We start from the raw sequence: 57671 nt of genomic DNA, 5'->3' as shown, positions 1-57671 counted from the left end.
TCACGCCGCTGCACCCGAACCAGGTCATGACCCTGGAGCGCGACAGCCGCAGCGAAGAAAACATCACCGGCCGCATCCTGGACATCTTCGCCCCCATAGGCAAAGGCCAGCGCGCCCTGATCGTGGCCAGCCCCAAGTCCGGTAAAACGGTCATCATGCAGCATATCGCGCATGCCATCAGCACCAACTATCCCGACGCGGTTCTCATCGTGCTGCTGGTCGACGAGCGCCCTGAAGAAGTTACCGAAATGTCGCGTACGGTGCGCGGTGAAGTCGTCGCCTCCACATTCGATGAGCCCGCAACGCGCCATGTGCAAGTGGCCGAAATGGTTATCGAAAAAGCCAAGCGCCTGGTCGAACTGAAAAAAGACGTCGTGATCCTGCTCGATTCCATCACACGCCTGGCGCGCGCTTACAACACAGTCGTGCCGGCCTCGGGCAAAGTCCTTACGGGCGGCGTAGACGCCAATGCCCTGCAACGGCCGAAGCGCTTTTTCGGCGCGGCCCGCAATCTGGAAGAAGGCGGCTCGCTCACCATTATCGGTACGGCGCTGATCGAAACCGGCAGCCGCATGGACGAAGTCATTTACGAGGAATTCAAAGGCACCGGCAACTCCGAGCTGCACCTCGAACGCCGCCTGGCTGAAAAACGCGTCTACCCGGCCATCAACCTGAACCGATCGGGCACGCGCCGTGAAGAATTGCTCATCAAGCCTGAGCTTCTGCAAAAAATCTGGGTGCTGCGCAAGTTCATTCACGACATGGACGAAGTCGAGGCAATGGAGTTTATTCTGGACAAAATCCGGGCAACCAAAACCAACTCCGAATTTTTCGACATGATGAAAAAATAAACACTTGCGACAGCCGGCAAGCTTCCTCGCGGAAAGTTTGCCGGCTTTGTCATCACAACTGCGGCTGCCCTTCGTGCAAAACAAAAACAGGCAGCCGTTTTCCATGCGGGCCTGCAGCCTCTGGCCTGGCCTGCCTTATACGGAGAGCACTCACTGATGAAACTACCTACGCTGGATCAATTTCTTGAGCATATCCGGGCGCGCGACCCCAATCAGCCCGAATTCATGCAGGCCGTCAAAGAAGTCATGAACAGCCTGTGGCCGTTCATTGAAAAGAATCCGCGCTACGCCGATCAAGGCCTGCTGTATCGCCTGGTCGAGCCCGAGCGCGCGATCCAGTTCAGAATTTCATGGGTCGACGACAAGGGCCATGTACAGGTCAACCGCGGTTTCCGTATCCAGCACAGTTCGGCTATCGGCCCTTTCAAGGGTGGGATGCGGTTTCATCCTTCAGTAAATCTGTCCATCCTCAAATTCCTGGCTTTCGAACAGACCTTCAAAAACGCGCTGACCACGCTTCCCATGGGCGGCGGCAAAGGAGGATCGGATTTCGACCCCAAGGGCAAGTCCGATGCCGAAGTCATGCGCTTCTGCCAGGCGCTCATTCTTGAACTCTACCGTCACCTGGGGCCCGATACCGACGTACCCGCCGGCGATATGGGTGTCGGCGGGCGCGAGGTCGGCTTTATGGCCGGCATGATGAAAAAACTGTCGAACTCGGCAGCCAGCGTCTTTACCGGCAAAGGCATTGCCTTCGGCGGCAGCCTGATCCGCCCCGAAGCCACCGGCTATGGCACCGTGTACTTTGCCGAGGAAATGCTCAAGCGCGCGAACCAATCCATCGAAGGCCTGACCGTATCCGTATCGGGCTCGGGCAATGTTGCGCAATATGCCATTGAAAAATGCATGCAGCTCGGCGCCAAGGTCGTTACTGTCTCGGATTCGCATGGCGCGGTCGTCGATCCGGCCGGATTCACTCCCGAAAAATTGGCTGCGCTGATCGAACTCAAGAATGAAAAACGCGGTCGGGTCGAAACCTACGCCAAGCAGTTCAAACTCGCCTACGAAACCGGCAAGCGGCCCTGGCATGTTCCCGTCGACGTTGCGCTGCCTTGCGCCACACAAAACGAGCTGGAACTCGACGACGCCAAAACTCTTATCAAGAATGGCGTACGCTGCATCGCCGAAGGGGCCAATATGCCCACCAGCCTTGACGCCGTCGATGCCTTCATCCATGCCCGCGTCCTGTACGCCCCGGGCAAGGCCAGCAACGCTGGCGGCGTTGCTGTGTCTGGCCTGGAAATGAGCCAGAATGCGCAGCGCCTTCACTGGACACGCGAAGAAGTCGATAACAAACTGCATGCCATCATGCGCAGTATCCACGAGAACTGCGTCAAGCATGGTCTGCAGGACAACTACGTCAATTACGTCAATGGCGCCAATATTGCCGGCTTCGTCAAGGTTGCCGACGCCATGCTGCAACAGGGCGTTTACTGATAGCCTGTTTTTCCCCTGGGCTACTTGGCGCCAGGGGATTTTTTCGGCTCGTCGGCAGCAGGAATTTTTACGTGGGCAAGCTCTTTTATCTGAGGGTCGCTCCAGTTTCCCCTGACCTGATACTGCACCGTCATCGCCTTGGCCAAGGGCCCGCGCAATAACCATTGCGTCAGGAAGGCACCGATACCCACAATGGGATTAATGGCGATCCCGGCCGCGACGGCGGCTCCGCTGACGTCCAGATTCGGCACGACCACGGCTTGCAAATCGAGTTTTTCATTAGTCAGATTGACATTGCCGCCAATAACGATCGTGCCGGCAGGACCCGTGACACGGTAGTTGTCGGTTGTCATGACGCCCCGATCCACTTTTATCGTTCCACGCAAATTGTCGTACGGAAAGCCATCCTTGAGCAGACTGCCGGGACTGAACTTGAACGTAGCCAGACGTTGTATCGACTGCAGGGAAAGCAACTCGAGCAAACGAGCCGATTTCGAATTGATATTGCTGAAGCGCCCTTTTTTCAGGCTGAAATCCAGGTTGCCGCTCAAATCGGACTTTTCATATGTCCAGGGCAGATTGCGCCACTCTATCTGGCCTTTGACCGAACCCGCTCCTCCCGACATGACATTCTTGAAACCGAGCTGATTGAAATACGCTCCCAAATCCGTGGTATTGACGACGGCGTCCAGCGTCAGGCCGCGCTGCGGCCCCTTCAGACGCCATGCCCCGGAGCCCGTCAACTGAGTCGAGGCGCCTTTCAGGCTCAGCGTGTCGAGACGCCATAGCTCGCCCCGCGACTGATTCACCCCCACCAGCGACAGCTGGCCGAACTCGTGGCCATACATGCTGAATGCCCGCACCTGCAAATCGATGGCAGGTATGTCCAGAGTATCGTCCGGCGCGGTCTCTTTGTCGTCCGGCGAAGCGGCGTCCGTGTCGCTGCCGCTATCGGCCCGGCCCAGCGCCAGGCGATCGAATTTCGCATTGATCCGACCGGCTACCTTGCCCTGCGCCTCGCGCCAGAACATAGTCCCGGCAGTCTGCGACGAGCTCACGTCGACCCGCCATTGCATGGGCTCGGGTTGCCGCGCCGTGAAAGTGGCCTGATCCAGATCAAGACCTCGGAAATGCACTGTTTTCGCCTGCAGGCGCAATTGATGCACATCGGGCAGCAAGGGGCGTTCGCGTCGGGCGCCAGCGTTCGGCAAGCCGACCGAAAATTCATCGACAATCTGCTTCCAGAGACCGGCATCGATCTCGGGATACTGCACATCGACATTCATTCCCGCGGGCAGCATGGCCGGCTTTTGATTCACCCCCGCCACGCCGGCGTAAAAGTAAGAGGCCGTCTTGATTTTCGTGGAGTGCAACAACGTTGCACTGATATCGGGACCCAGGCTCAGGCTCAGGTCCGTATCGCCGCCTGGCTTGTCGCGAGCCCAGCTCAAGTGCAAAGGCAGGGTTTGGTTCGATGTCTTGCCCAGGGGCGGCGGAAAATCCATACCCAGTCCCACCAATGTGGAATCAAGCGTAACCGCCAGCGCCTTGGAGTGAGGACGATGCACCACGGCCCGATAGGGAATCTGCCCTTGCAAGCGTTTCAGGCCTGCAACGCCCCCATATTCGGTCAGCGCCTTGGCCGAGAGACTGCCATGAATCTGCAGACCCTTTTGCGCTCCTCCGATTCCCCCGCTGGCGGCGAGCGGCCCCCCAAGAAACTCGCCTTTGACATTTTCAGCCTTGATTTCCGTATCGGAAAAATCCAGAGAACCCGCCAGGCGCTTGAACGGCGGCATTTCGGGCATCAGGGTCAAAGTGCCGCCACCAAAGCGGATAGTTCCGTGCACCGTAGTTTCCCGGCTGTGCAATAAGGGAATCTTCAGGGAAAGCGGCACTTCCCAGTTATCCTGGGCCTGGGCATCGTCGAAATCGCCATTGAGCATCTCTCCCAAAGGGGAATGGTGCATCAGTGCCAGGTATGCGGACGCAGGGGCAACAGTTTCACCCTCGATGCTTAAAATCGAGTTGTTCTCGATGTTCGGAATACGCGCCTCAAGTCCGTGCAAGCTTATTTTTTGGCCCTTCACAGGTAACATCGAGGCCTGATCCGCAGTCAGCCGCAGGTCGGCTCGGTGCAGCCGCACTGTGCCAACCATGTCGGCCAGTTGCGGCCAGCCCAGTTTTTTTCCTTCAGGGGGCAAATAATCGATACTCCCGCCTGTGTAGCGGCCCTGGACATCGAAATCCCCTTGTTCGGGATGATCCTCGAAGGGGAAAAACTCCAGGTCTCCTTTGAGCAATAGTTGCGCATCGTGAATCTGGCCCCCAGTCAAACCCTTGGCCATCCATTCGCGCGCGTCCAGATTGACGGTATTGGGCAAGTACTGGTCAATGGCGGCGATCGCGGCACGTTTGAAGGTTCCGTGGATATCGGCCACACCGGCCGCTCCCGTCCCACCCTCCTGCCAACTTCCCTGCAAGCGCGCATCCATGTCGTGGTTGAGTAGATCGACCTGATCGAACGCGGCGCGCATGGCCTGATTGTCCTGGCGGCTGATGGTGCCACGAGCCGCGATACGTTCAAAGTTCAGGGGATATTGGAAGACATCCGCGGCGTGCACAGCCAAGGCCTGCGTCTCGAAGCGGAACTGGACCGCCGTTTCCGGCTCTGGTTGGGGGCTGGCCGCCGCGGCAGAAGCATCCGCTCGAGGGCCTGCCGCATCGGTCGGCATATTCGGTGCGACCGGAGGTGAAAAAATCCGCTCAAAACCGCCCCAGGGCCCCGCCAGGTACAGCCGGGCCATATCGGCTTGCACGCTGGCGTCGGGACCCATTGTCCAACGCCCGTGCTTGACTGTCACATCCGAGGTAAAACGATCCAGGCGCCCATGCTGGATGCCCAGCCAAGCCTGTGCCGAGACTTCGCCGGACTGGAGATTTTGCGGCAAGTCGAACCAGGGTTTCCAGCCCAGCGGCAGCATTTCGCCTACTTTCATGTAAAGCTGCCCGGACCAGGGAGAGGGTGTCGGGCCTGTGCGGGCCGGATGCTCGAACTCGCCCCGGATGTCCAGCGAAGCCCCCAAAGACTCGGGAGGCGTGGCCACCAGCGAAAATCGATGTTCGGGCGCCTGATTATGAATCTTCAGCGTGACATGCTTCAACACCAAAGGGCCCGCATCGCGCCGCTCGTCAATCCAGCGTAAAGTGGAATCCCGCAGGACGATCTGGCGCTGAGTGGTCAGCCAGCGAATAGCCGCTCCGTCGGCATCAGGCGCCTGATTGTCGGACGCATCCAGCCCGAACGAATAGCCCAACGCCCAGATCTGCTGCTGTCGATCGCGGCGCACACTGAGGTCAAGGCCAAGCGCCTCGATATTTACAAACTGCGGCGACCAGTGCAAAAGGCTGCGCCAACTGAGTTCGGCTCGCACTTGCGGCAGGCGCAGCAGGCGATGCTGCTGGGCATCGACAAAATTGACGCCACGCAACTGCAGAGACAGATTCGGGCCATTCCAGTCTGCCGCGACATGGTCCAGGGTGACCTGAGCATCCAGAGCATTCGACAATTCCTGGCTTATGTAAGGACGCCACTGGTCGATATGGGGCAGCACCCAATAACGTACTCCCAGCAATAGCGCGGCCAACAAAAAATAGGCCACTAAAGCCACTCGGCCTATAAAACGGACAAAACCTGAAATTTGACGCACGGAATGAAATTAGCCAGAACAAGAAGAATTGCAGTATCTTGCGAGTCTTATACCTGAAATTACGATTGCCGTCCTCACTATTTGTAAACTCCATGCCCGAACTTAAACTATTGGAACCAGCCTTGCTCTGGTCAGGAGCCTTGCGCCGCAAAACCGGGGCCAACGCCGCTTTCAAGCAGTGGCTGTGTCAGGCTGCCCAGCATCCGGTCACACGCCAATCGATTCAAACCTGGTTTACCGAATTCGTTCCACCCAGGCCGGAAAGCTCCCCGGCCCTGCCCGAAGTGCGCCGGGCCCTGCGCCAACTGCGGGAGCGGGTTTTCTTTACCCTGATGGTGCGGGACATCAACGGCGAGGCTCCCTTGGCCGAAGTCGTGGCGGCGATGTCGGCGCTGGCCGATCTGGCCATTGCGCAATCCTATCAATGCGTGGCCGCCGAGCTGGCCCAAACCCACGGTATTCCCACAGACCCCGGCACGGGCCTGCCGCAAGAAATGCTGATCGTAGGCATGGGCAAGCTCGGCGGCAAAGAACTGAATGTGTCGTCCGATATCGATCTGATCATGCTGTACGGCGAAGAAGGCGAAACCACCGGGCGGCGCAAGATCAGCTATCACGAATTTTACGGCCGGCTTACCCAGCGCATGATGCCGGTCCTGTCCGACATCGATGCGCATGGCCAGGTATTTCGCACCGATCTGCGCCTGCGCCCCGATGGCGACTCGGGGCCGCTGGCCTGGAGCCTGGATGCTTTTGAAAACTACCTGTTCACCCAAGGCAGGGAATGGGAACGCTATGCCTGGCTAAAGGGCCGGATCATTCCCTGCCAGGCCTTTCCCTCCAGCGACACATCAAAGCAAGTAGCGCAGTTCGAATCCTTGCGTACACCTTTTGTCTATCGCAAGTATTTCGATTTCGACTCCCTAGCGTCCCTGAGGGCCTTGCGCGAACGCATACGCCAGGACTGGCAACGGCGGGCCATGGCGCGCAACGGAATCGATACCACCCACAATATCAAGCTGGGCGACGGCGGAATACGTGAAATCGAATTCGTAGTGCAACTGACCCAGTTGATCCGCGGCGGACGCATGCCGTCCTTGCAGCAGCGCGGTCTGATAACCGCCTTACACCGGCAAAAAGATGCGGGCATCATTTCATCCGACGATGCCGAACAACTGGAAACGGCCTATGTTTTCCTGCGTCGCACCGAACATCTTCTGCAATACCGCGAAGACGAGCAGACCCATTTATTGCCCAGCGATCCGGCTCTGCGCATGGGACTGGCGCACGCCATGGGTTTAAGCCCGGAAATTTTCGAATCCACCCTCGCCGCCCATCGCACCTTTGTCACCCAGCTATTTTGCAACGCCTTCCGGATTGCCGGTGTAGGTGAAGACGAAGCCAAGGGCTCGCCCGGCAAGCCGGGCGTTGCACACTGCGCCAGCCTCGGCGAACATATACAGACCCAGTTGGGCGGCCAAAACGATATTCTGGACCAGCGAGTCGAAGCCCTGCTGGACAGCCACCGGATACGCAGCCTGCCGGGCACCAGCCGCAAGCGGGTCGAAGCGCTGCTGCCGGCGGCCATCAGCGCGGCGGCAAAAACCGCCAATCCCCAGCAAACCGCAATCCGGCTGTTCGATCTCATTGAGCAAATAGCACAGCGCAGCGCCTATTTGGCGCTGCTGGCCGAGTACCCCGAAACCTTGGCGCGCGTCGCACGCATCGTAGCCGCCAGCCCCTGGGCATCTCAATATCTCAGTCAATACCCCTTGCTGCTCGACAGCCTGATCGAATGGCGCTCCCTGCTTGCGCCACCCGATTTTGGCCAGATCGCCCAACAACTCCGCACCGATCTCGATGCTTGCCTTTTGCCCAATGGCCGGGCCGATGTCGAGCAGCAAATGAACCTCATGCGCGACGTCCAGCGCCAAGTGAGCTTCCAGCTTCTGGCGCAGGACCTGGAGGGAGTGCTGAGCGTGGAAAAACTGGCGGATCAGCTCTCGGCCCTGGCCGACATGCTGCTGGCCGAAACGATTTTCCGCGTCTGGCCGCTCGTGCAGCCCAAGGGCAATGCGGCAGGCGATTTGCCCTCCCCCAAGTTTGCCGTCATTGCCTATGGCAAGCTGGGCGGCAAGGAAATTGGCTACGCCTCCGATCTGGATCTCGTTTTCATATACGACGATACACGCGAAGACGCGATGGAAATTTATGCCAAGCTGGGACGGCGCATGACATCGTGGCTGTCAACCATGACATCCTCGGGGCGCCTTTACGAAGTCGACCTGCGGCTGCGACCCGACGGCGACGCGGGCCTGCTGGCCGTATCGCTGGACGCCTTTGCCCAATATCAGCTTAACCATGCCTGGGCCTGGGAGCATCAAGCCTTGACCCGGGCACGCTATGCCGTAGGCGACTCTTCCGTGGGCAATAAATTCGAGGAAATCCGCAACCAGGTTCTGCTGCTGCCCCGCGACCCGCAAGCACTCAAGCAAGAAGTTCAGGCCATGCGGCAAAAAATCGGCTCCGGCCACCCCAACCCGTCTGCCGATTTCGACTTGAAACACGATCGGGGCGGTATGGTCGATATCGAGTTCGTCACGCAATACCTGGTGTTGTGCCACGCATCCAGGCATCCGGTTCTGCTCCGTAATCTGGGCAATATCACACTTCTGCGCCTGGCTTCGGAAGCCGGCCTGATAGACGCGGAAATCGCAACCGGAGCGGCTGACGCCTATCGCCTGTTCCGCAAGGTGCAGCACGAACTGCGTCTGCAAGGCGCGGAAAAAGCCCGTGTGCCGCAGAATCAAATGACTGCCGAGCGCGCAGTGGTGCATCAGCTTTGGAATACCGTCATTGGGGATTAAAATACACGTCTTGCCTAACTGAATACGGCACGCTTCGCCCCGCGTGCCCGCATGCCATGACTGACATTCAACGCCCCAAGCTCGTACTGCCCGACAACCGCCGCAAGGTGTTGCTGCATTCGTGCTGCGCTCCCTGTTCTGGCGAAGTCATGGAAGCCATATCCGCCTCGGGCATCGATTATTCGATTTATTTCTACAACCCGAATATTCATCCCGATCGCGAATACGAAATCCGCAAAAACGAAAACATCCGTTTTGCCGAGCAGCACGGCATCGAATTTATCGATGCCGACTACGACAGGGACAACTGGTTCGAACGCGTCAAAGGCCTGGAAAACGAACCCGAACGCGGCCAACGCTGCACAGCCTGCTTCGATATGCGTTTCGAACGCACCGCCCTGTATGCGCACGAACACGGCTTCGACACAATCAGCAGTTCACTGGGCATTTCGCGCTGGAAGGATATGAACCAAATAAACGGCTGCGGCGAACGGGCCGCGGCGCGCTACCCCGAGCTGATCTACTGGACCTACAATTGGCGTAAAGGCGGCGGTTCGGCCCGCATGATCGAAATCAGCAAACGCGAAGAGTTCTACCAGCAAGAATACTGCGGTTGTGTATATTCTCTGCGAGACACCAACCGGCACCGGCGTGCCCAGGGACGCGAACGCGTCAAGATCGGCATCAAGTTCTACGGCAAGGACGAAATCGAACTCAACCCTCCGCCATCGGTCGGCGACAAGCCGGCGCAAGGCTAAAAACCCGGTTTTGCAAGAGCGTAAAACCGGCGTGGCCAACAGGCGGGCGGCCCTTGTGGCCGCCCGCGCTGCTATTGCAGGGTCCGCGAAAACACGAACTTGTCGTTTTTCCAGTCCACCGGCACCACATCCCTGGGGCCGAACTTGCCTTCCAGTATCAGGCGCGCAATCGGGTTTTCGATGTGCTGCTGAATGGCGCGCTTGAGCGGCCGGGCGCCGAACACCGGATCGAAACCTGCGCGAGCCAGTTGAGCCAGGGCCGCATCGGATACCTCGAGCCGCATTTCCTGCGTCGCCATGCGCTGAGCCAGGCGGCGCAATTGGATCCGTGCAATCGCCTCGATGTGCCTGGATTCCAGTGCATGAAACACCACGACTTCGTCGATACGATTCAAAAACTCCGGACGGAACGACTCTTTAAGCCCATCCCAGATAACTTCCTTGATCACGTCGTAGGGCTGGCCGATCATGTTCTGTATATGCTGCGAACCCAAATTGGAGGTCATCACGATAACCGTATTGCGGAAATCAACCGTACGCCCCTGGCCGTCGGTCAGGCGCCCGTCATCCAGCACCTGCAGCAGCACGTTGAAAACATCGGGATGCGCCTTTTCGATCTCGTCGAGCAAAATGACGCTGTACGGTTTGCGGCGCACAGCCTCGGTCAGATAACCGCCCTCTTCATAGCCCACATAACCCGGCGGCGCACCGATCAGGCGGGCCACGGAATGCTTTTCCATGAATTCGCTCATGTCGATACGGATCAAATGATCGTCGGAATCGAACAGGAAGTTGGCCAAAGCCTTGGTAAGCTCGGTTTTGCCCACGCCGGTAGGGCCCAGGAACAGAAAGGAGCCAGAGGGACGGCCCGGGTCGGACAAGCCGGCCCGGGAACGACGGATTGCGTCGGCAACCAGACTGACGGCCTCGTCCTGCCCCACTACCCGCTGATGCAGGAAATCTTCGATGCCAAGCAATTTGGTACGCTCACCCTGCATCATTTTGGCAACCGGTATTCCGGTTGCCCGGGCCACGACCTCGGCGATTTCCTCGGCACCCACTTCGGTACGCAACAGACGCGGGTGTTCGGGATCGGAAACCGCCTGATGGCCGGCCTCGGCCGCCTTCAGACGGCCCTCGAGCTCAGGCAATTTGCCATATTGCAGCTCGGCCAGCTTGTCGAATTGGCCTTTGCGTTGCAGGTCGGCCATCTCGGCTCGCGTGCGTTCGATTTCTTCCTTGACCGACTGCGAACCCTGCACCGCCGCTTTTTCGGCCTTCCAGATTTCCTCGTAATCGTTGTACTCGCGCTGATGCTTTTCGAGCTCGTCTTCGATTACCTTGAGGCGCCGCAAGGAACCTTCGTCGGACTCCTTTTTTACCGCTTCACGTTCGATTTTCAGCTGAATGATACGCCGGTCCAGCTTGTCCATGACCTCGGGCTTGGAATCGATTTCCATGCGTATGCGAGCAGCCGCCTCGTCGATGAGATCGATAGCCTTGTCAGGTAGAAACCGGTCGGTAATATAGCGGTTCGACAACTCAGCCGCGGCTACGATGGCCGGGTCTGTGATGGCTACACCGTGATGCAGCTCGTAGCGTTCCTGCAAGCCGCGCAGAATGGCAATCGTCGATTCGACATCGGGCTCGTTGACGAGCACTTTCTGGAAACGGCGCTCCAGGGCGGCATCTTTCTCTATGTACTTGCGATACTCGTCGAGAGTCGTGGCGCCTATGCAATGCAGCTCGCCGCGCGACAAGGCGGGCTTGAGCATATTGCCCGCGTCCATGGCGCCCTCGGCCTTTCCGGCCCCCACCATGGTGTGCAACTCATCGATGAAAACAATGGTGCCCCCGGCATCTTGAGAAAGCTCTTTCAGCACCGATTTCAGGCGTTCTTCGAATTCTCCGCGAAATTTGGCGCCAGCCAGCAAAGCCGCCATGTCCAGCGACAGTACGCGCTTTCCTTTAAGAGTCTCAGGCACCTCGTTGTTGATGATGCGCTGAGCCAGGCCTTCGACAATCGCAGTTTTGCCAACCCCCGGTTCGCCAATCAGGACCGGGTTGTTTTTGGTGCGACGCTGCAGGATCTGTATGGTCCGGCGAATTTCGTCATCGCGCCCAATCACCGGATCGAGCTTGCCCTGCCGCGCGCGCTCGGTTAAATCAAGCGTGTATTTGGACAAGGCTTCGCGATTCGACTCGCCTTCGGAGTCGGACACCGAAGCGCCGCCGCGCACCGCATCGATAGCGGTTTCAAGCGCCTTGCGCTGCAGGCCGGCTTCGCGCAGTATGCGCCCCGCTTCGCCTTTATCGTCGGCCAGCGCCAGAAGAAAAAGCTCGCTGGCGATATAAGTATCGCCGCGATTGGACGCCTCTTTATCGGTGCGTGCCAGTACTGCCTGCAGATCGCGGCCAACCTGGATATTGCCTTCGGAGCCCCGCACTTGCGGCAAGGCCTCGATGGCCGCATTGACGGCCGGAACTATCCGATTGACGGCAACACCGGCCCGCGCAAGCAGCCCGCCCGCGCCGCTTTCCGGATCGGCCAGCAACGCGGCCAGCACATGTACGGGTTCTATATAGGGATTATCATGCTTGATGGACAGGCTTTGCGCGTCGGAAATCGCCTGCTGAAATTTGGTTGTCAGTTTGTCGAATCGCATAATCGTTTCGCTTGATCAAAGGGGAAGAGCCGTGCTCGAATAATGATTATGTGCGGCCAGCCAGCCAGTTTTCAAGATACAAACATGCCGCCATGCAGCAATATGACCGCGATCCTTTCACTTTACTCGCTCTGTACCCCAAAGCCTACCCTATTGTTTACACACCGTTTAAACTGTTAAGCTAATAGCACTCTTTTATGGCACCCGGGAGACAAACCATGCGTGGCGTAATTAAAAAATGGGGTAACAGTGCAGCGGTGCGCTTGCCATCGTCGATGATGAAAACACTCAAACTCGACCTGGAAGACGTCATCAATATCAGCGTCGAGCATGGCAATATCGTGATCGAGCCCATACGCACCGAAGAATACGTGCTTAGCCAATTATTGGGCGGAATCAAAGCCAAGAACATACACGCCGAAATCGACTTTGGCGCCGCATAATAATTCGACGAGGCCCACCATGAGCAAACGCTATATCCCCACGGCCGGCGATATTATCTGGCTGCATTTCGATGTGCCCAAAGGCTCAACCGGCCCCGGCTACAAGCCCGCGGTCGTGCTCAGTCCTCTTGCCTACAACAAAAAAACCGGGCTAATGATATGTTGCCCCATTACCCCGACTATCAAGGGCTATCCGTTCGAAGTCCTGATCGACGCCGAACAGCGCATCGCCGCCCTGTCCGATCAAATCAAAAGCCTGGATTGGGCAAGCAGCAAAATCAGCCACCAGGGACGCATCAGCTCATCCGAACTGGCCGAGATCCGCGCAAAGCTGCAAGCACTCATTTTTAAAGGGTAAACAGCAGCCTCGCCGGATTCCCGCGGGCGCCTCCCTCGGTCCTCAATGCTGCAAAGCAACAAACCACCTAATCGTATTGAATTACCGCCTGCTTGATGCCAGGCAGGCGGCGGTCGCGCACGAACGCTTTCCGTGTTTCCGGTCAAATCCTGCAAAGTTTTGCGCAGGTATGCGAAAAGGTAGAGAAAGCCATTACATATTGATACGTTTTTTATAGGCAATTCTGCAACATGTGCGATTCTTCGGAAAAAAGAACTGTAAAGTCGCTCATCTCAACGGAATGCATTGATACATATGGCAATATAATCGAGGCAAATGACCCTTTAAATAAAAGCATCGCCTCATGGATAAATTCAAACAGCTTGAGAGTTTTGTCTCGGTGGCGACTCTGGGGAGCCTGTCGGCCGCAGCACGGGCCGAGGGAATCGCCCCAGCCATGATGGGCCGGCGCATCAACGCACTCGAGGCTCGCCTGGGCCTGAAACTGCTGATACGCTCGACCCGCCATTTATCCCTGACTTCCGAGGGTGCAACCCTCCTCGAAGAAGCACAGCGTATCCTGCGCGATATGAACGATACCGAAGCCCGGATTACCCAGGGGAGCATCAAGCCTTCCGGTCATTTGCGGATCAGTGCGCCTGTGGGTTTCGGGCGGCGCCATATAGGCCCCTTGCTGCCGCTGTTCATCCAGGCCCATCCCGACATCACGATTACACTCGACTTGAGCGACCGGCAGGTAGATCTGATTGAAGAGCGCTACGACTGCGCCATCCGGATTGGCGATGCGCAAGCCCCTCAGGTCGCCGGCGTGCGATTGGCCGATAGCCGCTGCGTCATCGTAGCCGCCCCTTCATACCTGGACGCGCATGGAATCCCCCATAGCCCCGAAGACCTGCTTCGTCACAACTGCTTGTCTTTGGCAACGCAAGGAGATCAGGCCAAGGACTGGCGGCTCAGGCACAAGGGTCAGACAAGAATCATGCAAGTCAAGGGAAACCTGGCTTGCAGCGATGGCTCGGTCCTGCGCAAATGGACTCTCGCGGGATGCGGTCTGGCCTGGAGCGCCCTGTGGGAAGTACGGGAAGACCTGGCCGCAGGCCGCCTGGTAAGCGTTCTCGATGAATACGCCGCCTCTCCCAATGGAATCTACGCCATGCTGCCCGAACGCAAACACCTGCCGGTGCGAGTGCGAGCCTTCGTCGATTTGCTCAAGGCCCATTACTCCAAGGCATCTTATTGGGAAACTCATTGACCCTCGGGCATTAAAGCGCGCATTGCCTGCTTGTCAACATGGATACCGTGCACTGGAAAAACCAAGAGACAAGGGGTGCCCTCGCAGGCACCCCGGTCAAACAAACGCTCAGGCTACTTTCAGGCCGTCAGCGGGCGAGCTTTTGAACTGGGCTTCTTCGGTCGAGCCCGTAAGCGCTGTGGTCGATGACTGGCCGCCTTCAATCGCCTGGGTAACGGCATCGAAGTAACCCGTACCCACTTCGCGCTGATGCTTGACGGCGGTGAAGCCCAAGTCTGCGGCGGCGAACTCCTTCTGCTGCAATTCGACGAAAGCGCTCATCTGACGGCGAGCATACCCGTGCGCCAGCTCGAACATCCCATAGTTCAATGCATGGAAGCCGGCCAAGGTGATGAACTGGAACTTGTAGCCCATCGCGCCCAGTTCGCGCTGGAACTTGGCCACCGTGGCGTCGTCCAGGTTCTTCTTCCAGTTGAACGATGGCGAGCAGTTGTAGGCCAGCATCTTGCCCGGGAACTGGCGATGAATGGCATCGGCGAATTTGCGCGCGTACTCCAGATTCGGAGTTGAAGTTTCACACCACAGCAAATCGGCATACGGTGCATAGGCCAGGCCGCGCGAAATCGCCTGATCGACCCCCGCCTTGGTGCGGAAGAAGCCTTCTACCGTGCGCTCGCCGGTAATAAAAGGACGATCGTTTTCATCCACATCACTGGTGACCAGGTCGGCAGCGTCGGCATCGGTGCGAGCCAGCAGGAGCGTCGGCACATTCAGGACGTCGGCCGCAAGACGGGCCGATACAAGCTTGGCCACCGCTTCGCGGGTAGGCACCAGCACTTTGCCGCCCATGTGGCCGCATTTCTTCACCGAAGCCAGCTGATCTTCGAAATGCACGCCGCTGGCGCCCGCTTCGATCATGGCTTTCATAAGCTCGAACGCATTCAGGACGCCGCCAAAGCCCGCTTCGGCATCGGCCACGATGGGCGCATAGTAGTCCAGGTAAGCGCTATCGCCTGGATTCTTGCCTTCCATCCATTGGATCTGGTCGCAGCGGGTCAGCGCATTATTGATACGGCGCACCACTTGCGGCACCGAGTTGGCGGGATAGAGCGACTGGTCGGGGTACATTTCACCGGCACCGTTGGCATCGCCCGCTACCTGCCAGCCCGACAGGTAAATCGCTTTTAATCCAGCCTTGACTTGCTGCATGGCCTGATTGCCGGTCAGCGCACCCAGCGAATTTACAAACGGTTCGGATTGCAGCAATGACCATAATTTTTCGGATCCACGGCGTGCCAGCGTATGCTCGACCACGACGGAGCCGCGCAAACGTACCACCTCTTCGGCCCCATAGCCGCGCTTGATGCCCTGCCAGCGGGGGTTTTCCGCCCAGTTTTTCTGTAAATTACGGATTTCGTTTTCGCGTGTGCTCATGGTGGCGCTCCTGAAAGTATCAAAAATAAAAGTAAATCAGCAAGAATCCTTAGGAAAAATTCTACGCCTTTGCTGCAGAGCAAATCACACTTATATCTTATATAAGATTAAATATATTAATCTTTAAAATCAATATATTATAAATTTTATTTCACAATATAAAACGATATTTTTCGCTATGAAAACAGAAATGATGCTGCGCAACATTCACGTTTTGCATGGCAAAAAGCAATTCTCATAATATGAAAACAGGATGGCGATGGCAGTACAATGGCTTGAATAGATTCATACTTTTGTATTTTCACTATTTGTATGGCTGACCCTACCCTGACTCATGCTCCCCTGGGCCACGACGTGGCCTACCCGAAAACCTATGACCCGACAGTGCTGTTTCCCATCGCCCGTTCGGGAAATCGTCAAACCCTGTCGCTGCAGCCCGTGCCCGCATGGCAAGGGGCCGACGTCTGGAATGCCTACGAAATATCGTGGCTGAATCTCAAAGGCAAGCCGGTCGTAGCCACCGCATGCTTTGTATTCAGCCAGAACAGCCCCAATATCGTCGAATCCAAATCATTCAAGCTGTACCTCAACTCGTTCAATGAAAGCCGCTTCGATGGCCCGCACGCAGTGCTGCAATGCCTCAGGCAGGACCTGAGTCGCGCCTCGGGCGCAGCCGTCCATGTGGATGTGGATATCGTGGCAGCGGACGTCGACACGGCGTATCGGGCACTTGAAGGAATCAACATCGATGACGCCGACGTCAGCATCGAACGCTATCAACCCGCCCCCGAATTGCTGCGCTGCGTACCCGATGCGCCGCTTGTAAGCGAAACCCTGATGTCGGACCTGCTTAAAACGAACTGCCCGGTCACAGGCCAACCCGACTGGGGCAGCGTGCAAATCCGCTACAGCGGCCCGCAAATAGACCGGGCAGCCTTGCTCAAATATATTATTTCCCTGCGCCAGCACAACGAATTCCACGAACATTGCGTCGAACGGATGTATTGCGATATCTGGCAAGCCTGCCGCCCCGAAGCGCTGTTTGTCTATGCGCGCTATACCCGACGCGGCGGCCTCGACATCAACCCCTGGCGCAGCAGCCACCCGACCAATGTGGTCAACCAGCGAACCATCCGGCAGTAAGGGCAACCCCGAACCCATGACCGGCGACGAGCCCCACCATTACAAATCCACTAACAACCGCACGAACTGTTCGCACAATCCTCGCGTAGTCACGCCGGCCATCAGCATGCAAGTTGCCTGCGATTGTCCAAAAAACGTCAACGCGAGCGGGGGTGGCGGCCCAGGCAGGGTGAGCGAGCTTGAGTCCGCCGCGGCCGCAGCCTGGATCGGGAGGCAAGGGAGCGGTTGTCTGAGCGTCACGGGTGTCCACAGCCCGGGGGGCTGTGGACGACGCGAGTTCCGTGACCGCCCGATCCAGGCTGCGGCCGCGGGCAGTCCTGGCAAAGCCAGGACCGGACGATGCGAGCTCCACCCTGCCTGGGCCGCCACCCCCGCGTCTTAAGAACCCGGAAAGCCGTTAAACCACCACTTACCACCTACGCCACCGCAGGCACAGCCGCGCGAGCCGCCGAGCGAGCCACCCACATGGCCAGGAATGCCGCCACCACAAAGCCAACGGCGGCACCGAACCAGGGACCCTGGTTATAGCCTGCATCGAGCAGCACGCCAAACCCGACCGGAGCCAGCGAGGAACCGACATCCATACCCGAATAAACCAGACCATACACCGTGCCCGTAGCCCCTTTGGGTGTGACACGGCGTATCAGCATATCGCGTGAAGGCGACGCAACCCCCGAGCAAAAACCCGCCAAGGCCACCAGCGCAATGGCAAACGATGGCGCTACCGACCCGGAGGCCAGCACGACCAGCAAAACGCCCGCCAGGACCAGCGACACCGCCACAGTACGCTCGGTATTCGGCGTAGCACCGACTAGAAACCCACCTGCCAGCATGCCGGCCGCGGCCGCCACCATGTATGCCGACAAGGCGGTGCCCGCCAACACCTTGTCGATGCCGTAGACACCGCTCAACATTGGGATGGTGTAGTTTTGCACCGCCGACAAAGCCATGGATGTAAAGGCAAAAAAGAGGAATGCGCCCCACAACGCCGGCTGCACCAGCAAGGTAGCCAAGGTTTGACGCACCGATTGTCTGGCCAGGCCGGGCGATGCGGCCGGCTCGCCAGCCGAGCCCGAGTCGGCGACAAGCTCTTCATTTTTACCCGCCAGCAGATCGCGCCCCAGCCAAGTCAGAGCCAGCACGACTGCCACCAAGCCAGCCGCGGCGAACACCGCCACACGCCAATTGGCGATATGGATGATCGCCGCCATGAACACCGGAGTCAGCGCCCAACCCAGATTGCCTGTAAGGCCATGTGTGCTGAACGCATGACCCAGCCGCCGCGAACTGACACGATGGTTGATGATAGAGTAATCGACAGGGTGAAAAACCGAATTGCCCACCCCCCCTATCAGGGCGGCCAGCACAAGCATGGCATACCCGTTGGACAGGCCGATCAGAACACCCGATACCACAAAGCAGGACAAGCCGAAACGCAGTACCGGAGCGGGCCCGATCCGATCGACGATGAATCCGGACGAAGCCTGTCCTATGCATGACATCAGGAAAAACGCCGAAGCCAGGAAACCCAGCTTGACAAAGTCGTAGCCATATTCAGCTCCCAAAGACAAATATAGCGTCGGAAGCACCAGCTGAAAAAAATGCGAGCACGAGTGCGCGGCGCCGATCAGGCTGATGATGGCCCAGTCCTTGCGCTTCAAAGACCGGCTGTCGGCAGGCAGATTGAGGGTTGCAGTTGTCATGTTCGAGAGCTGGATGAATACCGGGCCGGCGTTACGCAGCCCGATCGCGGATCTCGGGCCAGGCCCGCCGCAGGTAATAGCACATGGACCAGACCGTCAGGATGGCGGCAATGATAATCAGCACGTTGCCCACGCTATGCAGGGAAACCCCGTAAATCGGCTGCCAGTACAGCAGGCACGGGATGGCAATCATTTGCGCCGCCGTTTTGAATTTGCCCAGCCAGTGCACGGCCACGCTGCCGCTGGCACCGATCTTTGCCATCCATTCGCGCAGGGCCGATATGGTGATTTCACGCCCGATGATTACCAATGCAATGAACGAATCGACACGGTTCAAATCAAGCAGGACCAGCAGTGCCGCACACACCATGAGCTTGTCGGCCACAGGGTCCAGGAAAGCACCGAACGACGAGGTTTGATTCCAGCGCCGGGCCAGCCAGCCGTCGAACCAGTCGGTCAGGGCGGCCACGATGAAGGCCCAGGCGGCAATGGCATCGCGCGCCGGCACCCAGCTGCCAGGAAGGTAAAACAACCCCACCACCAGCGGAATCATGGCTATGCGCAGCCATGTCAGAAAAATCGGAAAATTGATCGGCATAATGAGCACAATACTACATCATCGCAGTGCCTGATAGATACGCTCGGCCAACTCGGCGGAGATTCCGTCAACGGACTGCAAGTCGTCGATGCTGGCGTCAACCACTCCCGAAAAGCCGCCGAAACGCGCCAGCAGCTTTTGGCGCCGCCGCGCGCCCACCCCTTCGATTTCTTCAAGACGGGATACATTGCGCGTTTTGGCACGCTGCGCCCGCATGCCCGTAATGGCAAAGCGATGGGCCTCATCCCTGATCTGGGCCACCAGCATCAGGGCGGCAGATTCGACCCCCAGGGCAACCGCGGCCCGCCCATCCACAAATACCAGGGTTTCAAGCCCCACCTTGCGCCCCTCACCCTTGGCCACGCCCACAATGGTATGTGTATCGAGGCCCAGTTCGACAAACACCTGACGGGCCACCTCGACCTGTCCCTTGCCGCCATCGATGAGCACAATATTGGGCATGGCCGCAAACCCGTCTGCCACCCGCGTAAACCGGCGCGTCAGCACCTGGCGCATTGCCGCGTAATCGTCGCCCGGCGTAATTCCGGCAATGTTGTAGCGTCTGTACAAGGAAGGCTGCATGGCGTGATGCATGTAAACGACGCAGGAGGCTTGTGTGGCTTCTCCCGCCGTATGGCTGATGTCGAAACATTCAATATGCATCGCATCCAGCGCCGCTTCATCCGTATCCATATCCAGAGCCGTGGCCAGCGCCAGCGAGCGGGCCGCCCGCGCGCTGGATTCCGACAACAGGCGGGCGAGGGCCAGCTCGGCATTTTTTTGCGCTTGCTCCAGCCATGTCTTGCGCACCCCCTGAGGCTTGACCAGCACCCTGGCCTTGACGCCGTTCTGCTCGGCCAGCAACCCTATCAGCGCCGGATCGGACAGGGCATGCGAACAGACAAGCACCGCCGGCATGCCGCCGTCGAGATAGTGCTGTTCGACAAATGCCGTCAGCACATCACCGATGCCGTCTTCGCCTTCATGCACATGCGTCGGAAAAAAAGGCTTGTCTCCCAGATGCCGGCCGCCGCGCACCATGGCCAGATTGACACAGACCCGCCCCCCCGCCGAAGCGACGGCAATGATATCGACGTCGTCGTTGCCGATTTTCTCCATGGTCTGCTGTTGCAGCACGAGCGCCAGGGCCCCCATCTGATCGCGCAATACCGCCGCCTGCTCGAAATGCAGGGCCTGGGAGGCTTGTTGCATGCGCGACCCGATATCATGCATGACTTCTTTGGCCCGGCCGTCGAGGAAACGCACGGCGCGCTCGACATCGGCCCGATATTCTTCAGGAGCGATCAGCTGTACGCACGGAGCGGAGCAGCGACCGATCTGATGCAGCAGGCAAGGCCGTGAACGATTGGCGAAAACGCTGTCCTCGCAGGTCCGCAAACGGAATACCCGCTGCAGGATTTGTATGGTTTCACGCACCGCCCAAGAATTCGGATAGGGCCCGAAATACCGCCCTTTGCCGCTCGTGCTGCCCCGATAATAGGCAATGCGCGGCGCCGCATGATCGGTCAGCGCCAGGTAGGGGTACGATTTATCGTCGCGAAACAGGATGTTGTAGCGCGGCTTCAGGCTTTTGATGAGGTTGTTTTCCAGCAGCAGCGCCTCGGCCTCGGACCGGGTCACGGTGACTTCCAGGCGAACGACCCTGGCCACCATTTGCGCAATGCGCGGACTGCTCTGCGTTTTCCGGAAATACGAGGAAACGCGCTTTTTCAGGTCTCTGGCCTTGCCTACGTACAGCACCTCGCCGGCCGCATCGATGTGCCGGTATACACCCGGAAGATGCGGTAAATCAGCCAGAAATAATTTGAGATTGAAGTCGTCTGGCATATTGATATCGTTCATTGGCCTGCAAGGCATCCCAGTCCAGCGCCGGCCGCTTTGGCATCAGGCGGCGTATCCGCTGGATCGATTCGGCCGGATGGTCAATCACCAGGCGCGCCAGCAGATCGTCGGCAAGATCCGGGCGATTGCAAACCAGCACCATGTCGCAGCCCGCGCCCAGCGCGGCCTGGGCACGGGCCAGGATATCGCCCGCCACGGTCGCCCCTTGCATCGTGAGGTCGTCGGAAAACACCACCCCGTCGTAGGCCAGTTCATGCCGCAGAATGGATTGGATCCAATGCCGGGAAAACCCGGCCGGATGAGGGTCAACGCTCGAGTAGATGACATGCGCGGGCATCACCGACGGCAGCACCATATCGCCCAGCCAGCCATACGGAGCGGCATCTTCCTGCATAATTTCGTCAAAGCTGCGGGCATCGACCGGAATTTCGTGGTGCGAATCGGCCTCGACGCTGCCATGTCCCGGGAAATGCTTGCCGCAAGCGGCCATATCGGCCAGCATCAAGCCCTGGATCAGTGAACGGGCGAGCAAGGTCACCACCCGGGGATCGCGGTGAAACGACCGGTTGCCAATGACCTTGCTGACGCCATAATCCAGATCCAGCACCGGGGTGAAGCTGAGATCCACACCGCAGGCGCGCAGTTCAGCACCCAGCACATAGCCGGTCTCGGTAGCCAGGCGCATCGCCCCCAGCGAATCCTGCATCCAGATTTCGCCAAACAGGCTCATGGCCGGAATAGGCGTAAAACCGTCCGTGCGAAACCGCTGCACGCGCCCTCCTTCGTGATCGACGGCAATCAGCAAGGGCTCGGCGCGCTCCGCATGAATAGCCTGGCACAGGGCCGACAACTGTTCGCGGTTCTCGAAATTACGGGCAAACAGAATCACACCGCCCACCAGCGGATGATGCAGGCGCTGCTTTTCCTGCGAGGTCAGGCGGATGCCCGCCACATCGACCATGACAGGGCCGGGGGCCAGAGCTGCAGAGTTTTTTTCTGTACGCATTGCGCTGGTTCATTCCTACATTAAAAGGTTTCGATCAACTGGATCATGGCCTCGATTCAACAACGACAAAGGCCGCCACTGTATCGCTTTCGTCGGTCAGGGAAACATGGGCCGCGCCAAATCGCTGCGCATACCAACTGGCGAGAGGCTCGCTCAAGCTGACCCGCGGCTTGCCGCCGGGTTCATTGAGCGTTTGCATCCGGGACCAGGACATGGGATCGTGCATGCCCAGGCCTATGGCCTTTGAAAACGCTTCTTTGGCGGCAAAACGGGTCGCCAGAAACCGGATGCCCCGATCAGGGTCGCGCTCGTAGCGGTGCTGAAATTTTTCCAACTCCTGCATACCCAGGATACGCTGCGCGAAGCGCTGCCCATGACGCGCATAGGCGCGCGCAACGCGTTCAACACGCAGCAAATCAACGCCAATACCCGCCACCTTTCCCGCTTCTGCCCGCATTCACAACCCAGCCTGAAAATTCGATCCGACCAGCACCCGATACCTGTATCCGCATCGGAGCCAAATTCGCATCATACCTTGACGTCAAACATAAAAAAAATGGCGCCCCGATATGCGTGGACGCCATGACAGCCCTGCCTCTCGCACCGCGGCAGCGAACAAAGGCAAGCGACGCGGGTTCGAAGAGCAATGCAGGCCCTTGGAGCAGGCCCTATTTTGGACGTTTGTCGATCACTCTGCGTGCCTTGCCTGTCACAGTGCGCTCGACCTGGCCCGCGGCTTGCACCGTGACGCGGGCGCTGACGCCAACATAGGTTTTGACGGCATGCTTGAGTTTGGCGGCCAGCCCTTCGCGCTCGGCCTCGCCCAGATGGTTATGCTCGGGCCGAACCTCGGTCAGGATTTCGAGCTCATCGAGATTGCCGCTGCGTGTCAGCACCAGTTGGTATTGCGCGGCAAGCTCCGGTATTTTCAACACGATTTCCTCGACCTGAGTCGGGAACAGATTGACTCCGCGCACTATCAGCATATCGTCGCTGCGGCCGGTAATCTTGTCGATACGGCGCATGCTGCGCGAGGTGGGAGGCAGCAAACGCGTGAGATCGCGGGTGCGGTAGCGTATGACGGGCATGGCCTCTTTGGTCAGCGATGTGAATACCAGCTCGCCCGCTTCGCCATCGGCCACTGGTTCGCCTGTGGCGGGATTGATGATCTCGGGAAAGAAATGATCCTCCCACACAACCGGGCCGTCTTTGGATTCGACACACTCCATGGCCACGCCGGGCCCCATCACCTCGGACAGGCCATAGATATCCACGGCATCGATGCCGCAACGCGCTTCGATATCGGCGCGCATCTGCCCGGTCCAGGGCTCGGCGCCGAAGATGCCGATACGCAGCGAACTTTTATGCGGATCGTGCCCCTGGCGCTCCATCTCCTCGATGATGTTGCAAAAATACGAAGGAGTAACCATGATGACCTTGGGTTCAAAGTCATGGATCAGTTGCACCTGTTTTTCGGTCTGCCCGCCCGACATGGGGATCACCGAGCAGCCCAGGCGTTCGGCGCCATAATGCGCACCCAGGCCGCCCGTGAACAGGCCATAGCCATAAGCCACATGCACAATGTCGCCCGGACGCCCTCCGGCGGCCCAGATGGAGCGTGCCACCAGGTCGGACCAGATGTCGATATCGCGGGCCGTATAGCCAACAACGGTCGGCTTGCCGGTCGTACCGCTGGAGGCATGAATGCGCGTAACCTGCTCACGCGGCACGGCAAACATTTTGAACGGATAGTTGTCGCGCAGGTCCTGCTTGGTCGTAAAGGGGAAGCGGGACAAATCGGATAGCTGTTTCAAATCGCCCGGATGCACACCGGCCGCATCAAAAGATTTTTTATAGTGCAGCACATTGTCATACGCATGCTTCAAGGACCACTGCAAGCGTTCGAGCTGCAGGCTGCGCAGCTCATCCTGACTGGCGTGCTCAATGGCATCGCGGCCCCGTTTGGGCGATTTTGACTCGGACATTTCCGGCTCCTGCCTTTGGTTCAATATTTGCAATACGCCCGGGCGCCCCGATAGCGGGTTCCGGGTTTGGATAAACAGCTGGCGGCATTCGGCATTATCCGGCCTCGCCAACCACCTGGCCCTTGATACGATAAGAACGGCCGCGAAACAAAGCGATGCGCTTGCCTTCCTGATTGCTGACAAGTATGTCGTAAACCCCGGTGCGGCCCGCCAATGAAGCCTCCGAGGCCTCGGCAGTCAGAATATCACCCGCAAAACCCGGCGCAAGGTAATCGATGGTGCAGCCCGATGCTACGGTAGCCAGATTGCGGGAATTGCAGGCAAATGCAAATGTGCTGTCGGCCAGCGCAAAAATAAACCCGCCATGACAGGTTTGATGGCCGTTGAGCATGTCGGGCCGAACCGTCATTTGCATTCGCGCCCGGCCAGGCGCGACCTCGATCAAACGAATACCCAGGGCCTGCGTTGCGGGATCTTTTTCGTACATGGCCTTGGCCGCCACCTCCGCCAGAGCCTGCGGATCGGAGGGAAGCTCGACAGGGTCGAGGGCCAGGCCGGACTGCGCTGCGCTCATTATTTCCCCTTGAACAGCGGATTGCGTTTCGCCAGAAAGGCCGACACGCCTTCGGCATAGTCTTCAGTGGCGCCCAATTCACGCATCAGGTCGCGCTCCAGGTTGAGCTGTTCGTCCAGGGTATGGTTCAAGCTCTGGTTCAAGGCACGCTTGGTATAGGCCAGCCCCTTGGTGGGCGCCGCTGCAAAGTGCTCCGCCAATTCGGTCAGGCGGGCATCGAAAGCCTCGTCGGGCACGCATTGCCAGATCAGCCCCCACTGGGCGGCTTGTTCTGCGCTAAGCCTGTCGCCCAGCATGGCCAGCCCCATGGCGCGCGCCTGGCCAACCAGGCGAGGCAGCACGTAGGTGCCGCCGGTATCCGGTATCAGCCCAAGCCGCGCAAACGATTGAATGAAGCTGGCCGACTGCTTGGCAATAACGATATCTCCGGCCAGGGCCAGATTGGCGCCCGCGCCTGCCGCCACGCCATTGACGCCGACCACCACCGGCGCCGGCAATGCGCGCAGCCGCCGCACCAGGGGAATATAGAATTTGCCTACGGTTTGGCCAAGATCGAGGGGGGCGGCTCCAGCGCTCATCTGGCGCTCGGATAAATCCTGGCCGGCACAGAATCCACGGCCGCTGCCCGTAAGCACCAATACGCGAGCGCCCTTGGCCTCGACCTGCCCAAGCGCCTCGGCAAGTTCGCCATGCATGGCCTCGGTAAAGCTGTTGAGCTTATCGGGCCGATTGAGCGTAATTTTCGCGATGCCGCGCTCGAATTCGAATTGAATACTGTCATAGCTCATGTGTAATCCCTTATCAGGCGTGCCAGCGCGTTTGCACGACACGAAAACGGTTGGCGACATAGGCGGAATCGGATAGCGCCGCGTTAGCCGACGGGTTGGCGCCAGTACCATGAAAATCGCTGAATGCCGCCGTCTGGTTCACAAAAACCCCGCCAGTCAGATTCAGCGACAGAGACACACCGGCCCGCTCCGCGGCCTTTTGCACCTGCCCGGCAATCGCTTTATCGGTCGTGTAGGCCGACAGCGACAGCGCGCCATGCAGGGCAACCGAGCGCTGCATCAAGCCGATGCTGTCGGCGGTGGAATCGGTAGCCACCACAAAAACAATGGGCCCGAACCATTCGCGGGCGATCTGCGGATCGCCCGCTTCGGCTTTCAACAACAGAGGCGTTTGAACACGGGCCTGTTCAAACTGCGGATGCGGCAGGCTGCGGCTCTCGCACAATACCGGCAGGCCCAGCGCGCGAGCGTCTTGTATGCGCTGCAGCGTCGCCGAGTTTTGCACGGCTCCGGTAACTTCGACGGCCTTGGCGGGATCGGCCGTAAGCTTTTCGACCGCGGCGGCCAGGCCTTGGGCGACCTCGTCGAAACTCAAATGGCCGTCGGCTGTTTCAATGCCGCCGCGCGGCACATAAATGTTTTGCGGCGCGGTGCACATCTGCCCCGAATACAAGGCAAACGAAAAAGCCAGATTGCGTGCCACGCTTTTGAAGTCGTCGGCCGAATCGATAATCACCGCGTTCACGCCGGCCTTTTCGGTATACACCTGCGCCTGGCGGGCATTGGACTCCAGCCAGTTGCCATTGGCGCTGCTGCCGGTGAAATCAATCAGCTTGACCGCTGGATCGAGCGCGAGCGCCTGCGCCGTATCGTCCTGGGCGCCATGAGCCGCCAGCAGCAGCACATTGGGATCGAAGCCCGCTTCAGCCAGGACCTCGCGGCCAATCTTGACCGTAATGGCCAAGGGAAGAATCGCCGCGGGATGCGGCTTGACAATGACCGTATTGCCCGTAGCCAGGCTGGCGAACAGGCCTGGATAGCCGTTCCAGGTGGGAAAGGTGGAACAGCCTATGACCAGGCCTACGCCGCGCGGCACGACCGTAAACTGCTTCTGCATGCGGATCGGATCGTGCTTGCCCTGCGGCTTTTCCCAGGAAACCAGGCCGGGAATGCGCGCCATTTCCTGCCAGGCGTACGCAACCGCCTCGAGGCCGCGATCCTGCGCATGCGGGCCGCCGGCCTGGAACGCCATCATGAATCCTTGCCCTGTGGTGTGCTGAACCGCATAGGCAATTTCAAAACTGCGCTGATTCAGGCGTTTGAGGATTTCAAGCGCCACGCCAACCCAGGCGCGGGGGCCGGCTTCGCGCCAGGATTCAAGAGCCTGTTGCGATTGGGCTGTCAGGGCCCGGGCCGGAACCTGCGGATAAGAAATATTCAGGTCGAAGCCAAAAGGCGAGACCTCGGCACCGGTCTTGCCGCTGGCGCCGTCAAGATCAAGCGGGAAATCGTGCCCCCGATAGGCTTCGAAGGCGGCACGCCCATCGTCGTTGGCCGTTTCGCCATATACACGCGGACTGGGTGACTCGGAAAATGGGCTCCAGTAGCCGCGAGCGGCCGCCGCCGCAACGGCCTGCTCCAGAACCGCCTGATGGGAGCTGAAAAAATCGGTAGACACTGTGCTCACTCCTGTAAGTTAAAGGTTTGCCCGCCAGGCGGGCAAACATAATGTCTGGTGGTGCATGCGCGCAGCTGCGCCTGCACCCATCCATGATATTTCAAGTTTCCTGGTCGAAATCGATGACCAGGCGATCCGTAACGGGAAAGCTCTGACAACTCAGCACGAAGCCGCGCGCCACCTCATAGTCTTCAAGCGCAAAATTGGCATCCATGTCGACCTCGCCTTCGATAACTTTACATCGGCAGGTGGAGCAGACCCCGCCTTTACAGGAATACGGCAATTCGACTCCCTGAGCCAGGGCCGAATCCAGTACGCTGTCCTTGTTTTTTTCTATGGTCAGTGTCCGTGTGACGCCATCCTGTATGACCGTCACTTCACACTGCTCCCTGCCCGGAGCGTGCCGCGCCTCTTGCCCAGTGCGCAGGGCGCGCGGCCCTTTGGGCGAACCGAACAGCTCGAATTTGATCCGCGATTTGTCCAGCCCCTTGTCCTGCAGGGCCTGCGTCACCGATTCAATCATGTCTTGCGGGCCGCAGACAAACGCCACATCGATCTGGCCGGGATCCAGCCACAAGGAAAGCAACTGCCCGGCCTTGGCGCCATCGAGGCGTCCGTTGAAAAGGTCCACATCCTGGATTTCGCGGCTCATGATGTATACCAGCGAAAACCGCTCCATATACAGATTCTTCAGGTCTTCGATCTCTTCGCGGAACAAGACCGCCGACGAGGAGCGATTGCCGTAAAACAGCGTAAAACGGCTACCAGGCTCGGTACCCAGGGCGGTCTTGATCAGGGACAGGATGGGGGTAATGCCGCTGCCCACCGCAAAAGCCACATAGCCGCGGCTGTGCTCGGAAGAAAAATCAACAGTGAAGTGCCCATCGGGCGGCATGACATCGAGCATCTCTCCAGGAACCAGGTGCTCATTGGCCCACGATGAGAAAGCACCATCGTTCAGGCGCTTGATGGCCACACGCAGCAGCTTGTCCCGAGGCGCCGCGCAGATCGAATACGAGCGCCGCAGTTCTTCGCCGTCGACCTGTGTGCGCAGGGTCAGATATTGCCCGGGACGAAATGCGAATTTTTCCCGTATCTCGCCGGGGACTTCAAAAGTCACCACCACGGCATCCCGTGTGTTTTTGGCGACCGAAGCGACTTTCAATGGATAAAACTGAACCATAACGCTAGTGCGCCTTAAAGTAATCAAAGGGTTCACCGCATTCGCCGCAGCGGTACAAGGCCTTGCACGAGGTAGAACCGAAATGGCTGACAAGGCGGGTTTTTTCCGAACCGCAGCGGGGGCACTGGACAACCGTGCGATGCAGGCCGCGCGAAATTCCGGAAATATCGATCGCCTTTTCCTTGGGAGGAGCGATGCCGTAATTCTTGAGCGCCGCGTGCCCTTCGGGCGTCATCCAGTCGGTCGTCCAGGCGGGCGACAAGCGAGTTTCGATGCGGACATCGGCCACACCTTTGTGTGCAAGCGTTGCCTGAATATCGGCGGAAATTTCCCGCATGGCCGGACACCCCGAATACGTGGGTGTAATCGTCACCACACAGATCGCTCCGTCCCAGGATACATCGCGCACAATGCCCAGGTCGACCACGGACAACACGGGTATTTCAGGATCCGGCACCTGGGCCAGCCACTGCATCACCTGCTCCGCAGGAACAGGGATCGCGGCGACGTTCGCATTCACCATGTGGCTCCCGGATAGGCGCGCTGCAGATGCTGCATCTCGGCCAGAATGAAGCCCAGCGCCTCGGTATGGCGCCCGCTCACGCCGCCGCGAAACGCCGGGTGATGGGCGTCGTCGGGCGTAGGCAAGGCCAGCGTGGCTTCGGCCAGCACCTGGCCGACATGTTCGAGCCAGGCCGGCCATAGTGAGGCATGCTCGACCGTTACCTTGCGCTGCGCCAGTTCGAGCGTGATATCGTCGTCGGCAAACAGCTCCCCCAAATAAGGCCAGATCGATTCGACCGCCGCCTGCATTCTGGCGTGGCTGTCCGCCGTGCCATCGCCCAGGCGCACCATGAGATCCGACGAACGGCGCACATGATAGGTGACCTCTTTAAGGGATTTTTCGGCAATCGCGGCGACCCGCTCATCCGAAGAGCCTGAGAGTTCTTTCAACAAGAAATAATGCCACGCATCAAAGAAAAACTGGCGTGCGATGGTATCCCCGTAATGGCCGTTGCTGCGCTCGGCCAGCAAATAATTGCGATACTCGGGCGCATCGCGCAAATAGGCCAGCTTGTCCTCGTCGCGCGCCCGGCCTTCCACCTCGCCGGCCAGCGTCAGCCAGAGGCGCGCCTGCCCCAGGAGATCGAGCGACAGATTCGTCATGGCCAGGTCTTCTTCGAGCTCCGGTCCATGACCGCACCATTCGCACAGACGCTGCGACAGGATCAAAGTGGTATCGCCCAGCCGGAGCAGATATTGGAACAAGGATTGATCCATATGCCCTCCAGGCTACATGTGTTTGACTTCTTCCGGCATGGGGAAGAACGTGGGGTGGCGATAAACCTTGCTATTGGCCGGCTCGAACAAGGGCTCTTTGTCGCTCGGGCTGCTGGCTACGATATCGACGGCCCTGACCACCCAGATACTCAGCCCTTCATTGCGGCGCGTATACACGTCGCGCGCATTGTTGATGGCCATTTCGGCATCGGAAGCATGCAGGCTGCCCACATGCTTATGGGCCAGGCCGTGCTGGCTGCGGATAAAGACCTCCCAAAGAGGCCACGCGTTTGGGCTCATGTTGCTTTCCTTGACGCCGGACTGGATACCGGCATGATAATTACCTGCAATAGAACGAATCTGGAATACCTGAATGGACACGTGCCCCGCGGCTGCTATCAGGCTGCCGCGGCCAGGCCGGCATGCTTATCGGCATAAGCCGACAGGGCTTCACGTACCCAGGCTCCGTTTTCATGGGCTGCCACGCGCGCCTGGAGGCGCTCGCGATTGCAGGGTCCATGCCCCTTGATCACGGCATAAAACTCAGACCAATCGATTTCGCCGAAATCATAGTGCCCGCGCTCTTCGTTCCACCTGAGATCGGGATCGGGGACTTTCAGGCCCAGGTATTCAGCCTGCGGCACGCTTTGATCGACCATCTTCTGACGCAGCTCGTCGTTGGAAAACAATTTGATGCGCCACTGCATGGACTGCGCGCTATTGGGCGATTCGCCATCCGAGGGGCCGAACATCATGAGCGCCGGCCACCACCAACGGTTGAACGCGTCCTGCGCCATGTCTTTCTGTTCCTGGGTGCCATGGCGGCACATCTGGATCAGCAGATCGTAGCCCTGGCGCTGATGAAAGGATTCTTCCTTGCAAACCCGCACCATGGCGCGGGCATAAGGACCGTAGGAACAGCGGCAAAGGGGGATCTGGTTGATGATCGCCGAGCCGTCGACCAGCCAGCCTATCATGCCGATATCGGCCCAGGTAAGCGTGGGGTAATTGAAAATACTGGAATATTTGGCCTTGCCAGAATGCAGGTCGCCAACCAGTTCATCACGCGAAACGCCCAAGGTTTCGGCCGCGCTGTACAAATACAGGCCATGGCCGGCTTCGTCCTGGACCTTGGCCAGCAAAATGGCCTTGCGCTTGAGGCTGGGCGCCCGTGTAATCCAGTTGCCTTCGGGCAGCATGCCGACGATCTCGGAATGGGCATGCTGGGAAATTTGCCGCACCAGGGTTTTGCGATAGGCCTCGGGCATCCAGTCTTTGGCCTCGATGCGGACGCCTTCATCGACACGTTGCTGAAAAACCAGCTCAGGCCCTGTCATCTGATCGAGGGACCGGACGTTTTTCACCCCAGTTTCAACGAGTTGAGCATACACGGCAGTCTCCTGTGAATAATTTTTCAGAACCGATTCAAGCTATTATTTATTACAAAATAAATACTGTCAATCATATTTTAGTATCAAATTAGGCTTATGGCGAATCCTGCGGAATACTGCAATACCGACGCCCTGGTATAAGATGTGGGCCTGCTTTATCGGAAACAAATCATTCGCCATGCCTGAGCCGCAAAGTACGCTGCAACTCCTGATCCACGCCCTGCTCCAGCGCGACCCGCCCAGGGCCAAATCCCTGAGCGTTACCTTGCTGGGCGACGCCATCGGCCCGCATGGCGGCAATATATGGCTCAGCGACCTGATCGATCTCGTCACCCCTCTAGGAATCAATGAACGCCTGTTGCGCACCAGCGTATTCCGGCTGGTGGCCCAGGACTGGCTGCAATCGGAACGGCACGGACGCCGCAGCCTGTACCGCTTGAGCGAATCGGGCCAGGAACTGACCGCCGCCGCCTCGGAGCGGATCTATGTCGGCTCGCGCAACGACTGGAACGGGGACTGGACTCTGGTCATTTTGCCGCGTTTCGGCAACAGCAGCCTGGACGGGCGCGGCGCGCTGCGGCGAGAACTGGTCTGGGCCGGCTTCGGCGCGATTGCGCCGGGCATTTTCGCCCTGCCCCGCAACCAGACTGTGCGGGCGCGAAAGGTCCTGGCCAAGCTGAAAGTCACCGACAAGGCGCTGATACTGAGCGCCCACGATATGAACAAAGGGCAAGGCCTATTGCTGGGTTCCCTGGTCTCCCAGTGCTGGGATCTGGAAAACGTCGCGCAGCAGTACCGGCAGTTTTCCGATACGTTCGCCCCGATGCTGGAGGCGATCGACGGCCACACCCGGCCCATGCAGGCCTTTGCGGTGCGCGCCCTGACTATTCACGAATGGCGGCGCATTGTGCTTCACGACCCCCAACTGCCTCAGCAAATGCTGCCGGTCGACTGGCCGGGCCATGCCGCGCGCGAGCTATGCGGCAGGCTGTACTGGAAGGTATTCGATCTCGCCGAAGAGCACCTCAACCAAGTCATCCAGCGCGATCCTAGCCATTTTCAGCCGCTCAAGCCCCATGTATATCAGCGCTTCGGCAACCACAGCCCCCGATCCTCATAGCTTGATGAAATGTTCGCGATAATGCTTGAGCTCGTCGATAGACTCGTAAATATCGGCCAGCGCTTCATGGCGGCTTTTCTTGACGAAGCTTTTATAAACTTCCGGCTTCCAGCGCAGGGACAGTTCCTTGAGCGTACTGACATCCAGATTGCGATAATGAAAATAAGCCTCCAGGCGCGGCATATACTTGACCATGAAGCGCCGGTCCTGGCTGATGGTGTTGCCGCATAAAGGCGATTTGCCGGCAGGAACATGCTGGCTCAGAAAGGCCAGCAGTTGTTCTTCGGCCTGCTCTTCGGTAAGCGTCGAAGCCTTGACCTTGTCGATCAGCCCGCTTTTACCGTGGGTGGACTGATTCCATTTGTCCATGCCGTCAAGCAGGGCATCGTTCTGATGTATAACCAATACCGGACCTTCCGCCACCACGGTCAGATCCGGCTCCGTCACCACTACCGCCACTTCGATAATGCGTTCTTTTTCCGGATCCAGCCCCGTCATTTCCATGTCGAGCCATACCAAACGCTGAGCGTTAACCGCCATATAATTCATCCTCAAAAAAGAGATTTTCGCATACGCGCCCGATATATATGTTCACATTGCTGTTTATTGCCTTTCTGCTGATCGATATTGCCCTGCGTCTTTGGCTTGCCACACGCCAGATTCGCCACGTCACCACACACCGGGATCAGGTTCCGGCGGAATTCGCCGACCGTATAGGCCTGTACAGCCACCAGCGCGCCGCCGACTACACGCTCGCCAAAACGCAATTGGGCATGATCGAGCGGGTTGTCGACGCCGCCGTGCTCATAGGCCTGACGCTGCTGGGAGGCCTGCAGTTCCTCGACCTGGAACTCAGCCGCGCCATTTCCGGCGACATGTGGCGCCAACTGGCCCTGATCGGTATTCTCACGGCGCTGCTTGGGCTGCTCGGCCTGCCTTTTTCAATCTGGCGCAAATTCAGGCTCGAAGCGAAATTCGGCTTTAACCGCATCACGCCTCGCCTGTTTATGATCGATGCCTGCAAAGGCCTGCTGCTTGCGCTGCTCTTTGGCGCGCCGCTGACCGCGCTGGTGCTCTGGGTCATGGCCAATACCGGCGCCCATTGGGGGTGGTGGGCCTGGCTCGTCTGGGTCGGTTTCAACTTCCTGATCCTGTGGCTGTTCCCCACGGTCATTGCCCCGCTCTTCAACAAATTCACACCGCTCGACAATCCCGAAATCGCGTCCCGCATCCAGGCCCTGGCCAAGCGCTGCGGCTTCGCCCTGAGCGGACTGTTCGTCATGGATGGGTCGAAGCGCTCGGCCCACGGCAACGCCTACTTCACAGGCTTGGGCAAAGCGCGCCGCATTGTGTTTTTCGACACTTTGCTGTCGCGCCTGAATGTGGACGAGATCGAAGCCGTACTGGCCCACGAACTGGGCCACTTCAAACACAAGCACATTATCAAGCGCATGATCGTCAGCTTCGTGCTGGCCCTGCTGTTTTTCCAGGCGCTGGACTGGGCTTCCCAGCAAGTCTGGTTCTACACGGAATTAGGCGTATACCCTCAATTGGGGCGCGCCAACGATGCCCTGGCCCTGATCCTGTTTTTTCTGGTCACACCAACATTCACCTTCTGGGCGGCGCCGCTGGGGTGCTGGTTTTCGCGCCGCGACGAATTCCAGGCCGACCGTTATGCGGCAGAGCAGTGCTCGGCCGCATCGCTGGCTGCCGCCCTCATCAAACTCTACGACGACAATGCCGCAACCCTTACCCCCGATCCCTTGCACTCCGCCTTCTACGACAGCCATCCTTCTGCCGTGCAGCGCATCCAGCAACTGAAGCATGGCTGACGCGGCCCCTCACCCAGGGCGCATTGTCGCCGCGCACGGACGCCACTACACGGTGGAGCTGGCCGACGGCAGCCAGCGCAAATGCTTCCCTCGCGGCAAGAAGGCGGGCGCAACGGTAGGAGACCAGGTACTCGTTGCCCTTGAAGGGGCCGCCGAAGGAGCTATCGACCAGGTTCTGGAGCGCCGCAACCTGCTGTACCGCTCCGACGATATGCGGACCAAGCAATTCGCCGCCAATATCGATCTGCTGCTGCTGGTAGTCGCGGTAGAGCCGGCATTTTCCGACGATATTACCGGACGCGCGCTGGTGGCCGCATGGAGCGCAGGGATCGAGCCGATCATACTGCTGAACAAGGCCGACCTTGCCCAGAAACTGGACCAGGCCCGGCAGCGCCTGGCCGATTTGTCCAGACTGGGGGTGCGCATCATCGAATTAAGCGCCCGCAACCCGGAACACGTGCAACACCTGCTGCTCCCGCTGCTCAAGGGGCGTACGAGCCTTCTGCTGGGGCAAAGCGGCATGGGCAAATCAACCATACTCAACGCCCTGATCCCAGACGCGCAGGCGGCAACACAAGAACATTCCCTGGCACTGGGTACGGGCAAGCACACTACCACCAGCACCCGCCTATACCATTTGCCGGCACAGGGTGGCGACCTGATCGATTCCCCTGGATTCCAGACATTTGGCCTATATCACCTGAGCGCACACGAAATCGAACAGGGATTTCCTGAGTTCAAGGCCGCCGTGCAACATTGCCGGTTTTATAACTGCACCCACAGGCATGAGCCTGGCTGCGGTGTACTGGCCGCGCTGGAGCGCGGGGAAATCACGCCTGAACGTCACGCGCTGTATCAGCGCATACTCGCCGAAAACGAAGCCAAAAGCCATTATTGAACTATCGGGAGTCCACCGGCCGCACATTGATCAGACAGCCGGCGACCCTTGGACCGCGGCCAGGTAATGATACAAATTGCGTATCAAGGCCGCCGTAGCGCCCCATATGAAATAAGGGCCCCAGCTGATGGAAAAATAAAAACGATGGCCGCCCTCGGGCAGCTGCGCCTCGTGCAGCCTGTGCAGCCCAGGGTCCATCAGTACCGATAAAGGCACCTCGAATACTTCGGCAACCTCGGTAATATCGGCGCGTATCGTGAATCCGGGCAAGACCTGTCCAATGACGGGCAGCATGGTGAATCGGGTGGAAGTCAGGAAGCCGGGCTGAGTGCCTATTATTTTGAGATATTGAGGCTCTATCCCGATCTCTTCGTGGGTTTCGCGTATTGCGGCGGCTATCGCGTCGCGGTCGAAGGCCTCGATGCGCCCGCCCGGAAAACTGATTTGCCCGGCGTGATCATGCAAATGCGAGGCGCGGCGGGTAAAAATAACATTCAAACCCGTGGGCCTTTGCACCAGAGGAACGAACACGGCCGCACGGATGATGTCGTCGAATTCTGAAAAATCGCCGCCAAACGATTCGGTGAATATGGGCTCGACCTGCCAATCCACCGGATGCTCAAACGCCGAACGGATAAATTCCAGTTGAATCGTCGATGGCAGAAGCGCGGGCAAAAGCTCGACAGTCGATACAACAGGCTGAGTCTGAGGATCAAAACTTGGCCGGCGAATCACGCGTTGTTGTCGAGGTATATGTATGCTATGCGACATGAAGTTCATAAAACAAAGGCACCACGCGGGTGCCTTTGTTGGTTGATACCGGAAAATGCAGCGCCGATTACTGGACAGCTGCCTTTTTTGCCGAGTTACGAACCAGTTTCTCTTTAATACGAGCGGCTTTACCCGAGCGACTACGCAAGTAATAAAGTTTAGCACGGCGCACATCGCCGCGACGCTTTACTTCGATACTGGCGATTTGTGGCGAGTACAGCTGAAATGTGCGTTCGACCGCTTCGCCGGACGAAATCTTGCGCACCGTAAATGCCGAATTCAAGCCGCGATTACGTCGGGCGATGACCACGCCTTCGTATGCCTGTACACGTTTGCGAGTACCCTCGACCACGTTGACGCTGACAACAACCGTATCGCCGGGAGCGAAGTCGGGTTTGGGCTGACCACCGGTCAGGCGCTGGATTTCTTCTTGTTCAAGAAGTGCGATTAGGTTCACAGTGAACTCCTGGTGTCATCGTGATCGGTCGGTAAGTATATTTGGGCGATGTATTCCGCCATGCTTTTTCAGGCCTTTCGAGCCTTTTCGGTTAAAGCCCCAAGCCCTTGCCCACTTATAGGCATCGAACCCGCTTTATTAACCAGCATATTTGGACGAACACCGCCGGGCCTGTAGTAGTACGCCCGCCGCCAGAGGATGAAGTTGCAAAACCCAACATTCTACACCCAAATTGTTTTTTTTAAAAGCCAACCGCCACACCCAACCACATCAAGCCCGGAATCATCGCTCCCCAAACGGCTACCAGGCAAATATCGGCCACCATGGTGCCACGGGATATTTTCTGGGGCTTTTTATTACGGCCGGAATGGGGTGGAAATGGCCATTTGGCCGGAACGCTCTTGGAGTTATAGGTATTCATGAATGCCTCGCAATAGTAGAAGTTGATGCAGAGTGCGTGGGGCAAATGGCCCTCGACTCTTGTATTGCTGATGCGGCGGAACCGGACGAATGAAGCCACCTGATAAATAACTGTTTATAAACACAGTTATGCCGTAAATGAACTGTACAAAATTACAGTATATTTTGCAAGCCTTATTTTGCGCATAAAACAAAAGCCCCTGTTTTTTTACAAACAGGGGCTTCCAAGACGGCATATGGCTTCAGGGCCCGAAGGCCCGGAGCCGGCGGACTTTATTTGTTGGGCTGGGGAGTAATGCGCAGATAGGGGCGAACAGTCTTGTAGCCTTTGGGGAACTTGGCTTTAAGCACGGCTTCATCCTTGATGGACGGAACAATAATCACATCGTCGCCGTCTTCCCAGTTGACCGGCGTGGCAACGCTATGGCTGTCCGTCAGTTGCAGGGAGTCGATAACACGCAGGATTTCGTTGAAATTGCGGCCGGTGCTGGCCGGGTAGGTAATGGTCAGGCGCACTTTCTTGGCGGGATCGATGACAAATACGGAACGCACCGTTGCCGTGGAGCTGGCATTGGGGTGGATCATGTCGTACAGATCGGATACTTTGCGGTCGGAATCCGCCAGAATCGGGTAATTGACCGTTGTGCTTTGTGTTTCGTTGATGTCCTTGATCCAGTCGTTGTGTGACTTGGCATCGTCCACCGATAAAGCCAGCACTTTCACATTGCGCTTGGCGAAGTCGTCAGCCAGTTTTGCCGTGTAGCCCAGTTCGGTGGTGCAGACTGGAGTAAAGTCGGCGGGGTGCGAAAACAGCACTCCCCAGCTATTGCCCAAAAACTCGTGAAAGCGGATTTTTCCAACAGAAGAATCCTGCTCAAAATCAGGGGCGGTATCGCCCAGGCGCAAAGTTGTCATGGTAGCTCTCTAGACAGTCAATCAATCAGAAAATATGGGTGAAAGCTGTGGCACTGCCCACCCACATCGGTAAGGAAGCAGTTATTGTGGCAGCAAAGGCGAGACGGCGGAAATACCGTTTATGAATATCCTTATGCGCCCGCTGCAACCCCAGCATACTGCGTAGCAAGCTGACCTTCAAGCAGCGCCGTCGACAACGCCTCGGCCCGGGGCAGTATGTGGGCCGCATAAAAAACACTGGTCGCGAATTTTTGCGCATAGTAGCGATCCGTGCTGCCGGATTCGATATGGCGGCAAGACGCCAACGCCGCGCGGGCCATTTGCCAGCCGGCGAGAACCGTCCCCGACAGCATCAAATACGGCACGCTGCCCAAAAACACTGCGCGCAGAGACTCCTTGGCGTTTGCCAGAACGTAATCGACCGCTCTTTCATAAGCATCGACGGCCAGGCCCAGGCGACGCGCGATCAGATCCAGCCCAGGGCGGTCGGCTCCCGCCCTCGCCGCCTCGAGTTCGGCAACCGTGGCACGCATTTCCTTGGCCAGGGCTTTGGCCACGGCACCGCCGTCGCGCAGGGTTTTGCGGCCCACGAAATCATTGGCCTGGATGGCTGTCGTGCCCTCGTAGATCGGCAAAATGCGCGCATCGCGATAATATTGAGCCGCACCGGTTTCTTCAATGAAACCCATGCCGCCATGCACCTGTATGCCCAGCGAGGCAATCTCGACCGCGTTTTCAGTGGAAAAACCCTTGACGATGGGGACCAGGTATTCATAAACCGCCTGGTGCTGCTTGCGCACACCCGAATCGGCGTGGTGCCTGGCCTTGTCGCAAGCCGACGCGGCCACATAGGCCACGGCTCGCGCGCCTTCGGTAAGAGCGCGCATGGTCATGAGCATTCGTTGTACATCGGGATGGTGAATGATCGCCACGGGCCCCGCGGAACCCTCCAGGGCTCGCCCTTGTATGCGCTCGCGCGCGTACGCCTCGGCGTGCTGCAAGGCGCGCTCGGAAACGGCAATCCCCTGTAGGCCCACCGCATAGCGCGCGGCATTCATCATGATGAACATGTACTCGAGGCCGCGGTTTTCTTCTCCTACCAGATAGCCCACCGCCCCTTCCCCGGCTTCGCCTTTACCCGATCCGTACAACAGTACGGCGGTCGGGCTGCCGTGTATGCCCAGCTTGTGCTCGAGCGAGGCGCACCACACATCGTTGCGCACTCCCAGGGAGCCATCGTCCTTGACCAGGAATTTGGGCACGATGAACAGGGAAATGCCCTTGACGCCGGCGGGCGCATCGGGAGTGCGCGCCAGGACCAGATGCACAATGTTTTCGGCCAGATCGTGCTCGCCGTAGGTAATGAAGATTTTTTGCCCCGACAGGCGATAGCTGCCGTCGTCCTGGGGCACAGCCTTGGTGGCAACCAGGGCCAGATCCGACCCGGCCTGCGGCTCGGTCAGATTCATGGTGCCGGTCCAGCGCCCTTCGAGCAGGGGAGGAATGAATCGATCCTGCTGCTCCTTGGTGCCTACCGTGATCAAGGCCTCAATGACGCCGTCGGTCAGCAGGGGGCACAGCGAGAACGCCAGGCTCGCGGCATTGATGTTTTCGCTGGCAGGCGCCCCCACCAGCTTGGGCAAACCCTGGCCGCCCCACTCCGGCTCATGCTGCAGACCCTGCCAGCCGCCCGCAGCGAACTCGCGAAATGCTTTTTGAAAACCGGGTGAAGTTCGCACCGCGCCATCTTCCCATAGAGCGGGTGACGTATCGGCGTCATGGTTGAGCGGGGCGACAGCCTGTTCCACAAAGCGGGCATTCTCTTCGAGCACAGCCTCGACCAGATCGTCGCTGACTTCTTCAAAGCCAGGCAGAGCCAAGACCCCCGCCAGATCCGCCAGTTCTTTGATTACGAAACGAATATCCTGTGTTGGCGCACGATAACTCATACTATCTCCAGAATTGAAATTGCCCGGCAAAGCCCCGCGACACGTACCACTATGCCTCGAACAACCGGTGTGTGAAAGGCCTCATGTAAAAAAACCTGCAAACGGGAAAGCTTGCAGGCTTCTTCAAGGGCGAATGACCGGCGCCAGTTACAAGGCGTTGACCAGCTCGGGAACGGCCTGGAACAAGTCCGCCACCAAACCGTAATCGGCCACTCCGAAAATCGGCGCTTCTGCATCTTTGTTGATCGCCACGATGACCTTGGAGTCTTTCATGCCGGCCAAATGCTGGATTGCTCCCGAAATACCGATGGCCACGTACAACTGCGGCGCCACGATTTTCCCGGTTTGGCCAACCTGCCAGTCATTCGGGGCATAGCCGGCATCGACCGCGGCGCGCGACGCGCCCAGTGCCGCACCAAGCTTGTCGGCCAGGGGATCGAGAATCTTGAAATTCTCGGCGCTGCCCATGCCGCGCCCGCCCGAGACCACGATTTTCGCGGCAGTCAGTTCGGGGCGGTCATTCTTGGCGACTTCACGGCCCACAAACGACGTCAAGCCCGAATCCGCCACCGCGGCCAGCGTTTCGACGGCAGCCTGGCCGCCCTGGGCGGCGACTGGGTCAAAGCCCGTGGTGCGTACCGTAATGACTTTCACCGCGTCGGCCGACTGCACGGTGGCAATGGCATTGCCCGCATAGATCGGGCGCTGGAACGTATCGGGCGAGTCCACGGCAATAATGTCGGAGATCTGGGCCACATCGAGCCTGGCTGCCACGCGCGGCGCAACGTTCTTGCCCGAGGCGGTGGAGGCAAACAGAATGTGCCCATAGTTCTGGGCCACGGCCAGGACCTGGGCGGCCAGATTCTCCGCCAGCCCGTCGGCCAGTTGCGGCGCATCGGCCAGCAACACCTTGGCAACCCCGGCGATCTGGGCAGCCTGATCGGCCACCGCCTGCGCGCCGCTGCCCGCCACCAGCACATGGACATCACCGCCGATTTTCGCCGCGGCGGCCACGGCATTGAGCGTCGCCCCTTTCAACTGGGCATTGTCGTGTTCGGCTATTACAAGAATCGTCATGATTAAATCACCTTGGCTTCGTTTTTGAGTTTCTCGACCAGCGTCGCGACATCGGGCACCGTAATGCCGGCAGAGCGTGCCGGAGGTTCGGAAACCTTGAGGGTTTTCAGGCGAGGCGCTACATCGACGCCCAGGTCTTCGGGCGTAACGGTATCCAGGGTCTTTTTCTTGGCCTTCATGATGTTGGGCAACGTCACATAGCGCGGCTCGTTCAGGCGCAGGTCGGTCGTGACTATGGCCGGCAGCTTGAGCGACAGCGTTTCCAGCCCGCCGTCGACTTCGCGCGTGACGGTGGCCGTGTCGCCCGCAATCTCGACTTTGCTGGCAAACGTGGCTTGCGGCCAGTCGAGCAAGGCGGCCAGCATTTGGCCGGTTTGATTGGCGTCGTCGTCGATGGCCTGCTTGCCCAGTATGACGAGCCGGGGCTGCTCTTTATCGACCACCGCCTTGAGCAGCTTGGCCACGGCCAGGGGCTGCAGATCGGCATCGGTCTGCACCAGGACGGCGCGGTCGGCGCCGATGGCCATGGCCGTTCTGAGGGTTTCCTGGCATTGCGCCACCCCGCAGGACACCGCGATGACTTCGCTGGCGGCGCCTTTTTCTTTCAGGCGAGTGGCCTCTTCGATGGCAATTTCATCGAAGGGATTCATCGACATCTTGACGTTGGCGATATCCACGCCGCTTTGATCGGACTTGACGCGCACCTTGACGTTGTAATCAACCACACGCTTGACGGGTACTAACACCTTCATTCAGTATCCTCCTGAGGGGAATATAAAAAACTGCTGCGCTTTTGCCGCGGCTTTGCAACCTGCCCCGCGAGGCCATTCTTTTACTTGCCGGCAAAAGCCAAAGTTGACGCAAACCATGCCATTCTACAGCTTTGCCAGCACCTTGATATGCGCCGCCGCACTGCGCCCCAGCGCCGACAGGTTATAGCCGCCTTCAAGAAAACTCGCGATCCGTCCATGGGCGGTTTTTTCAGCCTGGGTCACGATCTGGTCGGTAATCCAGGCATAGTCGGACTCGACCATGCCCAATTGCCCCATATCGTCCTCGCGATGCGCGTCGAAGCCCGCCGATATGAAAATGAATTCGGGCCTGAAGGCTGCAAGCCGCGGCATCCAGATATCGCCGACGATCTGCCGCAAACTGGCGCCGCTGGTATAGGCATCGACCGGTATGTTCAGCATATTGTCCGCTGTCCGTCCGGTTCCGCAATTGGGATAAAAAGGATGCTGAAAAAAACTGCACATCAGCACCCGTTCATCGCCGGCGAACATTTCTTCGGTGCCGTTGCCGTGATGCACGTCGAAGTCGATGATTGCCACACGCCCGAGCGCATACTTGTCGAGAGCATAGGCCAGTGCCACCGCCAGATTATTGAAAATGCAAAATCCCATGGCCTGATTGGCGCGGGCATGATGCCCGGGAGGCCGCACCGCACAAAAAGCTGTTTTGGCTTCGCCCCGCATGATTGCATCCACGGCAAGCAGTCCGGCGCCCGCAGCCAGACGTGCCGCCTCGAGCGTATGCGGATTCATCAGCGTGTCGGGATCGAGCGTGAAGTAGCCGCTTGCCGGCGCATGCGTACGCAAATAGTCCAGGTATTCGGGCGTATGTACACGCAACAGATCGGCGTCCCCGGCCTGGACGGCTTCTTTCTCGCCCAGAAAGCCAAGTATGCCGCTGGCCAGCAATTGATCGTTGATCGCGTCAAGGCGCGCGGGACATTCTGGGTGCCAACTGCCCATTTCATGCAAGCGACAAATCGGGTGGGTAATATATAGGGTCTCCATAAGGATGATTATGTTCAAACCTGCCCGCATTTTGCAAGCCGCCGTTCTTGTTACATTCCTGGGGGGTTGCGCCACGACTAAAACCGCAGCCATATCGCCGGCTCCCGCGCAGGCCCCGGCCCCGGCAAATACTGCCGGCGCCAGCCTCCCCCCGCATATCAAGGCGGGAAACTCGACCAGCAGCACGGAAGGCTTTGTGGATGCCAGGGGCCAGTTGAAACCCGACATCCAGGCTTATGCACGCGAAGTCGCGCAAACACGACACGTACCGCTCAATCGCATCGAAGTCCTGCTTAAAAGCGCCCGATACAACGCGACGGTGGCCAGGCTCATGACCCCAGGCAAAACCAGGATCCGGCGCAGCTGGGTCACATACCGCAAGCGTTTTGTCGAACCCATACGCATCAAGGCCGGGGCAGCCTTCTGGAGCGAGCACCGTGCCGCGCTCGATCAGGCTGCCCGCCAATATGGCGTGCCTCAGTCGATTATTGTCGCCATCATCGGCGTCGAAACCATATATGGGCGCCAGACCGGCGATTTCCCGGTACTCGACGCCCTGGCAACCCTGGGCTTTCGTCACCCCGATGGGGCACGCCCGGAACGCAGCCAGATGTTTCGCGATCAGCTAGCGGATCTGATTCAGCTTGATCACGAAAAAAAACTCGACGCGCTTGAAGTGGAAGGCTCCTTCGCCGGCGCCATCGGCCTGCCTCAATTCATGCCGGGCAGCATTCTGCGCTACGCGGTGGATGGCGACGCCAGCGGACACATCGACCTGACCAACAGCCCCAGAGACGCCATCTTGTCGGTGGCGAATTTCCTGCGCCAGCACGGATGGGTGCCCGGCCTGCCGGTGTTCGCGCCGGTGGTACTGCCGGGCAATGCGGGCACCCTGGTCGCAGGCGGGCTCACCCCGAACTACAGTTGGCCGGAACTTGACGCCAAAGGGGCCAGCATCCGGCCAGGATCCGTCAACACGGCTTGGGAAAAATACCCGGTGGGAGTCGTGGACCTGATCGACGAGCCGCGCAACCTGAACGAGTACCGCACCGGCACGCCGAATTTCTTTGCCATCACCCACTACAACCACAGCTACTTCTACGCCGCTTCAGTCGCCGATCTGGCGCAGGCAATAGCTGAACGAATCGGTAGTTCGGCGCTGTAGATAATGGGTATTTGAAGACGCCGTCTATCGGGGCTTGGGGGCAGGACCGGCACGGCGTGCCGGACTGCACCACCCACCCTGTGGCGTTTTAATTAAAGACACCAGTCGATAGATAACGATCCCCGCGATCGCAAACAATGAACGCAATTGTGGAGTTTTCCACGCGGGCGGCGACACGCAGGGCGGCCACCAAAGCACCCGCCGAGGAAATTCCGCCAAAGATTCCCTCTTCGGCAGCCAGGCGCCGCGCCATGTTTTCAGCCTCGGCCTGGCTGATCAGCTCGAATACGTCAACCTGGCTGGGTTGATATATTTTGGGTTGATACGCCTCCGGCCATTTGCGGATACCGGGTATCTGCGAACCTTCGGCAGGCTGCGCCCCAACGATCTGAATTTTTGAATTCTGCGATCGCAAGTAGGACGCTACCCCCATAATGGTGCCTGTCGTGCCCATGGCGCTGACGAAGTGGGTAATTTGCCCATCGGTTTGCTGCCATAGCTCGGGGCCGGTCGTCTCGATATGCGCCCGCGGATTATCGGCATTGGCGAACTGGTCGAGCACCTTGCCCTTCCCTTCGGCCTGCATTTTAAGGGCGAGGTCGCGGGCGTATTCCATACCACCCTGGCTGGCCTGGGTCAGGATCAGTTCGGCGCCGTATGCCGTCATGGCGGCGCGCCGCTCCAGCGACAGATTGTCGGGCATGATCAGAATCATTTTGTAGCCGCGCACCGCCGCCGTCATGGCCAGGGCGATGCCGGTGTTGCCGCTGGTGGCTTCGATCAAAGTGTCGCCGGGCTTGATTTCGCCGCGTTCTTCGGCACGACGGATCATGGAGCTTGCAGCCCGATCCTTGACCGAGCCGGCCGGATTGTTGCCCTCGAGCTTGGCGAGGATCACATTGCCGCGCTGATGACCCGCCTGGCCTGGAATACGTTGCAGGCGAACCAGCGGCGTGGCGCCTATGGTGTCTTCGATAGTAGGGTATTTTTTCATGCGGAAATAATACACCGATCCGGGTAACAGCGACTTGAACAGCCCCGATCGGATCCCGGTTATTCCGGTAGACGTTCCAGTGCCGGCATCGCCGCGGACATGCCGCGGCGATATGCGAACCATACGCAAGGGCCGCAACCCATGCCATCGCGATACGTGCCAGTACCGACGGCATAGAGGTACCGGCACTTATCTGGCTGGCCTTCCGGGCGCACTGGACTTGGGCTTGGCCGAAGCGCTGCGAGGCGCCGCCAGCGCAGCCGTGCCGGGCGACGCGGCCGGCGAAGAAGATGGCAGCGCCCCGGCCCCTACTGTCAGGCCGGAAGCCTGCAAGGTAGCCGCCTTTTTGGGGCCTATGCCTTTGACGCGCACAGCCAGATCGTCGAACGACTCGTATTTGCCGCCGCGCGCACGTTCTTCAAGAATGATTTGCGCGGTCTTCGGACCTATGCCTCGCACCTCTTGCAACTGCGCCTGGGTCGCTACGTTGACGTCGACCGCGAGCGCCGTGGCGGAGAGGGTCAGGCCGGTCGCCAGCCCCAGGGCGCCCCACGCGGGCCGCCAAAAGGAACGTCTTTTTTGCGCATGCCGACTTGAGGCATGGCCCGCCTGCCGGGAAGTGCCGGGGTTGAGCGGACGAGCTACGGTGGATTCGGTAAACGGGTTCATGGCTAGCCTCCGAAAAATGAAAAGAATATGGAAATCGAACATTTCCATAAGCTCCATAATCGAATACTTGCCGACCAGGAGATAGGTCCGGCACATCAATACATCCATGCGTAAACCTACCTCTGGCAAAACGCCGAGGCCTGCGACGGAACCTAAAGGCGGCCCTGCTCCAGCAAGCGCCGCACGTAGGCCGCCACTCCCGTCTCTACGTCGCGAAACGGCGCCTTGTAGCCGGCCGAACGCAACTGCGTCATATCGGCCTCGGTGTGGCTTTGATAACGACCCTTCAAATCGTCGGGAAAAGGAATGTAGCGTATCAATTGCTGGTCGACCAGTTCCTGCAAGGAGAGCTCCGGCAGATCGGCTTCGGCCCGCAGGGTATTGACGACGGTACGGGCCACATCGTTGAAAGGCTGGGCGCGCCCGGTTCCGCAATTGAAAATGCCCGACTTTTGAGAGTGGTCGAGAAAATGCAGGTTGACGTCGACGACGTCGTCGACAAAAACGAAGTCGCGCAACTGCCCTCCGTTGGCGTAGCCATCCCAGCCGCCAAACAGGCGCACATGCCCTTCCGCCCTGAATTGGTTCATGTTGTGAAACGCCACCGACGCCATGCGGTCTTTGTGCTGCTCGTTGGGACCGTAAACGTTGAAGTAACGCAAACCGACGACCGGGGCAGCCAGTTCGGACAGATGGCGCCGCAGAACCTGATCGAACAAGTATTTTGAATAGCCGTACACATTGAGCGGCGATTCGTGCACCGGATTTTCCGCATATACCGGACCCGCCCCATACACAGCGGCCGACGACGCATATAAAAACGGAACCTTGTGCGCCTGGCAATACTCGAACAGCTCAAGCGTTACCCGATAATTGTTGTCGAGCATGTAATGACCATTGCGCTCGGTAGTGTCGGAACACGCCCCTTGATGAATCACCGCCTCGATATTGGCGAATTGCTTGCGTGCCACCCGTTGGCGGAAATCGTCTTTATGCAGGTAATCGGCAATCTTGCCATCGACCAGATTGATGAATTTGTCGCCTTCGGTAAGGTCGTCGACCACCATGATGTCGGTATAGCCGCGGCGGTTCAGGCCCGCCACCAGATTGCTGCCGATAAAGCCGGCGCCCCCCGTCACAATAATCATGCCAGTTCTCCTGCCGTAACCACCGATGTTCCAAGTTTGCCGACCACGATACCGCCGGCGCGGTTCGCCCACTGCACCGCATCAGGCCAGGCCAGGCCCGCCGCACGAGTCACCGCCAGGGTTGCTAGCACGGTGTCTCCAGCCCCCGATACATCGAACACTTCATGGGCCTGGGCATCGGTATGATCGCGCCCGCTTTGAGTAAACAGGGTCATGCCCTGCTCGGACCGGGTAACCAGCAAAGCCTCGAGATCGAGCTCGACACGCAGAGCCTGCGCACGCTCGGCCAATTCATCTTCGGTTTGCCAGCGCCCCACCGCATCCTGCATTTCGGCCCGGTTGGGCGTGACCATCGTTGCGCCGCGATAGCGTCGGTATAAGTGGCCCTTGGGATCAACCATGACCGGCACCCCGGCCCGGCGCGCAATCTGGATCAAGGCCTCGACCTGGCCCAGCACGCCCTTGGCATAGTCGGAAAGCACCAGCATATCGTGCTTGGCAACCAGGGCCGATACCTCGGCCTCGATACGCGCCAGGCTGGCGTTGCCTGGCAGTTGTTCAAAATCGATGCGCAGCAACTGTTGCTGGCGCCCCAATACACGCATTTTAAGCGTCGTGTGCAAGGTCTGGTCTTCGACCAGGCGCGCGGCAATGCCCGATTCCGTCGACAGCTCGCGGACTTTCTGGCCGGCCTCATCGACCCCGACCACACCCAGCAGCGTGGCCTGCGCACCCAAGGCCACAATATTGCGCGCCACATTCGCGGCACCGCCCAGGCGATCTTCGCGCCGGGCAACCTTTACCACCGGAACCGGCGCCTCGGGCGAGATACGCTCGACCTCGCCGAACCAGTAACGATCGAGCATGATATCGCCCACCACCAGTACCTTGACCCGGCTTACAGCATCCAGAGGGAAAGACATCATTTCAACTCCTCGAGGCGGCGAGGTTCATAAGTTTCCCAGGAATTGCATCCCGGGCACTGCCAATAAAAATGCCGGGCTTCGAAACCGCACACTTTGCACGAATAGCGATCCAGACGCTGGGTATGCTTGTGTATGAGCGAACGGAGCAAACCCAGGTCCGAGCCCAGTGACGCGCCGGCCTCAGCTGGCGTATCGGAGCTGGCCAGCTCGGCCTCGAGCAGGCGATCCAGCCCCAGCAACGAAGGATGGGCGCGCAGCGCCTCGCGCGCAAACGTCCAGGCGGGGGTGTACCCTTCCTGAGACCGGAGTTCTCGAAACACCACATTGAACATATCCAGCGACGGGTGCCGCATGTAATGATTTTTAAGCACCTTCAAGCCCTCGACCTGGCGCCCCGCGGTTCGATACAGCTGTAGTATGTCGGCCGCAACCAGGCTGGCATACTCGGGGGCGATGGTCAGCACCGACTCAAGATAAACACGTTCACGCTCGGGGTTTTGAGTCAGCCTGGCCAGGCTGGCCCGCAACATGGCTATCCGGGCTTCGGAAGCCTGCCCCTGGGTTTGGCCGAGCAAAGCCCTGGCTGCATTGTCTGCGGCGTCGAGCGCTTCGTTGGCAGCCTGGATGTCGGGGGGCTTGGCCGCCATGGCCGACTGAGCGCGTTCGCATTGATAGTGCACGAGCTGCGGCACCGGCTCGTCGATCAGGGCTCGCAAACGCTTGACCGCATCGATGGCGCGCGGCCAGTCGTGCTCGGATTCGTAAATGCGGATCAGGGCACGCACGGCCGGAATGGCAAAGCGCGACTCCTGGACGATTTCAAAAGCCTGTTCGGCACGATCGAGCATGCCCGCCTTGAGAAAATCCTGGGCAATTTCATGTTGCGCGTGCTCGCGGTCTTCCTGGGGCAAATCGGCCCTGGACAGCAGGCTTTGATGGACCCGGATGGCGCGCTCCATTTCGCCGCGCCGCCGAAACAGGCTGCCGAGCGCAAAATGCAGCTCGGTCGTTTCCGGATCGAGCTTGGCCACTTCGACAAATGCATCGATCGCGCGATCGGGCTCTTCGTTGAGCAGGAAGTTAAGGCCCTTGAAATAGGAATCGGGTAAATTGCGCGTTTCGGAAAGCATTTGCCGAATGTCGACGCGTGCCGCGATCCAGCCCAGGGCGAAGAGGATCGGCACGAAAATTAGCCACCACGGTTCAAAATCCACTCTAGTCGACCTCTGCTATGGATTTATAACGGCGCCAATGGAGCGACCGTTTCAGGAACCACGGCGTCGTTGTGAACCACGGGTTGCCTGAGCCGGTCGTGCAAGCGATCCAGATCGCGCTTGAGCTTTTTGACTTCGCGGCGCCGACGTACGAGCGACGGGGCTGCCACCAGCAATCCAAACAAAACGCCCAAAACGAATACCACCAGCATCACAACGATAAGCGGCACCCCCGTTACGACATGGCCGGCATAAAAACTGACATCGACCGGCCCGGTGTTCTTGAGGGCAAACAACAGGACCAGGATGAAAACCAATAATCGCAATATCCATACCAGGTAGCGCATAACGGGAACTCCAATAAACCAGCAATGGGTAATTGTAAGGGGAATCGATTCGCAGACCTCAATCGGCGCAAAAGAATTTGAAGCCCGTCCGGCATCGATGGTCCGGCCTGATCTGGGCCCCAGGAACACAAAAGCCCCGCAGATCTTGCTGAAAATCAAACAGGCCCTTGGAAGGGCCTGTTTGATGGTACTGAATAACGCATTGAACAGCGATCGGCTTATGCCCTGCGGGCAGTCTGGCCTATCCGTGCATCATGCGCGTGTCGAACTGTCCCATATTGAAGACGGACTCGCCGGCAGCCTTGACCTCTTCGTCAAAAGCCGAATCGACCCGCTCGCGCAGCTCTTTGCCGGCTTTGAAGTGAGGCACCTGTTTACCTGGCACCAGCACTTTTTCGCCCGACTTGGGGTTGCGGCCTATACGCGGTGAACGCTCTGACAAGGAAAAACTGCCGAAGCCGCGGATCTCGATGCGCTGACCGCTGGCCAAAGCCTGGGTCATGGCATCGAGAACCGTTTTGACGGCGTAATCCGTATCGCGTGCTGCCAATTGCGGATAACGGCTCGCGAGTATCGCGATCAGTTCAGACTTAGTCACACCAATTAACCGTCGTCGCGTTGCTGGTCGAGCTTGGCTTTAAGCAAGGCGCCAAGATTGGTGGTGCCCGACGAAGCGCTGGCTTCCGACATACGCTGGATGGTATCGGCGGTTTCGGCGTTATCGCGAGCCTTGACCGACAACTGAATCGAGCGCGCCTTGCGATCGATGTTGACAATCATGGTTTCGACGTTTTCACCGGCCTTCAGTACGGTGGTGGCGTCTTCGACACGGCCGGCGGAGATTTCGGAGGCACGCAAGTAGCCCTCGACATCAACCGACAACGTTACGACGGCACCCTTGGCTTCGACCGATTTGATCACGCCAGGAACCACTGCGCCTTTGTCGTAGGTGGCCACGAAGTTGTTGAACGGATCGCCTTCGAGCTGTTTGATGCCCAGGGAAATACGTTCCTTGTCGGTATCGATGCCAAGCACCACGGCGTCGATTTCGTCGCCCTTCTTGAAGTTGCGCACGGCTTCTTCGCCGGTTTCGGTCCAGGACAAATCGGACAGGTGAACCAGGCCATCGATGCCGCCGGGCAGGCCGACAAACACGCCGAAGTCGGTGATGGACTTGATCGCGCCGCGAACCTTGTCGCCGCGTTTGAAGTTGATGGAGAACTCTTCCCACGGATTGGCGCGGCACTGCTTCATGCCCAGGGAAATACGGCGACGGTCTTCGTCGATTTCGAGGACCATGACTTCGACTTCTTCGCCCAATGTAACCACTTTGCGCGGATCGACGTTCTTGTTGGTCCAGTCCATTTCGGAAACGTGCACCAGGCCTTCAATGCCGGCTTCGACTTCAACGAACGCGCCGTAGTCGGTCAGGTTGGTGACCTTGCCGAACAGGCGGGTGCCTTGCGGATAGCGACGTGCCAGGCCGACCCAAGGGTCTTCGCCCAACTGCTTGACGCCCAGGGAAACACGGCTTTTCTCCTGGTCGAACTTGAGCACTTTGGCTTCGACTTCCTGGCCCACCTGCAGCACTTCGGAAGGATGACGCACACGACGCCATGCCATATCGGTAATGTGCAGCAGGCCATCGATGCCGCCGAGATCGACGAACGCGCCGTAATCGGTAATATTCTTGACCACGCCCTTGACCACCGAGCCTTCGCTGAGTGTTTCGAGCAGTTTCTGGCGCTCTTCGCCCATGCTGGCTTCAAGGACCGAGCGACGCGACAGCACAACGTTATTGCGCTTGCGATCGAGCTTGATCACTTTGAATTCCATGGTCTTGCCCTCGTAGGGCGTAGTGTCCTTGACAGGACGCAGATCGACCAGCGAACCGGGCAGGAAGGCGCGGATGCCATTGGTCATGACGGTCAGGCCGCCTTTGACTTTGCCGGTAATCGTGCCGGTAACCATTTCGCCGGACTCGAGGGCTTGTTCGAGTTGCAGCCAGGCCGACAGACGTTTTGCACGGTCGCGCGACAGGATGGTGTCGCCATAGCCGTTTTCGAGCGAATCAATGGCGACGGAGACGAAATCGCCCGCCTGGACTTCGAGTTCGCCCTGATCGTTCAGGAATTCTTCAAGAGGAATCAGTGCTTCGGATTTCAGGCCGGCGTTGACCACGACAAAATTGTGATCGATACGCACGACTTCCGCCGAAATGACCTCACCAGACTTCATGTCCTGGTTTTTGATACTTTCAGCAAATAAATCGGCAAAGCTTTCGCCGCCCGAGGCAGCAGTGGTTGAAATGGAAGACATTAAGTTAAATCCATGTAGCCGGGATGGCCGTTAAAAACACACCAAGGCAATGCCTGCCCCAGTGGAGTGAAAAAATCTCAAGCTAATCATAACCTTGCAGGTTTTTGATCTGCCAAGCCCCCGTGGGTTTCCACCCCGGCAGGCTTTACGCTTGAGTACCCAGGCTCGACCAATGGTCGAGTACCGCTTTAACCGTTTCGTCGATGGAAAGCTCGGACGAATCGATTGTTTTGGCGTCTGGCGCCGCTTTCAGCGGCGCATTCGCCCGATTGCGGTCGCGCTCATCGCGCGCACGCATATCCTGCATCAGGTTCGCAAGGTTAGCAGAAAATCCCTTTCCCTTCAACTGCTTACAGCGTCTTTCAGCCCGCGCCGCAACATCGGCCACCAAAAAAATCTTTAAAGCGGCATCCGGGAAGACCACCGTACCCATGTCGCGCCCGTCAGCCACCAGCCCTGGCGGCTGGCGAAACGCCTGCTGACGCGTAAGCAATGCCTGCCGAACGGAACCGTACGCCGCTATCTGGGAAGCCAGATTGCCGACCCGTTCCTCGCGTATCAGGGGCGCCACATCGCGGCCGGCCAGCCACACCTGCTCGCCATTGAAGCGGACATCGAGATGGCCGGCCGCACGGGCGACAGCCTGTTCGTCCGCAGGATCGATGCCCTGGTCCAGCGCAGCCAGGGCGGTCAGTCGATACAGTGCGCCGCTATCGAGTACCGACCAGCCCAGGGCCTGCGCAACCCGATGAGCAATCGTACCCTTGCCGGAAGCAGTGGGGCCATCGATGGTAATTACCGGAATCGTCGAAAAATCAGTCATTGTCATGTCCAGGGAGCCACGCCAGCCCAGAGCCCCGATATCAGGCTCGCACCAAATTTCGAAACACCGAAAAATAATCCGGGAAAGTCTTGCTGACGCAATCGGGATCGAGAATCGTCACCGCAACAGGCCCGAACGATGCCAGGGAAAAACACATGGCCATGCGATGGTCATCGTAGGTGGCAATCGACGCAGGCTGCCATTGCGATGCCGCCACGGGATGAACCCGAATCCAGTCCGGCCCTGATTCGACTCGTGCGCCCAGCTTGCCCAATTCGGTATGCATGGCGTGAATGCGATCGGTTTCCTTGACCCGCCAACTGCCGATATTGCGCAATGTGCAAGGCCCGTCGGCATACAAGGCCAGGGTAGCGGCCGTCATGGCGGCATCGGGAATCAGATTGAAATCCAGGTCAAACGCCTTGAGTTTGCCGCCGCGCGCAACTTGTACGCCGCTCACCTCAATGGAGGCCGCGCGCCGCGTGACCTGGGCGCCCATGGCTTCTATCGTATCGGCAAACGCAATATCGCCCTGGATGCTGTCGGAGCCTACTCCTTGAATCTGAACGGGACCTCCGCCGATCGCACCCAGGGCCATGAAATAAGAGGCCGAAGAGGCGTCGCCTTCAATGGCCAGGGTTCCGGGCGAACGGTATATGGACCCCGCGGGAATGGTAAAACGCTGCCAGCCCTCGCGCTGCACCGTAACGCCAAAACGCGCCATCAGGTTCAGGGTAATCAGAATGTAGGGTTTGGAAATCAGTTCGCCCTCCACCTCGATAGTCAGGGGATCCCGTCCCGCACCGGTATGAATCGGCGCGGCCATCAGCAAGGCGGTCAGGAATTGGCTGGACACCGACCCTTTGACCCGTATTCCCCGTTCCGCCTGTATTGATCCGGGAGCTATCGACAAAGGCGGATAACCGGACGCGCCCAAATACCGCACCTGCGCCCCCAACGCATTCAAGGCCTCGACCAGATCGCCTATGGGGCGCTCATGCATGCGCGGCACACCCGACAACTGATAATCGCCACCCATCATGGCCAGCGCGGCGGTCAAGGGACGAAACGCTGTCCCGGCATTACCCAGGAACAAAGCGCCGTGCCGCACTGCAAATGGCGAACCGCCTTGAATTTCGACCTCGGTAGGCCCCAGGCTGCGGACCTGCACGCCCAACTGGCGCAAAGCCGCCAGCATCACACGAGTGTCGTCGGAGTCGAGCAGGCCTTCAAGCCGGGTGGTGCCTTGGGCAAGAGCCGCCAGCAAGAGCACGCGATTGGAAATGCTTTTGGATCCGGGCAAGGCCACTACGCCCCGTGCCGCACTCACCGGAGACAAACGCAAGCTGGATACACCCGTCATGACAAACCGCTCCTGCTGCCCCAAAAGCGGCGCGCCAGCGCTGCCCGTTCAAGAAAATCATGCAAAGCCGCCGCATCTTCGCGCTGCAAGGCATCTTCGGCCTGCCGCAATGCCGCCCTGACCTCCTGCAATTCGGAAAGCACGGCGTCCCGATTGGCCAGAAAAATATCGCGCCACATTTCAGGCGAACCCGCCGCGATGCGCGTAAAGTCACGGAACCCGCTACCCGCCAGGCCAAGCCGCACATCGGAGTCATGCGCCGCGGCAACCTGCCCCATGAAAACCGAAGACAGAAAATGCGGAACATGGCTGACCGACGCCAGCACGACATCATGCGCCTCGGGCTCCATGCAGATGACCCGCGCCCCACAGCGCTCCCACAACTGGGTCAGGTACAGCTTTGCCGCGGCGGAATTTTCAGCCAGCGGAGTCAATACCACTGTACGGCCCTGATAAAGAGCGGCATCGGCGGCTTCCGGGCCGGTCTTTTCAGCTCCGGCAATGGGGTGGCCAGGCACAAATTGGCCTACCCGTTCACCCAGGGCGACACGGGCCGCCTCCACTACATTCGCTTTGGTGCTGCCGACATCGGTAATGAGGGTATCGTCACGGAGATAGGGTTCTATTTCAGCCAGTATCTTGCCGCTTGCCCCAACTGGAGCGGCCAGCATGATCACATCGGCCTGCTCGGCGGCCTGCCTGATGCTGGCCACTTCGTCGATCAATCCCAGTTGCCTGGCGCGCGCCAAAGAATGCGCAGCGCGCCCGACACCGAGAATATGTCCGACCGCCTGCCGCTGGCGCAGCGCAGCCGCAAAAGAGCCGCCTATCAGACCCACTCCGATCACAGCCAGCACACCCACTCGGGGAGAGGCTGGCGTCTGGGGCCCGGTAGTCATCGCTCCGCAAGAATCTGGGTCAGCGCTTCGATGAAACGCGCATTTTCTTTAGGCAGGCCTATCGACACACGCAGCCATTCGGGCAAGCCGTCGCCCGCAACGGGGCGCACAATCACGCCGCGCTTGAGCAGCTCGAGATTGATGCGCGCCGCGTCGCCGACATGCACCAGCACAAAATTCCCGTAGCTGGGCACATAATTCAACTTCAACTTGTCGAAGGCCTCGCAAAGCGTTTTCTTGCCCGCCTTGTTGATATCGTAAGCCTGCTTCAAGAAAGCGGTATCTTCCAGCGCCGCCGTGGCAGCCGCCTGGGCCAGGCTATTTACATTGAAAGGCTGGCGCACGCGATTGAGCAAATCGGTAAGCCGGGGCTGCGCCATCGCAAATCCAACCCGCAATCCCGCCAAGCCATAAGCCTTGGAAAAGGTACGCGTCACAATCAGATTGGAAAACTGCCGCACCCAGCTCGAACTGTCGAAACGCAGCTCGGGATCGAGGTACTCGTTGTAGGCTTCGTCCAGCAAAACAGTGACACGGTCGCCATGACGGTCATGGACCTGTTTCAAAAACGCGGCAACCTTTGCTTGCGGCAAGAATGTGCCGGTCGGGTTATTGGGATTGGCGATGAACACCAGCCGCGTATCGACGTCGATGGCCGCAAACATGGCATCCAGATCGTGACCGTATTCGCGCGCGGGCACCATGATGTGACGCGCGCCGCGCGCCTGGGTGGCCAGGCGATACACGGCAAAAGCATGCTGGGCATAGACGCAGGCCGTACCCGGCGATAAAAACGCCAGCGAAGCCAATTCGAGCAGATCGTTCGAGCCATTGCCCAAAGTAAGCCAGTCCGCCGGAATATCGTAGCGTTTGGCCAAGGCCGACTTCAGATCGAAACCATTGGGATCGGGATACCGCGCCAATGAGCTCGATGCCGAAATCATGGCCAATTGCACCGACGTCGGCAGGCCCAGCGGGTTTTCGTTCGAAGCCAGCTTGACGATATTGGCAACATCGAGATTGAACTCGCGGGCCAGTTCCTCGATCGGCTTGCCCGCCTGATAAGGAGCAATGCCCAGGATATAGTCCGGCACCTGGGCGCCGTCGGCGCCCTTCTTGATATCGTTCGTAGTCATGCGAGCAGATTCCTTACTGGGTGGGATAAGAGCCCAGCACCTTGAAAAAAGCGACTTGTTTCTTGAGATCCGCCAAGGCCTGCGCGACTGACGGCTCATCGCGGTGCCCCAGCAGGTCGACATAAAAATAATATTCCCACTGCCCGGTGCGGGCCGGCCGCGATTCCAGGCGCGTCATCGACACACCGTTATTGGCCAAAGGCGCAAGCATTTCGTACACGGCACCGGCGCGATTGGGCACTGCCAGAATCACGCTGGTCTTGTCGTGCCCGCTGGGCAGGGTTTCAATCGCGCCCACAGCCAGGAAACGGGTCCGATTCTGCGGATCGTCCTGGATGCCCGAGGCCACTACTTGCAAATTCCATGCCGAAGCGGCCGTAGTGCCGGCAATGGCGGCAACGCCGGGGTCCTGGGCGGCCACGCGGGCCGCCTCGGCATTGCTCGAGGCCGCGTCGCGTTCCAGCTCGGGATGATTTTGCGTCAACCACGACTGGCACTGTGCAAGCGCCTGCGGGTGCGCCATGACGCGCTTGACGCCGTCGAGCGTGCCCGACTGGGTCATCAGGCAATGATGAATATTGATCGATCGTTCGCCCAGCACCTTGAGCGGCGAATTGAGCAGCAGATCGAGCGTGCGATTCACGGCGCCTTCGGTGGAATTCTCGACCGGCACCATGCCCGCGTTGGCCTGGCCTGCCTCGACGGCACGAAACACCTCGTCGAAGGAATTGCAGCGCAATGGCGTAATGGCATGCCCGAAATGCTCGAGCGCCGCCTGTTCGGAAAACGAACCCTGCGGGCCCAGATAAGCCACAGTCAGCGTGCTTTCCAGGCCGCGGCAAGTGGAAATGACCTGGCTCCACACCGCTTCGACCGCCTGCTCGGTAAACGGCCCCTTGTTGAGGGCCTGCAGGCGGCGTATCACCATCGCTTCGCGCTCCGGCTTGAGCACCGGCCCCGCGGAATCGAAAGCCTGTTTGACCTCGCCGACTTCGAGTGCGGCCTTGGCGCGCTGATTGAGCAGATCAAGAATCTGCTCATCCAGGGCATCGATGCGTTCGCGTATCGGACGCAACCGGGCTAGTAAAGAATCATCCATGTCGCCGCTCGAATTCCCGCATGAAAGTAATCAGAGCCTGAACCCCTTCCAGAGGCACGGCATTGTAAATGGAGGCACGCATGCCGCCGACGCTTTTGTGCCCTTTCAGCTGCATCAGGCCGGCCGCTTCCGCCTGGACCAGGAACTCGCCGTTAAGCGATTCGTCACGCAGGAAAAACGGCGCATTCATGCGCGAGCGGGCTTTGGCCTGGACCTTGGCCATATAAAAACCGGAGCTGTCCAGAAAGGCATACAAGGCCTGGGATTTGGCAATATTGGCGCGCTCCATGGCCGCAACGCCGCCCTGGCGCTTGATCCATTTGAACACCAGCCCGGCAATATAAATGGCATAGGTAGGCGGCGTATTGAACATGGATTGGGAGCCGGCCACATTGGCATAATCGAACGCCGAAGGGCATACGGGCAGCGCATGGCCGATCAGGTCGGGCCGCGCCAGTACGACGGTAACTCCCGCCGGCCCAGCATTTTTCTGCGCGCCGGCATATATCAGCCCAGCCTTGGAAAAATCGATCGGGCGGGACAGAAAATGCGACGATGCATCGACCACCAACGGCACATTGGCCGCACCCAGTTGGGCCGTATCGGGCCACTGCGCGAACTCGACCCCGCCTATGGTTTCGTTGCTGCACAGGTGCAGATAAGCCGCATCCGGGCGCACACGCCATTGTCCCGGATCGGGAAACCAGGTCCAGGGCTCCTGTTCCCGTCCATCGACCTGTACCGCGCTGCCGCTTGACGCCGCTACGGCGATGTCGCCGTAGCGCTGCGCTTCCTTGTGCGATTTGTTGGACCAGATGCCGGACAGGACGTAATCGGCCTTGAGCGCGCCACCCCGGCCGATAAGATTCAGCGGCAAGATGGCATTTTCAGCCGTCGCCCCGCCCTGCATGAACATCACGGCATAGTCGTCGGGCACGGCCAGCAATTCGCGCAGGTCCGCTTCGGCTTCATCGCGGATTTGCGTGAACTGCTTGCCGCGGTGGCTCATTTCCATGACCGACATTCCGCTGCCGTGCCAATCCGTCATTTCGGCCGCAGCCTGCTGCAATACTTCAAGCGGCAAAGCCGACGGGCCTGCCGAAAAATTCCACGGGCGCATTACGAATCATCCTCCGCGCTGCCATTATCAATGTCCGGCGTCGCCGGGCCGTCATCGGAATCGATCGCGCCGACATCAGAAGACTCGTCCGCATCGCCATCGAGTTCGACATCGTCGGCATCGCTTTCAACCACGCGGCGCACGCCCGACAAGGTGCTGTTCTCGTCGACGTTGATGAGAGT

At 58.9% G+C, this 57671-nt stretch carries 53 protein-coding genes (2 of these 53 running past the window's edge); 12 read left to right on the top strand and 41 right to left on the bottom strand.

What is annotated here, in order from left to right; genetic code table 11:
* A protein-coding gene (gene rho, locus ACYVIS_RS17280; protein WP_232743484.1) for a transcription termination factor Rho crosses the window boundary here: on the top strand, positions 1-851 show its 3' portion. 406 nt of this gene lie to the left of the window's left edge; only the last 851 of its 1257 coding nucleotides appear in the window; the start codon falls outside the window, past its left edge; the stop codon is at positions 849-851.
* Between the two features lie 156 nt (positions 852-1007).
* Positions 1008-2348: an NADP-specific glutamate dehydrogenase gene (gdhA, locus tag ACYVIS_RS17275; protein ID WP_232743485.1), complete on the top strand. Its 1341-nt coding sequence runs from the start codon at positions 1008-1010 to the stop codon at positions 2346-2348.
* A gap of 20 nt (positions 2349-2368) precedes the next feature.
* Here gdhA and ACYVIS_RS17270 read toward each other — a convergent pair whose 3' ends face one another.
* Entirely contained in the window at positions 2369-6010 is a 3642-nt protein-coding gene (locus ACYVIS_RS17270; RefSeq protein ID WP_460874568.1) for a YhdP family protein, read from the bottom strand.
* A 140-nt stretch (positions 6011-6150) separates the two neighbouring features.
* Here ACYVIS_RS17270 and glnE point away from each other — a divergent pair, with 140 nt between their 5' ends.
* Together glnE and ACYVIS_RS17260 are read left to right on the top strand one after the other, a co-directional pair.
* Positions 6151-8925, top strand: a complete 2775-nt coding sequence (gene glnE, locus ACYVIS_RS17265; RefSeq protein ID WP_460874567.1) for a bifunctional [glutamate--ammonia ligase]-adenylyl-L-tyrosine phosphorylase/[glutamate--ammonia-ligase] adenylyltransferase — start codon at positions 6151-6153, stop codon at positions 8923-8925.
* A 56-nt stretch (positions 8926-8981) separates the two neighbouring features.
* Positions 8982-9683: an epoxyqueuosine reductase QueH gene (locus ACYVIS_RS17260; protein WP_232743488.1), complete on the top strand. Its 702-nt coding sequence runs from the start codon at positions 8982-8984 to the stop codon at positions 9681-9683.
* Between the two features lie 71 nt (positions 9684-9754).
* Here the strand turns inward: ACYVIS_RS17260 and clpB are convergent, their stop codons facing one another.
* Entirely contained in the window at positions 9755-12349 is a 2595-nt protein-coding gene (gene clpB, locus ACYVIS_RS17255) for an ATP-dependent chaperone ClpB (RefSeq protein ID WP_232743489.1), read from the bottom strand.
* A 218-nt stretch (positions 12350-12567) separates the two neighbouring features.
* Here clpB and ACYVIS_RS17250 point away from each other — a divergent pair, with 218 nt between their 5' ends.
* The 3 genes from ACYVIS_RS17250 to ACYVIS_RS17240 all read left to right on the top strand — a co-directional run bounded on the left by ACYVIS_RS17250 (position 12568) and on the right by ACYVIS_RS17240 (position 14402).
* Positions 12568-12792 carry an AbrB/MazE/SpoVT family DNA-binding domain-containing protein gene (locus ACYVIS_RS17250; protein ID WP_232743490.1) on the top strand — a complete coding sequence of 75 codons (225 nt, stop codon included), beginning with the start codon at positions 12568-12570 and terminating at the stop codon, positions 12790-12792.
* Positions 12793-12811: 19 nt separating this feature from the next.
* Positions 12812-13150, top strand: a complete 339-nt coding sequence (gene mazF / locus ACYVIS_RS17245) for an endoribonuclease MazF (protein WP_232743491.1) — start codon at positions 12812-12814, stop codon at positions 13148-13150.
* Positions 13151-13493: 343 nt separating this feature from the next.
* Positions 13494-14402, top strand: a complete 909-nt coding sequence (locus ACYVIS_RS17240) for a LysR family transcriptional regulator (RefSeq protein ID WP_232743492.1) — start codon at positions 13494-13496, stop codon at positions 14400-14402.
* Positions 14403-14510: 108 nt separating this feature from the next.
* Here the strand turns inward: ACYVIS_RS17240 and aceA are convergent, their stop codons facing one another.
* Entirely contained in the window at positions 14511-15836 is a 1326-nt protein-coding gene (gene aceA / locus ACYVIS_RS17235; RefSeq protein WP_232743493.1) for an isocitrate lyase, read from the bottom strand.
* A 312-nt stretch (positions 15837-16148) separates the two neighbouring features.
* On the opposite strand from aceA, the gene queF reads away from it, so the two are divergent.
* Positions 16149-16979 carry an NADPH-dependent 7-cyano-7-deazaguanine reductase QueF gene (gene queF, locus ACYVIS_RS17230; RefSeq protein ID WP_232743494.1) on the top strand — a complete coding sequence of 277 codons (831 nt, stop codon included), beginning with the start codon at positions 16149-16151 and terminating at the stop codon, positions 16977-16979.
* Positions 16980-17395: 416 nt separating this feature from the next.
* On the opposite strand, the gene ACYVIS_RS17225 is transcribed toward queF, so the two are convergent.
* The 14 genes from ACYVIS_RS17225 to paaA all read right to left on the bottom strand — a co-directional run bounded on the left by ACYVIS_RS17225 (position 17396) and on the right by paaA (position 31029).
* Positions 17396-18682 (bottom strand): MFS transporter, encoded by a 1287-nt coding sequence (locus ACYVIS_RS17225; RefSeq protein WP_232743495.1) that lies wholly within the window; start codon positions 18680-18682, stop codon positions 17396-17398.
* Between the two features lie 31 nt (positions 18683-18713).
* A complete protein-coding gene (pgsA, locus tag ACYVIS_RS17220; protein ID WP_232743496.1) occupies positions 18714-19280 on the bottom strand; it encodes a CDP-diacylglycerol--glycerol-3-phosphate 3-phosphatidyltransferase in 567 nt (188 codons plus the stop codon).
* Between the two features lie 18 nt (positions 19281-19298).
* Positions 19299-21128, bottom strand: coding sequence for an excinuclease ABC subunit UvrC (uvrC, locus tag ACYVIS_RS17215; RefSeq protein WP_232744559.1), 1830 nt, complete (start codon positions 21126-21128; stop codon positions 19299-19301).
* Complete coding sequence (nagZ, locus tag ACYVIS_RS17210; protein ID WP_232743497.1) at positions 21091-22149, bottom strand: beta-N-acetylhexosaminidase; 1059 nt, start codon at positions 22147-22149, stop codon at positions 21091-21093. Before nagZ ends, uvrC begins: the two co-directional genes overlap by 38 nt.
* 43 nt (positions 22150-22192) lie before the next feature.
* Positions 22193-22606, bottom strand: coding sequence for a holo-ACP synthase (acpS, locus tag ACYVIS_RS17205; RefSeq protein WP_232743498.1), 414 nt, complete (start codon positions 22604-22606; stop codon positions 22193-22195).
* 211 nt (positions 22607-22817) lie between these two features.
* Complete coding sequence (gene paaK, locus ACYVIS_RS17200; RefSeq protein WP_460874566.1) at positions 22818-24134, bottom strand: phenylacetate--CoA ligase PaaK; 1317 nt, start codon at positions 24132-24134, stop codon at positions 22818-22820.
* A 94-nt stretch (positions 24135-24228) separates the two neighbouring features.
* Complete coding sequence (gene paaI / locus ACYVIS_RS17195; RefSeq protein WP_232743500.1) at positions 24229-24708, bottom strand: hydroxyphenylacetyl-CoA thioesterase PaaI; 480 nt, start codon at positions 24706-24708, stop codon at positions 24229-24231.
* Positions 24708-25496, bottom strand: a complete 789-nt coding sequence (gene paaG / locus ACYVIS_RS17190; protein WP_232743501.1) for a 2-(1,2-epoxy-1,2-dihydrophenyl)acetyl-CoA isomerase PaaG — start codon at positions 25494-25496, stop codon at positions 24708-24710. Before paaG ends, paaI begins: the two co-directional genes overlap by 1 nt.
* A gap of 13 nt (positions 25497-25509) precedes the next feature.
* Positions 25510-27174 (bottom strand): phenylacetic acid degradation protein PaaN, encoded by a 1665-nt coding sequence (gene paaN / locus ACYVIS_RS17185; RefSeq protein WP_460874565.1) that lies wholly within the window; start codon positions 27172-27174, stop codon positions 25510-25512.
* A 100-nt stretch (positions 27175-27274) separates the two neighbouring features.
* Positions 27275-28357 carry a 1,2-phenylacetyl-CoA epoxidase subunit PaaE gene (gene paaE, locus ACYVIS_RS17180; RefSeq protein WP_460874564.1) on the bottom strand — a complete coding sequence of 361 codons (1083 nt, stop codon included), beginning with the start codon at positions 28355-28357 and terminating at the stop codon, positions 27275-27277.
* A gap of 4 nt (positions 28358-28361) precedes the next feature.
* Positions 28362-28880 (bottom strand): 1,2-phenylacetyl-CoA epoxidase subunit PaaD, encoded by a 519-nt coding sequence (gene paaD, locus ACYVIS_RS17175; protein WP_232743504.1) that lies wholly within the window; start codon positions 28878-28880, stop codon positions 28362-28364.
* Positions 28874-29638 (bottom strand): 1,2-phenylacetyl-CoA epoxidase subunit PaaC, encoded by a 765-nt coding sequence (paaC, locus tag ACYVIS_RS17170; RefSeq protein WP_232743505.1) that lies wholly within the window; start codon positions 29636-29638, stop codon positions 28874-28876. The genes paaD and paaC overlap by 7 nt, the downstream gene beginning before the upstream one ends.
* A 12-nt stretch (positions 29639-29650) precedes the next feature.
* Entirely contained in the window at positions 29651-29938 is a 288-nt protein-coding gene (gene paaB, locus ACYVIS_RS17165; protein ID WP_232743506.1) for a 1,2-phenylacetyl-CoA epoxidase subunit PaaB, read from the bottom strand.
* A 98-nt stretch (positions 29939-30036) separates the two neighbouring features.
* Complete coding sequence (gene paaA / locus ACYVIS_RS17160; RefSeq protein ID WP_232743507.1) at positions 30037-31029, bottom strand: 1,2-phenylacetyl-CoA epoxidase subunit PaaA; 993 nt, start codon at positions 31027-31029, stop codon at positions 30037-30039.
* Positions 31030-31207: 178 nt separating this feature from the next.
* Between paaA and paaX the strand changes: the two genes are divergently transcribed.
* A complete protein-coding gene (gene paaX / locus ACYVIS_RS17155) occupies positions 31208-32149 on the top strand; it encodes a phenylacetic acid degradation operon negative regulatory protein PaaX (RefSeq protein ID WP_460874563.1) in 942 nt (313 codons plus the stop codon).
* Here the strand turns inward: paaX and orn are convergent.
* Positions 32144-32689 carry an oligoribonuclease gene (orn, locus tag ACYVIS_RS17150; protein WP_232743509.1) on the bottom strand — a complete coding sequence of 182 codons (546 nt, stop codon included), beginning with the start codon at positions 32687-32689 and terminating at the stop codon, positions 32144-32146. The two genes, paaX and orn, sit on opposite strands and share 6 nt — an antisense overlap.
* Before the next feature lie 47 nt (positions 32690-32736).
* Here orn and ACYVIS_RS17145 point away from each other — a divergent pair, with 47 nt between their 5' ends.
* Positions 32737-33981: a M48 family metallopeptidase gene (locus ACYVIS_RS17145; RefSeq protein ID WP_460874562.1), complete on the top strand. Its 1245-nt coding sequence runs from the start codon at positions 32737-32739 to the stop codon at positions 33979-33981.
* Positions 33974-34879: a ribosome small subunit-dependent GTPase A gene (gene rsgA / locus ACYVIS_RS17140; RefSeq protein ID WP_232743511.1), complete on the top strand. Its 906-nt coding sequence runs from the start codon at positions 33974-33976 to the stop codon at positions 34877-34879. The genes ACYVIS_RS17145 and rsgA overlap by 8 nt, the downstream gene beginning before the upstream one ends.
* Before the next feature lie 30 nt (positions 34880-34909).
* Here rsgA and ACYVIS_RS17135 read toward each other — a convergent pair whose 3' ends face one another.
* The 8 genes from ACYVIS_RS17135 to ACYVIS_RS17100 form a co-directional block, all read right to left on the bottom strand.
* Entirely contained in the window at positions 34910-35650 is a 741-nt protein-coding gene (locus ACYVIS_RS17135; RefSeq protein WP_232743512.1) for an NUDIX hydrolase, read from the bottom strand.
* Between the two features lie 67 nt (positions 35651-35717).
* Positions 35718-36107 (bottom strand): 50S ribosomal protein L19, encoded by a 390-nt coding sequence (rplS, locus tag ACYVIS_RS17130; protein WP_232743513.1) that lies wholly within the window; start codon positions 36105-36107, stop codon positions 35718-35720.
* A 241-nt stretch (positions 36108-36348) separates the two neighbouring features.
* A complete protein-coding gene (locus tag ACYVIS_RS17125; RefSeq protein ID WP_232743514.1) occupies positions 36349-36528 on the bottom strand; it encodes a hypothetical protein in 180 nt (59 codons plus the stop codon).
* A 272-nt stretch (positions 36529-36800) separates the two neighbouring features.
* The gene (locus ACYVIS_RS17120) at positions 36801-37442 is read right to left on the bottom strand and encodes a peroxiredoxin (RefSeq protein WP_460874561.1); all 642 of its coding nucleotides are present in this window, start codon (positions 37440-37442) and stop codon (positions 36801-36803) included.
* A 131-nt stretch (positions 37443-37573) separates the two neighbouring features.
* Positions 37574-39391: an acyl-CoA dehydrogenase gene (locus ACYVIS_RS17115; RefSeq protein WP_460874560.1), complete on the bottom strand. Its 1818-nt coding sequence runs from the start codon at positions 39389-39391 to the stop codon at positions 37574-37576.
* 147 nt (positions 39392-39538) lie between these two features.
* Positions 39539-40468, bottom strand: coding sequence for an electron transfer flavoprotein subunit alpha/FixB family protein (locus tag ACYVIS_RS17110; RefSeq protein ID WP_460874559.1), 930 nt, complete (start codon positions 40466-40468; stop codon positions 39539-39541).
* Between the two features lie 2 nt (positions 40469-40470).
* On the bottom strand, positions 40471-41220 hold the full coding sequence (locus ACYVIS_RS17105) for an electron transfer flavoprotein subunit beta/FixA family protein (RefSeq protein WP_232743518.1): 750 nt from the start codon (positions 41218-41220) through the stop codon (positions 40471-40473).
* A gap of 123 nt (positions 41221-41343) precedes the next feature.
* Positions 41344-42267 (bottom strand): histone deacetylase family protein, encoded by a 924-nt coding sequence (locus ACYVIS_RS17100; RefSeq protein ID WP_460874558.1) that lies wholly within the window; start codon positions 42265-42267, stop codon positions 41344-41346.
* Between the two features lie 10 nt (positions 42268-42277).
* Between ACYVIS_RS17100 and mltB the strand changes: the two genes are divergently transcribed.
* Positions 42278-43432, top strand: a complete 1155-nt coding sequence (gene mltB, locus ACYVIS_RS17095) for a lytic murein transglycosylase B (RefSeq protein ID WP_460874557.1) — start codon at positions 42278-42280, stop codon at positions 43430-43432.
* 88 nt (positions 43433-43520) lie between these two features.
* Here the strand turns inward: mltB and cysM are convergent, their stop codons facing one another.
* The 15 genes from cysM to gyrA form a co-directional block, all read right to left on the bottom strand.
* On the bottom strand, positions 43521-44426 hold the full coding sequence (cysM, locus tag ACYVIS_RS17090) for a cysteine synthase CysM (RefSeq protein ID WP_232744560.1): 906 nt from the start codon (positions 44424-44426) through the stop codon (positions 43521-43523).
* Positions 44427-44615: 189 nt separating this feature from the next.
* On the bottom strand, positions 44616-45095 hold the full coding sequence (locus ACYVIS_RS17085) for a ComEA family DNA-binding protein (RefSeq protein WP_460874556.1): 480 nt from the start codon (positions 45093-45095) through the stop codon (positions 44616-44618).
* A gap of 152 nt (positions 45096-45247) precedes the next feature.
* Entirely contained in the window at positions 45248-46243 is a 996-nt protein-coding gene (gene rfaD, locus ACYVIS_RS17080) for an ADP-glyceromanno-heptose 6-epimerase (protein ID WP_460874555.1), read from the bottom strand.
* Positions 46240-47169, bottom strand: a complete 930-nt coding sequence (gene rfaE1 / locus ACYVIS_RS17075) for a D-glycero-beta-D-manno-heptose-7-phosphate kinase (RefSeq protein WP_460874554.1) — start codon at positions 47167-47169, stop codon at positions 46240-46242. The genes rfaD and rfaE1 overlap by 4 nt, the downstream gene beginning before the upstream one ends.
* Positions 47166-48383, bottom strand: a complete 1218-nt coding sequence (lapB, locus tag ACYVIS_RS17070; RefSeq protein ID WP_460874553.1) for a lipopolysaccharide assembly protein LapB — start codon at positions 48381-48383, stop codon at positions 47166-47168. The genes rfaE1 and lapB overlap by 4 nt, the downstream gene beginning before the upstream one ends.
* A 23-nt stretch (positions 48384-48406) precedes the next feature.
* A complete protein-coding gene (locus tag ACYVIS_RS17065) occupies positions 48407-48730 on the bottom strand; it encodes a LapA family protein (RefSeq protein ID WP_460874552.1) in 324 nt (107 codons plus the stop codon).
* Positions 48731-48971: 241 nt separating this feature from the next.
* Positions 48972-49328: an integration host factor subunit beta gene (locus tag ACYVIS_RS17060; protein WP_232743526.1), complete on the bottom strand. Its 357-nt coding sequence runs from the start codon at positions 49326-49328 to the stop codon at positions 48972-48974.
* Between the two features lie 5 nt (positions 49329-49333).
* Complete coding sequence (rpsA, locus tag ACYVIS_RS17055) at positions 49334-51049, bottom strand: 30S ribosomal protein S1 (RefSeq protein ID WP_232743527.1); 1716 nt, start codon at positions 51047-51049, stop codon at positions 49334-49336.
* A 145-nt stretch (positions 51050-51194) separates the two neighbouring features.
* Complete coding sequence (cmk, locus tag ACYVIS_RS17050; protein ID WP_460874551.1) at positions 51195-51878, bottom strand: (d)CMP kinase; 684 nt, start codon at positions 51876-51878, stop codon at positions 51195-51197.
* A gap of 34 nt (positions 51879-51912) precedes the next feature.
* The gene (gene aroA / locus ACYVIS_RS17045; RefSeq protein ID WP_460874550.1) at positions 51913-53235 is read right to left on the bottom strand and encodes a 3-phosphoshikimate 1-carboxyvinyltransferase; all 1323 of its coding nucleotides are present in this window, start codon (positions 53233-53235) and stop codon (positions 51913-51915) included.
* Positions 53232-54134, bottom strand: coding sequence for a prephenate dehydrogenase (locus tag ACYVIS_RS17040; protein ID WP_232743530.1), 903 nt, complete (start codon positions 54132-54134; stop codon positions 53232-53234). Before ACYVIS_RS17040 ends, aroA begins: the two co-directional genes overlap by 4 nt.
* On the bottom strand, positions 54131-55270 hold the full coding sequence (hisC, locus tag ACYVIS_RS17035; protein WP_460874549.1) for a histidinol-phosphate transaminase: 1140 nt from the start codon (positions 55268-55270) through the stop codon (positions 54131-54133). The genes ACYVIS_RS17040 and hisC overlap by 4 nt, the downstream gene beginning before the upstream one ends.
* Before the next feature lie 13 nt (positions 55271-55283).
* Positions 55284-56369, bottom strand: a complete 1086-nt coding sequence (gene pheA, locus ACYVIS_RS17030; RefSeq protein WP_232743532.1) for a prephenate dehydratase — start codon at positions 56367-56369, stop codon at positions 55284-55286.
* Positions 56362-57489, bottom strand: a complete 1128-nt coding sequence (serC, locus tag ACYVIS_RS17025) for a 3-phosphoserine/phosphohydroxythreonine transaminase (RefSeq protein ID WP_232743533.1) — start codon at positions 57487-57489, stop codon at positions 56362-56364. Before serC ends, pheA begins: the two co-directional genes overlap by 8 nt.
* Positions 57489-57671 carry the final stretch of a DNA gyrase subunit A gene (gene gyrA, locus ACYVIS_RS17020; protein ID WP_460874548.1) on the bottom strand. It continues 2505 nt past the right edge of the window, so 183 of the gene's 2688 nt are visible here — the last part of the coding sequence; its start codon lies beyond the right edge, outside the window; the stop codon is at positions 57489-57491. The genes serC and gyrA overlap by 1 nt, the downstream gene beginning before the upstream one ends.

It is taken from the genome of Paralcaligenes ginsengisoli, from assembly GCF_054781135.1.
This window is presented reverse-complemented; position numbering and strand designations above follow the sequence as displayed.

Coding starts and splice junctions, on each gene's coding strand:
- gdhA (WP_232743485.1), top strand. CDS start 1,008: ATGAAACTACCTACGCTGGATCAATTTCTTGAGCATATCCGGGCGCGC.
- glnE (WP_460874567.1), top strand. CDS start 6,151: ATGCCCGAACTTAAACTATTGGAACCAGCCTTGCTCTGGTCAGGAGCC.
- ACYVIS_RS17260 (WP_232743488.1), top strand. CDS start 8,982: ATGACTGACATTCAACGCCCCAAGCTCGTACTGCCCGACAACCGCCGC.
- clpB (WP_232743489.1), bottom strand. CDS start 12,349: ATGCGATTCGACAAACTGACAACCAAATTTCAGCAGGCGATTTCCGAC.
- ACYVIS_RS17250 (WP_232743490.1), top strand. CDS start 12,568: ATGCGTGGCGTAATTAAAAAATGGGGTAACAGTGCAGCGGTGCGCTTG.
- mazF (WP_232743491.1), top strand. CDS start 12,812: ATGAGCAAACGCTATATCCCCACGGCCGGCGATATTATCTGGCTGCAT.
- ACYVIS_RS17240 (WP_232743492.1), top strand. CDS start 13,494: ATGGATAAATTCAAACAGCTTGAGAGTTTTGTCTCGGTGGCGACTCTG.
- aceA (WP_232743493.1), bottom strand. CDS start 15,836: ATGAGCACACGCGAAAACGAAATCCGTAATTTACAGAAAAACTGGGCG.
- queF (WP_232743494.1), top strand. CDS start 16,149: ATGGCTGACCCTACCCTGACTCATGCTCCCCTGGGCCACGACGTGGCC.
- ACYVIS_RS17225 (WP_232743495.1), bottom strand. CDS start 18,682: ATGACAACTGCAACCCTCAATCTGCCTGCCGACAGCCGGTCTTTGAAG.
- pgsA (WP_232743496.1), bottom strand. CDS start 19,280: ATGCCGATCAATTTTCCGATTTTTCTGACATGGCTGCGCATAGCCATG.
- uvrC (WP_232744559.1), bottom strand. CDS start 21,128: ATGCCAGACGACTTCAATCTCAAATTATTTCTGGCTGATTTACCGCAT.
- nagZ (WP_232743497.1), bottom strand. CDS start 22,149: ATGCGTACAGAAAAAAACTCTGCAGCTCTGGCCCCCGGCCCTGTCATG.
- acpS (WP_232743498.1), bottom strand. CDS start 22,606: ATGCGGGCAGAAGCGGGAAAGGTGGCGGGTATTGGCGTTGATTTGCTG.
- paaK (WP_460874566.1), bottom strand. CDS start 24,134: ATGTCCGAGTCAAAATCGCCCAAACGGGGCCGCGATGCCATTGAGCAC.
- paaI (WP_232743500.1), bottom strand. CDS start 24,708: ATGAGCGCAGCGCAGTCCGGCCTGGCCCTCGACCCTGTCGAGCTTCCC.
- paaG (WP_232743501.1), bottom strand. CDS start 25,496: ATGAGCTATGACAGTATTCAATTCGAATTCGAGCGCGGCATCGCGAAA.
- paaE (WP_460874564.1), bottom strand. CDS start 28,357: ATGGTTCAGTTTTATCCATTGAAAGTCGCTTCGGTCGCCAAAAACACA.
- paaD (WP_232743504.1), bottom strand. CDS start 28,880: ATGGTGAATGCGAACGTCGCCGCGATCCCTGTTCCTGCGGAGCAGGTG.
- paaC (WP_232743505.1), bottom strand. CDS start 29,638: ATGGATCAATCCTTGTTCCAATATCTGCTCCGGCTGGGCGATACCACT.
- paaB (WP_232743506.1), bottom strand. CDS start 29,938: ATGAGCCCAAACGCGTGGCCTCTTTGGGAGGTCTTTATCCGCAGCCAG.
- paaX (WP_460874563.1), top strand. CDS start 31,208: ATGCCTGAGCCGCAAAGTACGCTGCAACTCCTGATCCACGCCCTGCTC.
- orn (WP_232743509.1), bottom strand. CDS start 32,689: ATGGCGGTTAACGCTCAGCGTTTGGTATGGCTCGACATGGAAATGACG.
- ACYVIS_RS17145 (WP_460874562.1), top strand. CDS start 32,737: ATGTTCACATTGCTGTTTATTGCCTTTCTGCTGATCGATATTGCCCTG.
- rsgA (WP_232743511.1), top strand. CDS start 33,974: ATGGCTGACGCGGCCCCTCACCCAGGGCGCATTGTCGCCGCGCACGGA.
- ACYVIS_RS17135 (WP_232743512.1), bottom strand. CDS start 35,650: ATGTCGCATAGCATACATATACCTCGACAACAACGCGTGATTCGCCGG.
- ACYVIS_RS17125 (WP_232743514.1), bottom strand. CDS start 36,528: ATGAATACCTATAACTCCAAGAGCGTTCCGGCCAAATGGCCATTTCCA.
- ACYVIS_RS17120 (WP_460874561.1), bottom strand. CDS start 37,442: ATGACAACTTTGCGCCTGGGCGATACCGCCCCTGATTTTGAGCAGGAT.
- ACYVIS_RS17115 (WP_460874560.1), bottom strand. CDS start 39,391: ATGAGTTATCGTGCGCCAACACAGGATATTCGTTTCGTAATCAAAGAA.
- ACYVIS_RS17110 (WP_460874559.1), bottom strand. CDS start 40,468: ATGACGATTCTTGTAATAGCCGAACACGACAATGCCCAGTTGAAAGGG.
- ACYVIS_RS17105 (WP_232743518.1), bottom strand. CDS start 41,220: ATGAAGGTGTTAGTACCCGTCAAGCGTGTGGTTGATTACAACGTCAAG.
- ACYVIS_RS17100 (WP_460874558.1), bottom strand. CDS start 42,267: ATGGAGACCCTATATATTACCCACCCGATTTGTCGCTTGCATGAAATG.
- mltB (WP_460874557.1), top strand. CDS start 42,278: ATGTTCAAACCTGCCCGCATTTTGCAAGCCGCCGTTCTTGTTACATTC.
- cysM (WP_232744560.1), bottom strand. CDS start 44,426: ATGAAAAAATACCCTACTATCGAAGACACCATAGGCGCCACGCCGCTG.
- ACYVIS_RS17085 (WP_460874556.1), bottom strand. CDS start 45,095: ATGAACCCGTTTACCGAATCCACCGTAGCTCGTCCGCTCAACCCCGGC.
- rfaD (WP_460874555.1), bottom strand. CDS start 46,243: ATGATTATTGTGACGGGGGGCGCCGGCTTTATCGGCAGCAATCTGGTG.
- rfaE1 (WP_460874554.1), bottom strand. CDS start 47,169: ATGATGTCTTTCCCTCTGGATGCTGTAAGCCGGGTCAAGGTACTGGTG.
- ACYVIS_RS17065 (WP_460874552.1), bottom strand. CDS start 48,730: ATGCGCTACCTGGTATGGATATTGCGATTATTGGTTTTCATCCTGGTC.
- rpsA (WP_232743527.1), bottom strand. CDS start 51,049: ATGTCTTCCATTTCAACCACTGCTGCCTCGGGCGGCGAAAGCTTTGCC.
- cmk (WP_460874551.1), bottom strand. CDS start 51,878: ATGACAATGACTGATTTTTCGACGATTCCGGTAATTACCATCGATGGC.
- aroA (WP_460874550.1), bottom strand. CDS start 53,235: ATGACGGGTGTATCCAGCTTGCGTTTGTCTCCGGTGAGTGCGGCACGG.
- ACYVIS_RS17040 (WP_232743530.1), bottom strand. CDS start 54,134: ATGACTACCGGGCCCCAGACGCCAGCCTCTCCCCGAGTGGGTGTGCTG.
- hisC (WP_460874549.1), bottom strand. CDS start 55,270: ATGACTACGAACGATATCAAGAAGGGCGCCGACGGCGCCCAGGTGCCG.
- pheA (WP_232743532.1), bottom strand. CDS start 56,369: ATGGATGATTCTTTACTAGCCCGGTTGCGTCCGATACGCGAACGCATC.
- serC (WP_232743533.1), bottom strand. CDS start 57,489: ATGCGCCCGTGGAATTTTTCGGCAGGCCCGTCGGCTTTGCCGCTTGAA.